Here is a 53954-nt window from a genome sequence, read left to right as displayed (position 1 = left end):
GGGACACACTCGAAGGAGTGTGTCCCGGCCGCTTCCGCCGTCCGCCCCGTCACAGGGTCACTGCCCAAGGGCCGAAGCGAGATTCTCGACCAGCTGAGCCTCGGCACGCTTGACCGAATCCTCGGTCCGTGCCGCGTAGAAGTCGTGAACCTCGATCCCGGGAAGCCGGAGCGTGTCATCCGAGACGGCGTGAGCCGCACACAGGTCCATCACCGTCCGGCCCTCCCGGGCCGACTGCCAGGCGCACAGGGCGGTCTCGGCCATGGGAAGACCCAGAGTCGTGATGACCACCAGAGCCGTCGGAGGGATGAGACGCAGCTCGTCGAGGGTGACGACGTGCCGGTAAGCAGGCGAGTGGAAGGCGAGGTAGTCCGCGGAACCGAGTACCTCCGCCAGGGGGGCCCAACGGGGTTCCCCGGCGGCCGTAGGACGGTGGGTGGGCGTGTGGAAGACCACGTCCATCCCCAGCGCCATGCCCACCCGGCCGACGCTCCTCGCCACGTTGCCGAATCCGATGAGCCCCAGCCGACGCCCCGACAGCTCACCGCGCGAGGACGTCTTCGTCGTGTGTCTCGCGTGTCTGAGAAGCTGCTCGATGACGAACTCGACCGTTCCGGTGTCCCCGTAGCCGTAGATCGGGGCCACCGTGATGCCGTGCCGGTTCGCGTACTCCAGATCGATGTGTTCGGTGGTCGTGGCCCGGAGACCCACGTAGCGCAGGGCGGGCAGCTGACGCATGTGGTCGGCGTCGAGCCTGTCCTTCCAGCCCGCCAGCAGCGCGTCCGTGTCCGCGTACGACTGCCGCACCGATGCCGCCGGCGGCCATTGGGCCAGCGTCAACACCGGCTTGTCACTCATCGGGGCGAGGGCGTCGAGTAAGCCGGGTGACGGCCAGACACCAGGCAGGACGGACACCTGCCGGAAAGTGGACTTGGACGTCATTCTCGCTCCTCGGGGAGTCGTGGACCTGTCGGCTACGAGGTCACGGGGGGAACTACGGCTTCGATCAGGTGTGGCCCGGGCTCGGCCAGGGCCCTGCGCAGCTGACTGGCGAGTTCCTCGGCGGTGCGGGCCCGGCCGGCCGGCACACCCATGCCGTTCGCGAGAGAGACGAAGTCGAGCCCGGGGATGTCGATGAAGGACCTGCTGCGGTCGACTTCGGCACCGCTGAACGCACCGACGCGCTGCATCTCGCCGTCGAGGATCGCGTAGGAGCCGTTGTTGAAGATGACCGTGGTCACATCCAGCTGCTCACGGGCCTGGGTCCACAACGCCTGCAGGGTGTACATGGCGCTGCCATCAGCCTCCAGGCTGATGACGGGCCGGCCGGGACAGGCGACGGCCGCACCGGTGGCGACCGGCATGCCCATGCCGATGGAACCACCGGTGATGTTGAGCCAGTCGTGCACGGGCGCTCCGGCGGTGGCTTCCGGCAGCCACTGATCGGACGTGATGGCCTCGTCGACCACTACGGCTGCCTCGGGCATGAGTACGCCGAGGACGGCAGCGGCCTTCTCGGCGGTCAGCGCACCGCTCGGCATCCCCGGCCGGCGCGGATCGGCGGTGACCGGTGATGTACGAGCCGCGACCAGTTCGGCCAGATACTCAAGGGCCTCAGGCGCCGCGCCGAGGTCGTGGACCTCGCAGCCGTCGGGGATCAGGGTGCTCGGTTTGCCGGGGTAGGCGAAGAACGCCACCGGGGTCCGCGCTCCGGCGAGGATGATGTGCCGCGCTCCTGCCAGGCGCGCGGCGGCAGGGTCCCGGGGATAGGGGAGGCGGTCCACCGGCGGGATGCCCGCTCCCCGCTCATGCCGTGCCGGGGACTTCTCGGCCAGCAGATCCGCCCCGGTGGCCTCGGCGATGCGGCTTGCCGCCGTCAGCCCCGAGCGCCGCATGTTGTCTCCGCCCACCAGGAGCAGACAGCGCTCCCTGCCGAGCAGGAGTTTCGCGATCCGCTCCACCTCGTGTCCGTCAACGGACGGAGACGGAACGGCGGGCACGGGAGCGGCGAGGCCGCCTTCGGACCAGCAGACGTCGGAGGGGAGGACGAGAGTGGCGACACCACCGGGCAGATGTCCTACGGCGGTCCGGGCGGCGGCGATGGCCTCGGCGGTGTCCCGGCCGGCGTCGGCGACCTGCTCGGTCCGGCGGACCCACTTCGACACGGTCCGGGCCATGGCCTCGATGTCCGAGTTCAGGGGGGCGTCGAACGGCCCGTGGTAGGTGGCGTGATCGCCGACGATGTTGACCAGAGGGGTCCCGGCCCGGCGGGCGTTGTGCAGGTTCGCCAGCCCGTTGCCGAGCCCGGGCCCGAGATGGAGCAGGGTGGCAGCGGGCTTTCGGGCCATGCGGCCGTATCCGTCGGCAGCACCGGTCGCGACTCCTTCGAACAGGCACAGCACATTGCGCATCTCGGCCATGGCCACCATCCCTGCCACGAGATGCATCTCGGATGTTCCAGGGTTGCTGAAACACACGTCGATGCCGCCGCCGGACAGGGTCTCCAGCACGGCACGAGCGCCGTTCATCCTGCTCATGACGGGTCACCAGCTCGAGCGGGTGAAGAGAACAAGGGCAAGCACACCTTTCGATTCGTGGCGCCGGGCCCGTGGCCGTCGCACGGTTCAGCTGTGAGGGCGACAGCTCAGAGCGTGACCAGCACCTTCAGGGCCGTGCGCTCGTCCATGGCCCGGTAGCCCGCCGATACCTCCTCGAGCCCGACCGAAAGGTCGAACACGGGCGACGGGTCGATCGTTCCGTCCAGGACGGCCGGCAGCAGTTCCGGAATGTATCTCCGCACCGGGGCGATACCGCCGCGCAGAGCGATGTTCCGGTCGAAGAGTACGTCCAGGTCCAGGCCCGCGGCGCTGCCGTGCGGCACTCCCACGTAGCCGATCGAGCCGCCGGCTCTGGCGATCCCCACTGCCGTCCGCATGGCCCGCTCGGTGCCCACTGCCTCGATCACGGCGGACGCGCCCTGGCCACGGGTCAGTTCGCGCACGGCCTTGACCGCCGCCTCCCCGCGCTCCGGCACCACGTCCGTCGCTCCGAACGTCCGGGCGAGCTCCGTCCGCGCCGGATGGCGGCCCAGCGCGATGATGCGCTCGGCGCCCAGTCGTTTCGCGGCCAGGACACCGCAGAGCCCCACCGCACCGTCCCCGACGACGGCAACGGTCGAGCCGGGCCGCACCCCCGCACCGATCGCCGCGTGGTGGCCGGTGCCCAGGACGTCGGACAGCGTGAGCAGCGCGGTGAGCAGGCGCTGATCCGAGGCGGCCTCGGAGGGGAGCGCGACGAGCGTACTGTCGGCGTACGGCACACGCACCGCCTCGCCCTGCCCGCCGTCCGATCCCTCTTGCCCCCAGAATCCGCCGTGCTCACAGGACGTGGTCAGGCCCTCGGCGCAGTATCCGCACACACCGTCCGACCAGACGAAGGGCGCGACAACCAGGTCGCCGACCGCAAAGCCCGTGACGTCCGTACCGAGTTCCTCGACCACGCCGAGGAACTCGTGCCCGATGCGCTGGCCCGGCCGGCGGTCGGTCATGCCCCGGTAGGCCCACAGGTCGGTGCCGCATATGCAGGCCATGAGAACCCGCACCACCGCGTCGCCGGGCCGCCGGATCACCGGGTTCGGCACTTCTTCGACACCGATGTCGTGCGAGGCACGGAAGACAGCGGCGCGCATGCGAGTGTTCCTTTCCACAGGGCAACAGGGTCGCCGGCGTCGACGCCGGCGTTGCCGCCGACTGACCGGCTTGCTCCCCCGCCGTACGTCTCACTGATAGGAGAAGGAACCGGCCGGGGTGACGGCGGCTTCGCCGACCTCGTAGAGAACGTGACCGATCCGGTTCTCGCAGTCCGCCACCTCGGCGCGTCGCAGCTCCTCGGGCCGCTCCTCGCCCTCGTGACCCAGCGGATGGAGGCCGTTGACGGCGAGGTCCAGGGCCACCGCCCGTAGTCTGCGGAGCAGTTGGGTGATGATGGCGTCGTCGTCCACCGGACCGCGCAGGGTCATGAAGAAGTTGTCGTAGAGCAACGCCGTACGCTCCGACGGGCGAACGACGGGCCCTGCCATGGCCTCCTGGAGCAACGACTTCCCCGCGGGTACCAGCTGTGCGGCGATACCGTCGTGTATCGCCTTGTTGATCTCCACGGCGCGGGCCAGCCGGGCCGCCTCCCGGGTGGCTCCTCTTACCGGGCCCCGCCCCCGGAACAGGCTGCGTACCGGGGTGAAGTCGGATGCCCAGGTGCCACTGAAGCTCCGGTGCTGAAGGTACATGCGTGGCCTGATCAGGCTCTGGTATGTGTCGAGCGGGCATGAACCGGTGTAGAGCAGCATGGCGTTGTAGCCGGACGTGTACGTCCCGAGTCTGGCGGCCGTGCACTGGTCCGGCTCCCCGCGCTCCGCGGTCCGTTCCAGCAGCTTGCCCATCAGGTGCCAGATGACGAAGGTGATCTGATGCCCGGTGATCCAGCGAAACCAGAAGATCTGCTCATGGGAGACCTTGCGTGCGTCCTCGGGGACATCGCCCAGCAGAGGACTGTCCGCCAGTAACCGAAGCTGCATGACGGTGAGGCCGGGATCGCACGGGCCGGCCACATAGGGGGTGACGGCCGTTGCCCGCGAGGGGCCGACCGGTGGCATGGTCAGCAACTCCAGTCCGAAGGGGAAATCACCGAAATCCCAGTCGGTCATCCCGGTGTCTCCGTGGTCAGGGGCCTCGCGTGGGCTCCTCACCGGTCACCGTCGGGGATGTAGGTGAACTCGAACTCAAGGCCGTTCACATCGAAGAGGTAAAGGCTCTTGACCCCGTCGTCGTCGGTGACGATGTCGGTCGGCTGGTCGGGCCGGGCGAACGTGTACCGGCCGGATTCGTACAGCTCGATCCAGCGGTGACGCACCGTGTCGAGATCCTCGGGTGAGCCGACCTGGAGGCATGCGTGCTGGAAGAGGTACCCCTCCTCGTCGGGCTGCCGACCGCTGTGGCCCGCGCGATCGAAGAGATGGAAGCGCACATCTCCGGCAGATACCTCGATCAGGCGACGAATTCCGGGAAGTCGGCTCAGCGTGAGTTCGGAGAACTTGTCCAGTTCCCACCGCTTCTCGGCGCCGAAAAATTCAACGTACCAGCTCAGGCAGTTCTCCAGGTCTGCTGTCTGCACGCCGAGGTGGTGAACTCTGGATTTGACCAGCTGATTCACTGCACGACCTTCCTTCCAGAACATGAGCGCTGTCGGCTCATCAGCGGTTGGCTTCGTGGGGAGTCGCGGGGCAGCGACCGCGTGGACGGCCCTGTCGGGCCCCACCTCGATCGGGAACCGTGCCGGACATGAACAGGGGGTGAAATGCGGTCCTCCGCTTCCCCTGGTAAAGCGATGTTAAAAATTCGGCACAGTCGACGGGCCGGGCAGGGGACAAGAGTCCTGACCCCCACGCCCCTAACTCATCCAGTGAATCTTCTCGAACCGGGGAAGCGCCGCTACACCGTAGCCCGGCCCTTACGGTCGTGCAATGTGCAAAGGGCCGCCCGCATGATGTTGCGCCAAACGCGGCCTTGTTGGCAAGCGCTGTCTCAGTTCGCTGCCTTGATGGAAGGGCGGATGGTTGAAACAGGCTTGAGTGTGGGGTGAGTGGGCCACAAAACTTTCGTTGCGTCCCGCCAGTCGCTCTGGTTAGAGTCGCCCTGGCTCGGTACCTGAGAGACGCACCAGGAGACCTACCGCAGCGACGCATAGCCACGGGGGTGGATGTGTATTGGACCAAATACACGCGGGGGACACGATGAAATTTAACGCACTCTAGCGGGATTGCATCCAGATCGCTGGAGCGATGCACCGCTGGGCGCTCCGCCCGGCACTGCCGGGGCTCCGTGCTGCGCATTGAACGTACTCCGATGCCGTCGACAGCCGTGTCGATTAGGTGGCATCGGACCCTGCATCGAAGCGGTTTGGGTGTCTGTATACCGGGTCTGTCCGCAGCGAATCCCGGCTTGTGATCCCGGACTTCTCCTGGCGTACTCCGGAAATGTCCTTCGGCTGGGCCTGGAAGCGGCTCCAGGCCGGTTCGACGCTGTTCTGGGATGGATACCGATGACCGATTCGCCTGCGTTCGCCGAGACCTTGACCATTACTTCCGAAAATCCCTTGCTGCACGGTCACGTCGTATACGGGCGCAGTCTCCTGCCCGGTGTCGGCTATGTGGACCTGGTGCTGCAGATGCTCGCCCGGCAGGGGGTCGCCATGCCGGACATCGAACTGCGGAACGTGACCATCCTCGCGCCGCTCGTTGCCGCACCCGGCGAGCAGGTCCAGGCCACCATCGAGGGACGTCCGGCGCCGGCGGGCGGGTGGCGGATCGAGGTCCGCAGCCGGCGTCCGGAGGACACCACCGAGGTCGTGCACGCGGTGGTGGCCGCACACCGTCGCCCCCCGTCCGTTTTCCGGGAGCGGCTGCAGGTGCCCGTCACCGGAGCGGACCGGCTCACCTCGCTCACCGAGATCTACTCCTGGTGCCGTGAGCACCAACTGCACCACTCGGGTCTGATGAAGATCGACGGTGTGGTGCACCACCGTCCCGGGGACTGGATCGCCGAGCTGGAACTCGCCCCGGAGTACCACGGCACCACGGATGCCTTCCTCTTCCATCCCGCCCTGTTCGAGGCGGGGTTGCTCGGTGGTGGCGTGGGCATCGGCATGCTCCACGCGGGCAACGACGGCCAGGGGCTCTACCTCCCCCTGTTGTTCGAGTCGTTCCGGGCGCAGGGCGTACTGGGCAAGCGGTGCTTCGTCAGGGTTCCGGCCGAGTCCGTGCGCAGGGACGACGAACTCATCCGGATGAGGGTGGAGTTCTACGACACGACCGGAATGAAGGTCGCCGACATCGGCCAGTTCGTGGCCAAGTGTGTCCGGGCCGCGACGAACCTCGATGTCCGGGGCGAGCCGGCCCCGGGCGCGGCACCCGCTGCTGTCGGGGCGTTTGCGGCGGCCGAGGCGGGGGCTGTGCCGGTGGCTGCCGGCCGGGATCTGGTGGGGGTTGTCCGGGATCTGGTGGCGGCGCGTCTTGAGGTGCCGTCGGTGCGGGTCGATGTGGGTGTCGGATATTACGAGTTGGGGTTGGCGTCGGCTGATCTGCTGTCTTTGGTGGCGGATCTGGAGGATCGGCTGTCGGTGTCGTTGTCGCCGACGGTGATGTTCGAGCACAAGACGGTCGCCGACCTGGCGGCGTGGCTGGAGACGCAGGTGCCCGAGGCGCCGATCCCGCGGACGCCGGCCCCCCAGCCGCACTCCATGCCCGTACCCGCCCCCGCCCCCGTACCCGCGCCCGTGCACGCGCCGCGGAGCGACACCGACCCGGCGGACCTGCTGTCCGCCGTCCGTACCGCGCTGACCGACGAGGTGTCCGCGCTGCTGGAGGTACCGGCCGACGATGTGGACCTGGACGGCGAATTCGCCGAGTTCGGATTCGACTGGGCTGGACTCGCCCATCTGACCGACCGGTTGAACGACCGCTACGGTCTGGCGCTCGCGTCCACCGTCTACTCCGAGCACCGGACCGTGCGAGCCATGGCGGCGCACCTTGTCGGAACCTACCCCGAGCACCTCACTCCCGGCCCTGCCGAGTCCGGTGCGTCCGCAGCGCCGACGCCGCAGGCCGGGCCGGACGACCCGGCTGTCCGAGCGCTCCAGGAGCGGGGGCGTCCGCATGCGATGCTGCACCGTCCCGTACCGGACGACGACGGCGTCGCCCACCGTGCGAGTTTCGGCGGCGATGAGCCCTATCTGAGGGACCACCAGGTGCGCGGCCACCGCATCCTGCCCGGAGTGGCGCACCTGGAGATGGCCCGCGAAGCGGTCGCGCGCACCCTGGGCGAGGAGCACCCGAACCGCGTGCGGCTGGAGAACGTCGTGTGGCTGCGCCCGGCGATCTGCGGTCCGGACGGGCTGGAGCTGACGGTGGATGTGCGCACGCTGCCCGGAGGCGGCTGCGAGTACGAGATCCACAGCCCGGACGCCGATGGCGGACGCACCCTGTGCAGCCAGGGCCGGGCGAGCGTGGCGGAAGCCGAGGAGCGCGGTCTGCCGCTTCTGGACGAGTTGCGCGCGGGATGTGCCGAGACGGTGCTTCCCGCTGAGGACGTCTACGGCCGGTACCACCGTATGGGCCTGGTCTACGGCCCGGCACAGCGTTCTCTGGTGAACCTGGGCGTGGGCACGGACGACGCGGGACGACCTCAAGCACTGGCGGAACTGGAGCTGCCCACGGCGGCCGAGCTCCCGGGCCGTTGCGGGCTGCACCCGAGCATCATGGACGGTGCGTTGCACGCCGGCATCGGGCTGTGGCCGATGGCGGCGCAGCCCGACGGGCGTCCGGCAGAACTGGCCCTGCCGTTCGCCCTTGAGCGAATGACGGTGTCTGCCGCCACCCCCGCCAAGGCGTACGCCTGGATCCGGCACCAGCGGGGGAGCGGGACCGACGCCGCGTCGGCACGGCTGGACGTCACGCTCTTCGACGAACAGGGCCGCGTGTGCGTGGACCTGAACGGAGTCAGCTCGCGCGCCCTGCCGGACACGGCCCGCACCGTACAGACTCCGGCGGTCCCCATCCCGCAGGAAGGGCAGCCGCCCGCGCGGGAAGAGCCGGTCGCGGCTCGGCCCGCGCCTCCCCGGCCGGAGCACGCCCGCACCGACATCGCGATCGTCGGTGTCAGCGGCCGCTACCCGGAGGCGGCGGACCTCGGCGAGTTCTGGGAGAACCTCCGCTCCGGGCGTGACTGCATCCGCGAGGTCCCCGCGGAGCGCTGGGACCACCGCCGGTTCGCCGAGGCCGGCGGCTCGGCCACGGCCAGGTGGGGCGGCTTCCTCGACGGCATAGACCGCTTCGACCCGCTGTTCTTCCAGATCTCACCGCTCGAGGCGGACTATCTCGACCCCCAGGAGCGCCTGTTCCTGGAGTGCGTCCACCACACGCTGGAAGACGCCGGCCACACGGGTGAGTCGCTGGCCCGGACGGTGGCCGGTCCCGGCGGACCGGTGGGCAAGGTCGGCGTCTTCGTCGGAGTGATGTACCAGGAGTACCAGCTGCTGGGTGCTCAGGCACAGGAACGCGGCGAGCGGGTCGCACTGTGGGGCAGCGCCTCCACCATCGCCAACCGTGTGTCGTACTTCTACGACTTCCATGGTCCGAGCATGGCCGTGGACACCATGTGCTCGTCCTCTCTGACCTCCATCCACCTGGCTTGCGAGGCCATCAAGTCCGGCCAGTGCGACGCGGCGATCGCCGGCGGTGTGAATCTCAGCCCCCACCCGAACAAGTACCTGGTGCTGAGCGAGCGACGGTTCCTCTCCAGCGACGGGCGCTGCCGCAGCTTCGGCGAGGGCGGCGACGGCTACGTGCCCGGTGAGGGAGTCGGCGCCGTCCTGCTCAAGCCGCTGGAGCGGGCCGTCGCCGATGGGGACCACATCTACGGCGTGATCAAGGGAACCGCGCTCAACCACGGCGGACGCACCACCGGCTATTCGGTGCCCACCCCGGTGGCCCAGGGTGAGGTGATCGCCGCCGCGCTCACCGCCTCCGGAGTCGACCCGCGCGCATTGAGCTACCTCGAGGCACACGGGACCGGGACGTCCCTCGGCGACCCGATCGAGATCGCCGGGCTGACCAAGGCCTTCCAGCAGGCGGGTGGCGCGCCGCCGCAGTGCGCGATCGGCTCGGTCAAGTCGAACATCGGGCACACCGAGAGCGCCGCCGGCATCGCCGGAGTCACCAAGGTGCTGCTGCAACTGGAGCACAAGGAGATGGTGCCGAGCCTGCATGCCGACCGGCTGAATCCGCACATCGACTTCGCGCGCACTCCGCTGCGGGTGCAGCGGCACGTGGAGCCGTGGCGGCGGCCGACGCTGGAGATCGATGGAGAGGTATGCACCTTCCCCCGGATCGCCGGTGTCTCCGGTTTCGGCGGAGGCGGCTCGAACGCCCATGTGGTCATCGCCGAGTACGAACCCGCCCCGCGCCCGGCCGGGGTGGCGGCCGGCGGCCGGCCCGCACTGCTGGTGCTCTCCGCCCAGAGCGAGGCGCAACTCGCCGACCAGGCACGGCGGTTGAGCGCCAGGCTGGCAGAGCTGGGCGACGGAGATCTCCAGGATGTCGCCTGGACGCTGCAGGTCGGACGGATGGCGCTACAGGAGCGCCTGGCCCTCGCCGCGGCGTCGCTCCAGGACGCCAGGGCGCAGCTGGACGCCTTCGCCTCCGACCCGCGGCGGCCCGGCGCCTGGACCCGGGGTACCGTACGCTCCGATCGCGGCTCCGACGACGAGGCGCTGAGGACGGCCGTGGCGGACTGGTCCGGTCACGGTGCGTACGACGGCCTGCTGCGCCTGTGGGCCGACGGAGCCGCCGTGAACTGGGAGGCGGTACACCCCTCGGCCGCGTCCGCGCGCCGGGTCAGCCTCCCCGGGTATCCCTTCGCGCGTGAGCGGTACTGGCTGAACTCGGACACCCTGGATCCGGACACCGGCCGGCCGCTCGCGGCCCTGGCCGCGCGGTCGGCGCAGCCGGCGGCGCCCGGGGCGGACGGGCAGGCGGCGGAGCAGGACGAGATGCTGCTGCTGCGCCCCGGCTGGGTCGCGCAGGACGCGGCGCCCGCTGACGGGCGGGCGGGGGCCGCCGTACGGGAGAGCTTCGCCGAGCACCACGTCGTGGTCATCGGCGAGCTCCCGGCCGGTGAGCGCGACGCTCTGCGGACCGCGCTGCCCGCCGACGCTGCCTGCCGGTTCCTGGAACCCGTGGACGGTTCGCTGGACCGCCAGTACACCGAGGCGGCCCGGCAGCTGTTCGCCGTGGTGCGTGGAATCCTCGAGCGCGGCGTACGACAGCCGGTGCTCCTCCAGGTCGCGCTGGCCGGCACCACCGACGCGCCCGACGGACTTGAGCGTCTCGCCTGTTTCGGCGGGCTGGCCGCCCTGCTGAAGACGGCCCACCTGGAGAACCCGTTCCTGCGCACGCAGTTCGTGGAGTGCCTCGACGGGGTGTCGGCGGCCACCGTCGCCGCCCGTCTGGTGTCCGAGGCGGTGCCCGACCCCGAGCCCGAGGTGCGCCACCGCGGTGGCCAACGGTACGTCGGCCGGGCGGAGGAGGTCACCTCCGCCCGGGCCGCGGCCGTGCCCTGGAAGGAGGGTGGGGTCTACCTCATCACCGGAGGCGCCGGCGGTCTCGGGCTGATCGTGGCGCGGGAGATCGCCGCGTCGGTCCACCGAGCCACCGTGGTGCTCACCGGCCGCTCGCCGCTGAGCGAGGAGCGGCGCGACGCGTTGAACGCCCTGCGCTCCGCAGGGCTGACCGTGAACTACCAGCGCGCCGATGTCGCCGATCGGGCCGCGGTGGCGCGCGTGCTCGCCCATGTGGCCGACAACCACGGTCAGTTGACGGGAATCCTGCACGCGGCCGGAGTGATCGAGGACAACTTCGTCCTGCGCAAGAGCCCCGAGGAGCTGGAGCGCGTCCTCGCACCCAAGGTCGCCGGGTTGGTCCACCTCGACGAGTCGAGCCGGGAACTGCCGCTGGAGGTGTTCCTGTGCTTCTCCTCGCTCAGCGGGGCCTTCGGCAATCCCGGGCAGGCGGACTACGCCGCCGCCAACGCGTTCATGGACGCCTACGCGGCCTACCGCAACCGCCTGGTCGACGCCGGCCTGGGCAGCGGCCGGACCGTGTCCGTCGGATGGCCGCTGTGGGACGAGGGCAGCATGGGAGCCGCGAACCACACCGTGCGGGAGCATCTGCGCAGCGCGGGCCTGGCACCTTTGGACACCGCCCGTGGGCTGACGGCACTACGGTGTGCCCTGGCCCCGCGGGAGAACGGCCCGGACGACGGCAGGCTGCTCGTCGTGATGGGCCGGCGCAGCGCCCTGCTGCCCCGTCTGACCGGCCGTGACGAGGAGCCGGCGGACGGCCGGACGGAGCCCGCCCCCCGGCCGGTCCACGACGCGGCCCCCGCCGAGCCGGCGGAGGCCACGGACGGCTCGGCCCGCGCCCTGGAGGACCGGGCGGTGAAGCATCTGCGGCCCCGGCTGGCGGCGGCCCTCAAGCTCGGCCCCGAGCGCCTGGACCCCGACACGCCGCTGGAGCGGTACGGCATGGACTCCGTCCTGGCGGTGAACCTCATCGGCCGGCTCGAGCAGGAGTTCGGCTCACTGTCACGGACGCTGCTCTTCGAGGTGCAGACGGTCCGCGGGCTGGCGCGGTACTTCGCGGCCGAGCACCCGCAGGCCCTGCGCGCGCTGCTCGGTGAACCCGTCGTACCGCAGCCGGCGCGGCCCCGTCCGCCCGCAACCCCCGTCCCCGCAACCCCCGTCCCGGCAACGCCCCGAGCCCAGGAGCCCGCGCCCGCACCGCACCGTGCGGACTCCGCGGACCAGGCCGGGCCGCGCGAGCCCGCGGCCGTCCGCGACCGCGGCGCCGGTCCGGACACGCCCGGACACGGCCGGGAGATCGCGATCATCGGCATCGGCGGCCGCTACCCGCAGGCCGAGGACCTGGACACGTTCTGGGCCAACCTCCGGGCCGGCAAGGACGCCGTCACCGAGGTCCCGGCCGATCGCTGGGACGCCGAGCGCTCCGGCCGCGGCCGATGGGGCGCGTTCCTCGACGGAGTCGATCGGTTCGACCCGCTGCACTTCGGCATCTCGCCCCGCGAGGCCGCGGCGATGGACCCGCAGCAGCGGCTGTTCCTGGAGACCGTGTGGCACCTGCTGGAGCAGAGCGGCGTGACCCAGGAGGTCATCGAGCGGCGCTACGGGCGGCGCGTGGGCGTGTACGTCGGAACGGCGTACCAGATGTACCGGGCGGACGAGTCCGACCCCACGCTCGCGGCACTCACTTCGGCGGCCTCGTACAACTTGATCGCCAACCGGGTCTCGCACTTCTTCGGCCTCGAGGGACCCAGCCTGGCCGTGGACAGCATGTGCACCTCCTCGACCATGGCCATCCACCTCGCCTGCGCCGACCTGCTGCGCGGCGAGAGCGAGCTGGCCATCGCCGGAGGCGTGAACCTGACGGTCCATCCGGACAAGTACCTGGCGCTCTCCGAGATGCAGCTGCTCGGCAGCCACCCGGGCAGCCGCAGCTTCCGCGACGGCGACGGCTACCTGCCCGCGGAAGCCGTCGGCGCCGTGCTGCTCAAGCCGCTGGACGCGGCGATCCGCGACGGCGACACCATCCACGCCGTCATCAAGAGCACGGCCTCGATGCACGGCGGCCGCTCCAACGGCTTCATGACGCCGAGCCACCGGACCCAGGTCAGCGTCATGCGCCGGGCGCTGGAGCGAGCGGGCGCCGGGACGGGGTCCATCGGGTACGTCGAGGCCGCGGCCAATGGAACGGCCTTCTCCGACGAGGTCGAGGTCCGGGCACTGCGCGAGGTGTTCCACGGCGTGGCCGAGCCGGTGGCGCTCGGCACCGTGAAGTCGAACCTCGGCCACCCCGAGGCCGCCTCCGGCATCGCCCAGCTCACCAAGGTGGTGCTGCAGCTGCGGCACGGGGAGCTGGTGCCGCTCGTCGGGACCGGCTCTCCCAACCCCAACCTGGACCTGGACGGCACCCCGCTGACACTCTGTGATCGGCTCACCGCCTGGGAGCCCCGGGGCACCACGGACGAGGAGGGCCGGCCGGTGCCGCGCCGGGCACTGATCAACTCGGTGGCGGCCGGCGGCAGCCATGTCAGCCTGGTGATCGAGGCGCCGCCGCGGCCCGAGGCCGTCGCCCCGGAGCCCGAGCGGGGGTTCGGGCCGCAGCTGGTGGTGGTCTCCGGCAGGACCCCCGAGCGGCTGCGGACGGCTGCGAGGCGGCTGCACGACTTCCTGGACCGCGACGACTCGGCCGACCTGGCGGACCTCGCGTACACGTCGCAGCTCGGCCGTGAGGCGCTGCCCGAACGGCTCGCCGTGGTGGCCGGTTCCACGCGGGAGCTGAAGCACGCCCTCGCGCACCACCTGGCGGACGGCTCCGGGACCGGCCAACCCCTGGCCCCGGCCACACCGGTCCTCCGTGGCAACGCCGAGGACGACACCGGTCCGCTGAGCACGGTGCTCGTCGGCGCCCGGGGCGAGGCGTTCCTCGCCGGCCTCGTCGCGGACGGAGACCTGGAGAGCCTCGCCGCGCTGTGGGTGCACGGAACCAGGGTGCCGTGGAGCGACCTGCACCGCGGGCGGCGTCGCCTGCTGCCGCTCCCGGCGACCGCCTTCGAGGCGGGCAGCTACTGGATCGGCCGCAAGCCCGCGGGCCCGGTCAAGGCGGAGCCGCCGACCGCCGCGGCCGACGGTGCCGCCCGGCGCGCGTCCGTAGCCCGGCCCGGGGACGGCGAGCTCACCGACACGGAGCTGACCATGATCTCCCTCTGGTCGGAACTGCTCCAGATCGAGGCCGCCCAGATCGAGGTGACGACCAGCTTCTTCTCGCTCGGCGGCAACTCACTGATGGCCAACCGCCTCATCAACCTGGTCAAGCAGCGGGTCGGCGTGGAGTTGCCCGTCCAGGCCCTCTTCGACGCTCCCCGACTCGCCGACATGGCGGCCGAGCTGGAGCGCCGAGTACCGAGGGCCCTACAGGCGAGCGCGCTTGAGGTGGACAGGATCTTGGAGAGCATCGACCTCATCGAACGCATGAGTGACGAGGAGCTGGCCGCCCTGGACACCGAGAAATAGGCAGAGGGGACGACGATGAGCGCCACCAGTCAGGACGGCGGTCCTGAGCTGATCCGGAAGATCCGCTCCCTGTCCGCCAAGCGGCAGCGCGCCCTGATCGCGCTGCTCAAACAGCAGGGCGTCGACCTCTCCGCACTCGACACCATCCCGACCCTGTCCAGGTCCGCCGACGAGCCGGTACAACTCTCCTTCACTCAGCAGCGGTTGTGGTTCCTGGCCCAGCTGGACGGCAGCAGCCCGGCCTACAACATCCCGGTGGCGATGCGCCTGCGCGGCCCCTTGGACCGCCCCGCGCTGCTGCGCGCGCTGGACGCGCTGGTGCAGCGGCACGAGTCGCTGCGCACCCGCTTCGTGGACCGTGACGGCGTTCCGTACCAGCACATCGGCGACGGGCGGGACTTCACCGTCCGCGAAGAGGAGCCGGCGAACCCGGCGGACGTGGCGCTGATCTGCGCCGAGGAGGCGGCCGCCCCCTTCGACCTGGAACGCGACCCGATGATCCGGGTCCGCCTGTTGCGGCAGGCCGAGGACGAACACGTCCTGCTGGTGACGATGCACCACGGGGTCTCCGACGGCTGGTCGGTCGGCGTCCTCATCCGTGACCTGGCCGCCCTCTACGAGGCGTTCCGCGCAGGTCTGCCCTCGCCCCTGGAACCGCTGCCGGTCCAGTACGCGGACTACGCGCACTGGCAGCGTCAGTGGCTGGTCGACGAGGTGCAGACGCGTCAGGTGGAGTACTGGAAGAAGCGGCTCGCGGGGATCGATCCGAGGCTCACGCTGCCCGTCGACCGGGAGCGCCCGGCGGTCAAGACGTACCAGGGGGCGCGCGAGCGGTTCCGCTGCCCGGCCGACCTGCTGGACAGGTTGCGGGAGGTCGCCGCGCGGCACGACGCCACCTTGTACATGACGCTGCTGGCGGCCTACTCCGTGGTGCTGCACCGTCACACCCACCAGAGCGACATCGCCGTCGGCACGGTCGTGGCGAACCGCAACCGCATCGAGGTGGAAGGGCTCATCGGCTTCTTCGCCAACACCCTGGTGATGCGTGCCGACCTGTCGGGCGATCCGGCCTTCACCGAGCTGCTGGCCCAGGTGAAGAAGACCGCGCTGGAGGCCTACGACCACCAGGACGTGCCCTTCGAGGCCGTGGTGGACGCCCTTCAGCTGGAGCGCAGCCTCAGCCACTCGCCGGTCTTCCAGACCATGTTCGTGCTTCAGGACGCCGAGACCGGGCAGGAGTTCCGGCCGGGCGGGCTCGAGGTGTCCGCGATCGAGGTCGACGTCGACTTCACCAAGTTCGATCTCACCCTGGACCTCCGTGAGACGCCGGCCGGCCTGGTCGGAACCGTCGAATACAACACCGACCTGTACGACCGGGAGACCATTCAGCGCTTCGTCGGCCACTACACCGAACTGCTGGCCGCCATCGCGGCCGACCCCACGGCGCGCACGTCCCGGCTCGGCATGCTCGGCGCGGCCGAACGGCTCCAGGTCCTGAAGGAATGGAACGACACCGGCCGGCCCTTCTCGGACGATCGGTGCCTGCACGAGCTGTTCGAGCAGGCGGTGGAGCGCCACCCGGACCGCACCGCCCTGCTGGAAGGAGACCGCTCCTGGACGTACGCGCAGCTCAACGCCTGGGCCAACCGCATCGGCCACGCCCTGCGTCGCCGCGGGACGGGACCGGACACCCAGGTCGGTCTGTGCCTGGAGCGCTCCGCGGAGATGGTGGCCGGCATCTTCGGCATCCTCAAGGCCGGGGGCTCCTACATGCCCATCGACCCGTCCTACCCGGCGGCCCGGATCGCGGAGCTGGTCGAGAACTCCGGCACCCGCGTGGTGCTCACCCAGCAGCACCTGGACGCCGAGCCGCTCGGCGGCGCCGTCGAGGTGCTGACCCTGCACCGCGACGGCCGGATCCTGGACCGGGAGGGACAGGCGGCCGCGTACGCGGAGTCCGACATCCCGGTGGCGGACCTGGGCCTCGGCCCGGAGCACCTGGCGTACGTCATCCATACCTCCGGCTCCACCGGCCGCCCCAAGGGCGTCATGATCGAGCACCGGGCGGCGGTCAACCGCATCGAGTGGATGCAGAACGAGTACGGCCTCACCGCGGACGACGTGGTCCTCCAGAAGACCCCCTTCAGTTTCGACGTCTCGGTGTGGGAGTTCTTCTGGCCGCTCCTCTTCGGCGCCCGGCTGGCCGTTGCCGAATCAGGGGGCCACAAGGACCCGGGCTACCTGGTCGAGGCCATCCAGCGGTTCGGGGTGACCACCCTGCACTTCGTGCCCTCCATGCTCCGCTCGATGGTGGCGGAGCCCGGCTGGTCGCGGTGCACGACCGTACGCCAGGTGTTCTGCAGCGGCGAGGCACTGCCCCCGGAGCTGTGCGAACGTCACTACGCGCGCCACTCGGCACCCCTGCACAACCTCTACGGCCCCACCGAGGCGGCTGTGGACGTCAGCCACTGGACCTGTCCCGCCGACCCGCTGCCACGCACCGTCCCGATCGGCAGGCCGATCCAGAACATCCGGCTCTACGTGCTGAACGACGCCCTGGAGCCGCAGGGCATCGGGTGTGTCGGCGAGCTCTACATCGCCGGCGCCGGCCTGGCTCGAGGCTATCTGCACCAGCAGGAACTGACGCGTGAGCGGTTCGTGCCGAACCCCTTCGACGATGTCCCGGGCGCACGCATGTACCGCACCGGTGACCTGGCGCGCTGGCTGCCCGACGGGACCCTGGAATACCTCGGCCGCGCCGACGACCAGGTCAAGGTGCGCGGATTCCGGATCGAACTGGGCGAGATCGAGCACCGGCTGGCCGAGCATTCCTCGGTGCGCGTGTGCACGGTCGTCGTCCGTGAGGACCAGCCGGGCAACCCCCGGCTCGTCGCCTACACGGTCCTGGACGGCGGGCGGGAACTCGCCGACCACCGTGCCGTACTGGCCGGGCACCTCGAACGAAGCCTGCCGGAGTACATGGTGCCCAGCGCCTTCGTGGTGGTGGACGCTCTGCCCGTCACGGCCCACGGCAAACTCGACCGCAAGGCCTTGCCGGCGCCCGGCATCGAGGACTTCGCCCAGCGCGCCTACACGGCCCCGAGCACCGAGACCGAGCGGTTCCTGACGTCCCTGTGGGCCGAGCTGTTGGGCTTCGACGAGGAGCGGATCAGCACCGACGACAACTTCTTCGCGCTGGGCGGCCATTCCCTGCTCATCACCGTGCTGGTCGCCAGGCTGAAGGCGCACGGCCTGCGGGCCACCGTACGCGAGGTCTTCAGCGCCTCGACCCTGGCCGGGCTCGCGGCCGTGATCGACCGGACCGAGGATGACACGGACTTCACGGTCCCGCCCAACCTGATCCCGCCCGGCTGTGAGCGGATCACCCCGGACATGCTCCCCCTGGTCGACCTGAGCCAGGAGCAGATCGACTCGATCGTGGCCACCGTTCCCCGAGGCGCGTCGAATGTCCAGGACGTCTACCCCCTGGCCTCGACCCAGGAGGGCATCCTCTTCCATCACCTGATGGACCCGGACAACGACCCGTACCTCGTCTCGACCCTCTACGTCGCCGACGACGAGACGGCCTGCACCAGGTTCACCGAGGCCCTCCAGGCGGTGGTCGACCGGCACGACGCCATGCGCACCGCCGTGGTCACCGACGCCCTGTCCGAGCCGGTGCAGGTCGTGTACCGCACCGCCGCCCCGACGGTGGAGCGGACACGCCTCGACCCCGACGGGGACCCCGAGCAGCAGGCGCGGGCCCTGCTGGACCGATTCGGGCGGATGGCCCTCGACCGGGCTCCGCTGCTGCGGCTGGTCATCGCCGAGGACCCGAACTCCGAGCGTCGGTACCTCCTGCTGAATGCCCATCACCTCATCGAGGACGCCACCTCGTTGCGGCTGACGCTCGAGGAGCTGGGTGCCCATATGGCGGGGCGCGCGGAACTGCTGCCGCCCCCGGCGCCCTACCGCGACTTCGTCGCCCACATCCTGCACCAGCGGGACCCGGACGAGGCGGAAGCCTATTTCCGTGGTGTCCTGGGCGATGTCACCGAGCCGACGACGCCGTTCGGGCTCACCGATGTGCGCGGCGACGGCCGCCGGGTACTGGAGCACCGCCGCTCCCTGGCCCCCGGCCTCACTCGTGACCTGCGCGCTCAGGCGCAGCGTCTGCACCTGAGCCCCGCTTGTCTCTTCCACGCGGCCTGGGCCTTGGTGGTGGCCGCGTGCAGCGGACGCGACGACGTGGTGTTCGGCACCGTGATGTCGGGTCGTCTGCAGGGCGTACCTGGGGTCGAGCGGATGCTCGGCAACTTCATCAACACGCTTCCCATGCGGACACGACTGGCCGGCCGGACCGTCCGGGAGCTGATCACCGACGTCGACACCGCGCTGAAGGACCTGATCGCCCGTGAGCAGAGCCCGCTGAGCCTGGCGCAGCGGTGCAGCGCCCTCGACGGTGACGCGCCGCTGTTCAGTGCGGTGGTCAACGTCCGGCACTTCGAACCGGGGCACGGTGAGGTCTCGGTGGCGGGTATCAACGACCGAGGAGTCCGCTTCCTGACGGCCGGGGACGCGATCAACTACCCGGTGACGGTGTCGCTCGACGACTTCGGCAGCGAGTTCTCACTGGAGGTCCAGGTCGACGAGTCGGTGGCCTGCGAGGCGGTCGCGGACTATGTCGAGACCGCGTTGTCGGGGATCGTCGGCGCCCTGGCCACGGACGGAGGCGAGGACACCGCGGCACTGGACGTCGAGGTCCTGCCCGCAGCCGAGCGGCGGCGCCTGCTGACCGAGTGGAACGGCCCGGCGGTCGATGTGACCGACTCGACCCTCCTCGCGCCGTTCGAAGCGCAGGTGGAGCGCAGCCCCGACCGGACCGCGCTGGTCTTCGAGGGCGAGACGCTGTCCTATGCGGAACTGAACGCCCGGGCCAACCGGCTCGCGCACTGGCTGATCGAGCGGGGCGCAGGCCCCGAGCACCTGGTCGCGGTTCGTATGGAGCGGTCGTTCGACCTGGTCACCGCGGTGTACGGGGTGCTGAAGTCCGGAGCGGCGTACCTGCCCGTCGAGCCGGACCTGCCGGCCGAACGCATCGCGCAGATGCTCGCGGACAGCAAGCCCCTGCTGGTCCTCGAGGAGCTGCCGGACACCATCGGCCACTCGGAGTCCAACCCGGGTGTCACCGTGTCGCGCGAGCACCCGGCCTACGTGTTCTACACGTCAGGGTCCACCGGCAGGCCCAAGGGCGTGGTGATCTCCCACCGCGCCGGACTGAACTGGCTCTCGTGGAACCAGCGCCGGTACGGCCTGCGCGACAGTCACCGGCTCCTGCTGAAGACGTCCGTGGGGTTCGACGTGTCGGTGCCGGAGCTGTTCTGGGCGTTGCAGGTGGGCGCGAGCCTGGTGATCGCCCGGCCCGACGGGCACCGGGACCCCGCGTACCTCGCCCGGCTGATCAGCGAGCAGGACGTCACGGACGTCTACTTCGCGCCGTCCATGCTGGCCGCCTTCCTCGCCGAGCCGGCCGCGGCCCGGTGCACCGGCCTGCGCCGCGTGGAGGCCGTCGGCGAGACGCTGCCGGTGGAGCTGGCGGAACGCCTCACGCGTACGATGCCCGGCGTCGAGCTGTACAACGGGTACGGGCCCACCGAGGCCGGAGCGGTCACCGCCTGGCGGTACCGCACCGAACCGGGCGCGACGGGCGTGCCGATCGGCACCGTCGTGCCGAACGTCCAGGTATACGTTCTGAACCCGGCGCTGCGGCCCGTACCGCCGGGCGTGGCCGGAGAGCTGTACATCGCCGGCGACGGCCTGGCCCACGGCTATCTGAACCGGTCCGAGCTGACCGCCGAACGGTTCGTGGCCAACCCGTTCACTCCCGAAGCGCGCATGTACCGCACCGGTGACCTGGCCATGCGGCGGCCCGACGGCGTCCTCGAGTACCTCGGCCGCATCGATGACCAGGTGAAGGTGCGGGGCTTCCGCGTCGAGCCGGGAGAGATCGCGAATGCGCTGCTCACCCATCCCGCGGTGCACGGTGCCGTCGTCGTCCCGCAGCCGGCCGGCGACACCCGCGGACTGCTCGCCTATGTGAGTCCGGATCAGCAGTGGCTGGAGACCGTCGGCAAGGAGTACACCGAGGATCTCGACCGGTGGCAGCGGCACTTCGAGGACGAGTACACCGCCGACGCCCCGGACCCGGCCGGCGGGCACAGCGAAGGCGGTGGCGAACCGACCACGGGGAGCGGGGCGCGCGGACACGCCGAGGCCACCGTCCGCCGCATCGAGGAGCTGCGGCCCGAGCGCCTGCTGGAGATCGGCTGCGGCACCGGTACCCTGCTCTTCCGCTACGCGCACCTGTGCGCTTCCGTGCACGCCCTCGATCTCTCGGCCGCGGCGCTCGACGCCGTCCGCCGGGGCGTGGCACACCGCGGCTGGTCGCACGTCACGCTGAGCCAGGGCGACGCCCTGACCGTGTCCGACCTGGCCGGGAAGACGTTCGACGCGATCCTGCTCGACTCGGTGGTGCGGTACTTTCCGAACCGGCACTACCTGGACGAGGCCATCGGCAGGTTGCTTCCGCTCCTGGAGGAGGGCGGCAGCATCGTCGTCGGCGACGTGCGGAACCTGGACCTGTTCCCGGCCCTGACGTGTGCGGCGGAGCGGAGCCGCACGCACGGCCCCCTCACGGCCGGGGCACTGGCCGCACAGGTGGAGCGTGCCCGCAGCCAGGAGAGCGAACTGCTCGTCAGCCCCACCTATTTCGCCGGACTGCCCGAGCGGTTCCCTGAGCTGGGCGCCGTCGACCTCCTGCTCCGGCACGCAGCGGGAAACGACGGAATCCTCGCCGCCGACCGCTACGACGTGGTCCTGACGAAGGGGGTGCCGGCGACGGCAGAGGCCCTGCCGTGGCTGGAGGCCGCCACCCCGGCCGCGCTGCGCTCGCTGCTGGACGGGGGGACCCCCGACCGGTTCGGCGTGGGCGGCCTGAGCAACCCGCGCGTCACGGACGAGGTACGGGCCTGGGAGGACCTGCGGCGAGGATCGCCCTCCCGCACGGTGCAACCGCTGCCGGACGGCTCCCGGCCGTCCCCGTGGGCCGCGAACAGCGTCCGCGACCTCGAAGCCGTGCTGCGACATGCCGGGCACCTGGGCTACCAGGTGGCGGCCACCTGGGCGCAGGACCGGCTGGACGGCCTGGACCTGGTCTTCAGCAGGGACGAGTCACCCCAAGTGCGGGCACGTGCCCGCTACGGCGCCGCGCGCCTGACGAACATGCCCCAGATCGGCCGACTGGGCCCGTCGACGGCCCGGATGCTCAAGGAACATCTGTCGGCGAGCCTGCCGCACTACATGATCCCCAGCGCGTTCGTGCTCATGGAGGAGCTGCCCGTCACGCCGAACGGCAAGATCGACAAGCGGGCGCTGCCCGTCCCGGACGAGGGCGACGTGGCCAAGGAGACCTACGTCGCGCCGACCACTCGGGCGCAGCGGACCGTGTGCCGGATCATCGCTGAGGTCCTGGGGTTGACCCGCGTCGGGCTTCAGGACAACTTCTTCGACCTCGGCGGGCACTCGCTGCTCGCCACCCGGCTCATCCTCCAGGTCAAGAGGGAGACGGGCGCGGAGCTGCCGCTCCAGCTGATCTTCAGCGGCGCCACCGTCGAGGAACTGGCCGACGCCCTGGAGCAGGAGCCGACGGGCCCGCGGAGCGAGGAGCCGGACACCGCCGCGGACGTCCGGGAGCCGGGTGCGGCACCCCTGTCCCTGCAACAGCGGGACCTGTGGTTCCTCAACCGGCCCGAGCACCTGGGCACCGCGCACTACAACGTGCAACTGGCCTTCCGGGTCGAAGGAGCGCTGGACCGCGACGCCTACGCACGCGCCGTCCGCTCCCTGGTGGAACGCCATGCCGTACTGCGCACCAGCTACGTCCGGCACGAGGGCACCGTGACGCAGCGCGTCAACGACAGCGCCGGCTACGAGGTGAGCGTGGCGGAGGCGGCCTCGGAGGCGGCCGCGACGGAGTGGCTGCGCGCCGAACGGGCCCGGCCCTTCGCCGCGGACGACACCTACATGATCCGGGCCCATCTGCTGGCCCTGTCGGACACCAGGCACCTCGCCGTGCTCACCCGGCCGTGGGGCGTGTTCGACGGCTGGTCGGTGAACATCGTGCTGGCGGAACTGGTGGAGACCTACCGCGCGTTGAGCCGGGGCGACGAGCCGCACCTGCCCACACTGTCGCTTCAGTACGCGGACTTCGCGCGCCGGCAGCACCGCATCGTCGACGCCACCGAACTCTTCCGCCAGGAGGAGTACTGGCGGCGGCAACTGGACGGCCTGCCGGCCTGCCTGTCGCTGCGCACCGACTACCGGCGCGGCCCGGTCAAGAGCCACCAGGGTTCCTCGGTGCCGCTCCAGGTGCCGTCCGAACTGCTCGGCCGGCTCAGGCGCGTCTGCCAGGAGCAGAACGTCACCCTCTACATGCTGCTGCTGTCCGCGTACGCCGTCCTGGTGGGCGGTCATGCCGAGGACGACGACCTCGCCATCGGCACAGCGGTGACGAACCGGCCCGGCGCCGACCTGGAGCAACTCGTCGGTTACTTCGTCAATTCGCTGGTCCTTCGGCTGGACGTGGGCCCGGACCGCGCCTTCTCCGACGTTCTGGCGCAGGCCAGGCGCGTGACCACCGAGGCCCACCAGCACCAGGACCTGCCCTTCGCCGAACTGGCCGGAGCCCTTGTCCCCGAGCCCGATCCGGCTCACTCCCCGCTGTTCCAGGTGATGTTCAACCTGCTCCCGGCGCCGACCACCGAGGGCGGCGACGGCAGCGGGGCCACGGATCTGGAGATCAGCCCCCTTCCCACCGAGGCCGGGACGGCCAGGTACGACCTGAACCTGGTGGTGCGGGAGACGGACTCCGGGCTCGACGGAAACCTGGAGTACAGCACCGACCTGTTCGCCAGGAGCACGGCCGAGGACATGGCGTGGTCCTACGGGCAACTGCTGCACCGGATCGCGGCGGCCCCGGAGTCCCGAGTGACCCGACTGCGTACCGCCGAGGCGCACACCGGCGATCGCCCAGCCGGGGCACCCGGCATGGCCTGACCCGGCGTCCCACCGGCGGTGACGCACCCGGCCCGCGGCGGCCGACCCCGATGAACTGGGAGAAGAGAGCAACTGTGGACGACAAGCGAAGGCTGCTGCTGAGCCTGCTGACCCGGGCCTCCTCCCCGGCACCGGGGAGCGAGGGCGTGGCGATCGTCGGCGTCGCCGGCCGCTACCCGATGGCCGGGACGGTCGGCGAGCTGTGGGACAACCTGGTCGCGGGCCGGCACTGCATCCGGGAAGTGCCCGCGGACCGCTGGGACGCGGACGCGCACTACGACCCGACCGGCACGCACGGCGGCTACAGCAAGTGGGCCGGATTCGTGGACGACGTCGACAAGTTCGACCCGCTGTTCTTCCAGATCTCACCCGCGGACGCGGAGGCGATGGACCCGCAGGAGCGGCTGTTCCTCCAGACGGCGGCCGCGGTCCTGGACGACGCCGGCTACCCGGCCGCCCGGCTGGTGGCCCAAGGCCCGGTCGGGGTGTTCGTCGGTGTGATGAACAGCAACTACGAGTGGATGGGCGGCGAGGCGAGCGCGCTGGGCGTGCGGACCGACGCCCACTCCAACCACTGGTCGATCGCCAACCGGGTCTCCTACACCTTCGACTTCACCGGCCCCAGCCTCGCCGTGGACACCGCCTGCTCGGCCTCGCTGACCGCAATCCACCTGGCCTGCGAGAGCCTGCGGAGCGGCGAGTGCGCCACCGCGATCGCGGGCGGAGTCAACCTCATCCTGCACCCCATGCATCTGCGCACCCTGGCGCAGCGCGGGATGATCTCGCACGACGACCGGCTGAAGGCCTTCGGTGCCGACGCGGACGGCTTCGTCGACGGCGAGGGCGTCGGCGCCGTGCTGCTCAAGCCGCTGGCCGCCGCGATCGCCGACGGCGACCGGATCCTCGGGGTGATCCGCGGTTCGAGTATCAACGCAGGCGGCAAGACCGGCGGTTACACCGTGCCGAGCGCGGCCGCGCAGACCGAGGTGATCCGCGCCGCACTCAAGCGCGCCGGGACGGCAGCGGAGACCATCGGCTACGTCGAGGCGCACGGGACCGGCACCCCGCTCGGCGATCCGATCGAGATCGCGGGACTGACCGAGGCCTTCGGCGGACGGATGGACCCGGCGCGCCGCGCGGAGCGGCCGACGGTCGCGGTCGGCTCGGTCAAGTCCAACATCGGCCACCTGGAGTCGGCGGCCGGCATCGCGGGTCTGACCAAGGTGCTGCTCCAGTTCCGGCACGGGAAACTGGTTCCTTCGCTGCACTCGGCGCGCCTCAACCCGGAGATCGATTTCGCCGGTACGCCCTTCGAGGTGCAGCAGGCCCTCCAGCCGTGGACGCGCCTGGAGCGGCCCGGTGCGGACGGCACGACCGGGCAGCAGCCCCTGCGCGCCGTCATCAGCTCCTTCGGTGGCGGCGGCGCCAACGCCTGCCTGGTCATGGAGGAGTACCTGCCGACCGGTCCGCCGCATCCGGTGGAGGCCGCGCAGGAGCAGCTCCTGGTGCTCTCCGCCAAGAGCGAGGACCGGCTGCTGGCCTACGCCGCGGACCTGGCGGCCTTCCTGCGCCGGAGCACCGAGCCGCAGGCCGACGGGGACACGGACGCCCTCGCGGACGCCCAGCGCCTGTGCCTGCGACTGGCCGCGGAAACGGTCGGTGTGGCGCCGGAGTTCCTCGACCTCGGCACCGAACTGGCCGACTGCGGGTTCGGCGTGACCGAGCGTGCCCGCTACCACGCTCTGCTGGCCGCCGAGACGGGCATCGAGCTGCCCGCCGCTGTCGCTGCGGACACCATCGGGGCGGTGGCCCGGGAACTGGCCGCCGCCCGGCCCCGCGAGGCGGCTGCCGACGGCCGTGGCCCGCGGCTCGCCGATGTCGCCCACACCCTTCAGTCGGGCCGTACCGGATACGAGTTCCGCCTGGCCCTGGCCGCCGGTTCGGTGGCCGAGGCCGCCGGGCTGCTGGAGGCGTACGCGGGCGGGAGCACCGACGGCCGGGTCGGCACCGGCCGGGCCACGCGCGCCAGGGTGCAGCTCACCGGCGACGAGGCCGCGGCCCTGGACCAGGCGCTGACCCGCCGTGACCTGCCTGCGGTGGCCGAGTGCTGGGTGGCCGGGGCCGTGGTCGACTGGTCGCGGATCACCGCCTCGGCCGCCCGCCGGATCGAATTGCCGGGCTACCCGTTCGCGCGCCTGCGCTGCTGGATTCCCGAGCCGGCCCCCGCGGTACGCGTGCCCGAGGCCGCCGAACCGGCGCTCCCTGAGGCGGACGTGCCGGACTTCTACCGTCCGCTCTGGGTCCGGGCGCAGGCGCCGGCCGCCGGGACCGTGCCGCACGCGGACCGGATCGTCGTCCTGGTGACCGAGGCATCGCTCCCGCTCGGCGAGGCCATCGCGGCCCGCCGCCCGGGCACCCGGGTGGAGCTGGTCCGGCTGGACGAGCAGCCCGACGATGCCTGGCTCGACCGCATCGGCGGCGCCGACCTGGTGGTCCACCTCGGCGGGGTCGGGGCACGGGTGGCCGACGGCGTCGGCGCCCGCGAGGTCACCGATCACGTGCGGTACGGTTCGCTGTCCCTCTTCCGGCTGCTGCGCGGTGAAGACGCCGACCGGGTGGTCGTGGTCACCAGCGATGTGCACGCGGTCGCCGGCAGCACGGCCGGCAACCCGTTCTCCGCCGGTATGCACGGTCTGCTCCAGGTCGCGCCCAAGGAACGCCCCGAACTCCGCACCGTGGCCGTCGACTTCGCGTCGGCCGAGGCCGCCGGGGAGACCGGCCTGCGCGGTCTCGTGGACGCGATCCTGGCCGAGCCGCTCGACGGCACGGGCCGGATGGTGGCCCTGCGCGGTGGTGCCCGCTACACGCGCAGGCTCGGCAGAGTCGAACTGCCCGAGGCCGGTGAGGTGTTCCGGGACGGCGGCGTCTACCTGCTGATCGGCGGCACGGGCGGGATCGCCCGTGAGCTGAGCCTGGATCTGGCCCGGCGGCACCGGGCCCGGCTGGTCTGGTTCAGCCGGAGCGAGCCGGGCCCCGAGCAGCAGGCCGCCGCCGCGGAGATCCGCGCGTACGGCGGGGACGTCGCCCACGTCCGCGGCGACGCCTGCTCCACCGAGGACCTGGCGGCGGCGGTCGCCGAGGCACACGGTCGGTTCGGCGCACTGCACGGTGTCGTGCACGCGGCCATGGTCTTCGACAATCATCCGCTCGCCGAACTCGACGAGACCGCCTTCACCGCGGCGACCCGGGTGAAGATCCAGGGCGCGACCGCACTGGCCGCCGCCGTCGCCGAGGAGCGGCTGGACTTCCTGGCCTTCTTCTCCTCGGCCGGCTCCTTCGGCAGCTTCGCCGGGAACGGCGCCTACATCTGCGCCTCGGCGACCGAGGACGCCTACGCGCTGTTCCTGCGCGAGCGGCTGGACTTCCCGGTCACCGTGATCAACCAGGGCTACTGGGGTCAGGTCGGCTCCGGTGCCCAGCCCGGTCTCGCGGAGATCTTCGCCGGCCTGGGCATCAGCGACTTCAGCGCCGCTGAAGGCATCGCCGCCGTGCGGCGCATTCTGGGCAGCGCCCTGCCGCAGGCGATGCCGATCCGCGCCGACCGCCGGGCGTTGGAGGCCATGGGGCACGACCCGGCGCTCGACGGCAGAGCACTGCCCGGTGGTCACCCGGCCGCGCTGGCCGATGCGGCCGGTCGTCTGGAAGCCGCAGTGGGCACCGATCCCGCCGCCCTCCGGGTGCTCGCCGGGTACGAGGAGCTGGAGGAGGTGTCCGCACCCATGCTGCTCGGTGTCTACCAGCGGATGGGCGTCCTCCGGCGTTCCGGCGAGCGGCACACCGTCGAGGAACTGCGCGGCACGCTTCGCATCCTGGACAGGTTCGAGCGCCTGCACGAGGCGCTGCTCAACATTCTGACCGGCGCCGGGTTCCTGACCCGCGACGGCGACCGGGTCACCACCACCGCCGCCGTCGACGAGGTGGTGCAGGCCGAGGCGGCGGACGGCTGGGAGGCCGAGTTCGACCGGCTCGCGACCGAGTACCCGGACATCGAGCCGACGGTCACGCTCAACCGCCTGTTCCTCCAGGCATACCCGCGGATCCTGCGCGGTGAGGTCGGCGCCACCGAGATCATGTTCCCCGGCTCCTCCATGAAGCTGGTGCAGAACTTCTACAAGGGCAACCCGCTCACCGACTCCTTCAACCTGCTGGTGCGGGACACCGTCCGCTGCTTCCTGGAGCTACGGCTGCCGCAACTGCCGGACGGCGAGGCGGTCCAGGTGGTGGAGCTGGGCGCCGGTACCGGTGCCACCAGTGAGCGGGTGCTGCCCGTACTGGCCGACCACCCCGGCCAGGTCGGCTACACCTTCACCGACATCTCGTCGCGTTTCCTGGAGTACGGTCACGAGCGTTTCGCCGCACGCTACCCGTTCGCCCGTTTCGAGGTGCTCAACCTGGAGCGCGGGCTGGCCGAACAAGGCTTCACCCCCGGCTCGGCCGACCTGGTGCTGGCCACCAACGTGGTGCACGCCACCCGGAACCTGCGGGCCACCCTGCGCAAGGCCAAGGCGCTGCTTCGGCCCGGCGGCTGGCTGGTACTCAACGAGCTGACCTCCGTCCGGCCGCTGCTCACCATCGGCGGCGGTGTGCTGGAGGGCTGGTGGCTGTTCGACGACGGCGAGCTGCGCATGACCGACTCGCCGCTGGCCTCGCCCGAAGGCTGGATCAGGCTGCTCCGCGAGGAGGGCTACACCGAGGTCAGGGCGCTCGGCGCGGACGGCGCCGAGCTGGGCCAGACCGTGCTGGTGGCCGAGAGCGACGGCGTGGTGCTGAGCGCGGCGCCGGCCACCCCGTCCGCTCCCCGGGACACGGCGGCGGCCCTACCGGCGGACGGCGCCGACGCGGTCGGCGAGCGCCTTCGCGTGCTGGTGGAGCGGATCCTCAAGCTGGAGGAACGGATCGACCCCGACCGCCCGCTGGCCGACTACGGCTTCGACTCGCTCAGCGGGATGAAGATCGTCTCGGCGGTGGACGAGGCCTTCGGTGTCAGCGTGCCGCTGGGTGCCTTCTTCGAGCACCCGACCCTGCGCGAGCTGGCCGGCCACCTCGGATCGGGCTGGCTCGCCGACGCCGCCCGGACGCCGGCCGCATCTCCGACGCCGGCCGCATCTCCGACGTCCGCCGCATCTCCGGCGTCCGCCGCACCGGCGACGTCCGCACCCTCCGCCGTGCCCGCGGCCGCCGCAGCGGCGGAGGTGGTCCTGTGCCCCCGCACCGACCTCGAACTGAGTACCCATCAACTCTCCGAAGGCCAGCGGGCGCTGTGGGTGATCGAGCGGATCGCCCCCGGCAACTACGCCTACAATCTGCCGCTCGCCCTGTGGCTCGACCGCGACCTCGATGTGCTGGCCCTGCGGGTGGTCCTCCAGGATCTGCTCGACCGGCACGAGGAGCTACGAGCCACCGTCCGTACCGGCGAGGACGGGCCGTTCGCCCGGATCGCGGCCGAACCGGAACTGCCGTTCCAGCAGGTCTTCCTGACCTCCGTGACCGAGGCCGAGCTGCGCGAGCGGATGCGGGCCGACCTGCGGCGCCCCTTCGACCTCGCCGACGGCCCGCTGCTGCGTGCCACGCTGTACACCCTCGGCGACGGCCGCCACGCGCTGCTGCTGACCTTCCACCACCTGGTCTTCGACGGGGTGTCCATCGCCCTGCTGCTGGCCGAGCTGGAGAGCGGCTACCGCAGGGTCCGCGAAGGCGGCCTGCCGTCCGGCGACCGCCCCGCCCGCACGTACGCCGACTTCACGGCCTGGCAACGCGAACTGCTCGCCGGCGACGAGGGCCGGCGCCTGCGCGCGTACTGGGTGGAGCGGCTGCGCGGCCGGCAGACCACTGTGCCCCTGCCGCTGGACCGGCCGCGCCCGCCGGTGCCCGGCTTCCGGGGCGCGAGCGTCGACGGGCACATCCCGTCGGCGGTGGCCGAGCGGGCCCGGGCAGTGGCCACAGCGGAACAGACCTCGCTGTTCGGCGTCGTACTGGCGGGCTACCTCGCGCTGTTGCACCGCTACAGCGACCAGAACGACATCGCCGTCGGCACGCCGACCGCGGGCCGCCCGGCCGGCGGCTACGACGACGTGCTCGGCTACTTCATGAACATGGTGGTCCTGGCCGAGCGGATCGACGGCCGTGAGGACTTCCGGGCCCTGTTGCGCCGCGTCCACCGGACGGTGCTGGGCGCGCTCGAGCACAGTGCCTACCCGCTGATCACCCTCGCCGAGGAGCTGAGGAAGGCGGACCCGGGCGCCTTTGGAGCGCCGTTCAACGTCGCCTTCTACTTCCAGAACTGGACGCGTGGCGCGCGGCACGAGGGCGTGGTGCGCGGCCCGGTCCAGGGCGTCCACCAGGAGGGCGAGTTCGACCTGACCCTGGAGGTGGTCGAGGAAGCAGAGGGCTGCCGCTACTCGCTCAAGTACGATGCGGACCTCTTCGACGCCGCCACGGTGGAGCGCTTCGGGGAGCACTTCGTCACGCTGCTCGCCGACGCCGTGAGCGCGCCCGGCACCGCGGTCGGCGAACTGGCGTTGCTGACCGAGGACGAGCGGGCGCAGATCACCCAGCCCGCCACCGCGGACTACCCGGCCGACACCCTGGTCTGGGAGCTGGTCCGGCGCCAGGCCGAGGCACGGCCGGAGGCAGTGGCGGTCCGCCACCAGGGCACCGAGCTGACGTACCGTCGGCTGGCGGAGCGGGTGGAGGCCCTCGCGGCCCGCCTCACGTCGGCCGGCGTCGGCCGGGGCCGCACCGTCGGTGTCCTGCTTCCGCGCGATGCCGACCTGCCCGTGGCACTGCTCGCCGTGCAGGCCGCCGGCGGCGCGTACGTCCCGCTCGACCCCTCGTACCCGGCGCAGCGCCTCACCTACATGGCCGAGGACGCCGGACTGCACCTGATGCTCACCTCCTCCGGCATCCGGAGCGAGTACGGCGAGGTGCCCCGGCTGCTCGTCGACGGGCAGGAGCAGCCGCCCGCCGCCCCCTCGCCCGGGGCCGCCGGGCCGTCGGACACCGCATACGTCATCTACACCTCCGGCTCGACCGGCCGGCCCAAGGGCGTCAAGGTCCCGCACCGCGCGCTCACCAACTTCCTGTGGTCGATGGCGCGGGAGCCCGGATTCGGGCCCGCGGACACGCTGCTGGCCCTGACCACGGTCTGCTTCGACATCTCCGGCCTGGAGCTCTACCTGCCGCTGATCACCGGCGGCACGGTGGAGGTGCTGCCGACCGAGACCGCCCGCGACGGACTCCGGCTGCGGGAGGCTGTCGAGCGCGGCACGGCCACGGTGATGCAGGCGACCCCGGCGACCTGGAGCATGCTGCTCGCCGCCGGGTGGCAGGGAAGCCCCCGGCTCACCGTGCTCTGCGGCGGCGAGGCGCTTCCCGACGACATCGCCGCGGCACTGGTGGCTGGCAACCGCGAGGTGTGGAACCTCTACGGCCCCACCGAGACCACCATCTGGTCGGCGGCGAGCCGGCTCCGCCCCGGCGACCGCGTCACCATCGGCACTCCGATCGCCAACACCCGGCTCCATGTGCTCGACAGCGCGCGCAGGCCCGTTCCGGTCGGCGTCGGCGGTGAGCTTTACATCGGCGGCCACGGCGTCGCCGAGGGCTACCTGGGCCGCCCCGAGCTGACCGCCGAGCGTTTTCTGCACGATCCGTTCGCCGGCGTGGACACCGCGCGGATGTACCGCACCGGGGATCTGGTCCGCCGACTCGCCGACGGGCGGATCGAATACCTGGGCCGGATCGACTCCCAGGTCAAGGTACGCGGCTTCCGGGTGGAGCTGGAGGAGATCGAGGCGACCCTGCGCCGCCTGGACGGTGTACGCGAGGCGGTCGTGGTGGCACGCGACCAGGGCGGCGGCCACTCCCTGCTGGCCTGCTACGTAGGCGCCGACGGTGCCGCCGACCCGGCCAGGGAAGAGCTTGCGGCCTGGCTGCCGGACCACATGGTTCCGGACGCGCTGATCCGGGTGACCGGCTTCCCGCGCACCCTCAACGAGAAGGTGGACCGCACCACGCTGGCCGAGCTGCCCCTGGCCGAGCTGCGGGCTCGCTTCGGGGTGGCGGGCCACGAACCGCCCGAGAGCCCGGCCGAACCGGCGGGCCGCGCCGAGGCGCTGGTGGCCGAGCTGGCCGGGATGGTCGCCCGGCTGGCGGGGCTGCGTCCCGAGGAGATCGGTCCGCACACCCCGTTCGGTGAGATGGGCATGAACTCGGTGAGCCTCACCGGGCTCAGCACCGAGTTGCGGAAGGCGTACGGCATCGAGGTCTACCCCACACTGTTCTACCGCCGGGGCACGCTTGCCGCGCTCGCCGACCACCTGTGGCGACAACACCCCGCAGAGCTCGCCGTCCGGTTCGGCACCACCGTCCGGAAGCCCGCCGCCGAGTCGCCCGCCGCCGAGGCACCGGCCGGGCGGCGGCACGACGGCGACATCGCGGTCATCGGCATGGCCGGGCGGCTGCCCGGCTCGAGGGACCTCAAGGAATTCTGGGGCCATCTCGCCGACGGCGACGACCTGGTGGCCGAGGTCCCGGCCGACCGCTGGGACTGGCGGCAGCAGCCGCGCTCCCGCTCGCGCTGGGGCGGCTTCACCCCCGACGTGGACCGATTCGACGCCGCCTTCTTCGGCATCTCCCCGCGCGAGGCGGAGCTGATGGACCCCCAGCAGCGCCTGATGCTGGAAGTGGTCTGGTCGGCCATCGAGGACGCCGGCTACCGTCCGTCCCAGCTGGCCGGAAAGCGCGTCGGCGTGTTCGTCGCGGCCACCAACTCCGACTACCTGGAGGTCCAACGGGCCGCCGGACGCGGCACCGAGGGCCACACCATCACCGGCGCGGCACTGTCGGTCATCCCGAACCGGATCTCCTACCTGCTGGACCTGCGCGGCCCCAGCATCGCCGTGGACACCGCCTGCTCCGGCTCGCTCACCGCCGTCCACCAGGCCTGCGCCGCGCTCCGCGACGGCACCTGCGACGTGGCGATCGCGGGCGGGGTCAGCCTGATCCTCTCGCCGACCGTGTACGAGGCGCTGAGCGCGGGCGAGATGCTCAGCCCCGACGGCCGGTGCAAGACCTTCGACAGCCGGGCCGACGGCTACGTACGGGGCGAGGGTGCCGGAGTGGTGCTGCTCAAGCCGAACGGCCCGGCACAGCGCGACGGCGACGCCGTACACGCGGTGATCAAGGCGGTCGCGGTCAACCACGGTGGGCGAACCACCTCGCTCACCGCCCCCAACCCGGATGCCCAGGCCGACCTCCTGATCGAGGCCTACCGCGCCGCCGACGTGCCGCCGGAGACCGTCGGCTACATCGAGGCGCACGGCACCGGCACCGCGCTGGGCGACCCGATCGAGACCACCGGATTGAGTACGGCCTTCCGCCGGCTGCGCGCCGAGCGCGGGACCCAGGCCGCGCCCGGCTGCGCCATCGGGTCGGTCAAGACCAACATCGGCCACCTGGAGGCCGCGGCGGGCATCGCCGGGCTCTTCAAGGTCGTACTCGCGCTGCGGCACGGCACCATTCCCGCCAGCCTGCACTTCCATGAGCGGAACCCCTATCTGGAACTCGACGGCGGCCCGTTCGAGGTCGCCGCCACCCCCCGGCCCTGGCCGCGACTCCGCGCTGCCGCCGGCGGCGAACTGCCCAGGCGCGGCGGGGTCAGCTCGTTCGGATTCGGCGGGGCCAACGCGCACATCGTGCTGGAGGAACCGAACATGCAGGCCACCCGCGAGGAGCGTGCGGCTCAGCAGCTGTTCGTGCTCTCCGCCCGCGCCCCGGAGGCGCTGCGGCACACCGCCCAGCGGCTCGCAGACCACCTGACGGAGCACGACGTCCCGCTCGGAGATCTCGCGTACACCCTCCAGGTGGGCCGTGAGCCGATGGCGCACCGGCTCGCCGTGGTCGCCGAGGACACCGCCGCCCTGCGCGCCGAGCTGGCCGCACACCTGGCCGGCCATCCCTCGGCGGTGCGCACCGGGCAGGCAGCGCCGAGCCTCACCGCGCGCCCGGCCACCCGGACCGGGGACCTGAACGCGCTCGCGGCCGAGTGGCTGGAGGGCGCCGAGGTCGACTGGTCGGCCCTGCACCGCGGCGCGGCCCGCCGCCGGGTGCACCTGCCCCCCTACCCGTTCGCCAGGACCAGGCACTGGGTCGCCCCGGGAGCCACCCCGGCACCGGAGGCCGAGCGGACCCCGGCCCGACTGCACGCGACCCTGCTGGACGCCAATGTCTCCACCTTCGGCGAGCAGGCCTTCGCCAAGACGCTCACCGGCGACGAGTTCTTCCTGCGGGACCACATGGTCGGCGGCGAGCCGGTGCTGCCCGGAGTGGCGTACCTGGAGATGGCCCGGCTCGCCGGTGAACTGGCCGCCGGCGGCGATCCGGTGCGCGGGGTCGACGGCCTGGTGTGGGCCGCTCCGGTGCGGCTCTCCGCCCCCGGTGAGCAGCGGCTGGACGTGCGCGTCACCGGTGACCGCGCGGCGGCGTCCTTCGAGGTGCACAGCGCCGGGGACGGCGCCCAGGTACACGCCCGCGGAACCCTGGTGTTCGGAGAGCCCGGGAACCGTCCCGCCCCCGTCGACCTCGCGGCCGCACACGCGCGCTGCACACGCCACCACAGCGGTGCGAGCTGCTACGAGGGCTTCTCCCGGCTGGGCTTCGACTACGGTCCGAGCCTGCAAGTGATCGAGGAACTCGCCGAGGGCGAGCGCGAGGTCCTGGCGACACTGCGGCTCCCGGCGCAGCGGCACGCGGACGCGGACGAGTACGTGTTCCACCCCTCGCTGCTGGACGCGGCCCTCCAGACGGCCGGCCGGCTCGCCCCCGGCGCGGGCGACCCGGCGAACCCCCTGCCGTATCTGCCGTTCTCGCTGGGCTCGGTCCGGCTGTACGCCGAGCTGCCGGAGCAGGTGTACGCCCACGCCACGCCGTCGGCGCGTCCGGCCCCGGCCGGGACGCTCTGCTTCGACGTCGCGCTGCTGGACCGGACCGGCGAGGTGGTCGCCGCGATCGACGCCTTCACGCTCCGCGCGGTGCCCGCGGCGGACACGGTCTCCGCTTACGAACCGTATTGGCGGCCCGCCCCGCGGGTCCGGCGTGACCCCGCCCGGACCGTCGTGGTGCTGGACGCCGGCTCGCAGGGCGCCGCGCTGAGTGACGCCCTGGCCGCGGCGGGCGTGACCGTCCGGCGGACCGAGCCGGGTGCGAGCTTCGACGCCGAGGCGACGGTGCGCGCCCTGCCGTCCGGGCAGGCGCACGTGGTGCATCTGGCCAATGAGCACACCGAGCCGGGCCGCGCGGTGGAGCACGGCTTCCACACGGCCATGGCCTTCCTGCAAGCCTGGCAGCGGGAGCGGCGCGGCGCGCTGCGCTACCTCTGGGCGTATCGGGAGCCGGCCGCGTCGCCCGCCGACCCGGCGATGGCCGCGTTCGCTCGCTCGGTGAGGCTGGAGCACCCCGCGGTCGACTTCGGCGTGCTGGCCGTCGCGGCCAACTCGCTCGTCGACGCGGTGGTGGCCGAACTCGGCGCCGAAGGTGAGCCCGAGCTGCGGATCGACGAGGCGGGCCGGGCCCACCGCTCCTGGCGCCAGGTGAGCCTGCCCGCCACCGACGGGTCGGCGTTCACGGGGTCGGGAGCCCATGTGATCACCGGCGGCACCGGTGCCCTGGGCCTGCTGCTCGCCGAGCACATCGCCACCGTCCGGCGCGCCGCCGGGCTGTCCGGCGGGGGGATCGTGCTCGCTGCCAGGACCGCTCCCCGGCCCGAGGTGCGTGGCCGGATCGAGGCCATCGGAGCCCACGTCGTGCAGACCGACGTCGCCGACGCCGACGGCGTGCGCACGCTGATCACCGAGGCCCGCCGGGCACACGGTTCGGTGAGCGGAGTCCTGCACGCCGCCGGGGTGCTCAGGGACGGCTTGCTGCTGCGCAAGGACCGGGCGGACGCCGAGGCGGTGCTGGCCGCGAAGGTGCACGGGACGGTGCTGCTGGACGAAGCGACGCAAGACGAACCTCTGGACTACTTCGTGGCCCTCTCCTCCGCGGCAACCGCGTTCGGAAACGCCGGCCAGACCGACTACGCCTTCGCCAACGCCTTCCTCGACCACTTCGCCGAGCGGCGCGAACAGCAGCGCCGTCAGGGCGAACGACGCGGCCGCACCCTCGCCGCCGCCTGGCCGGTCTGGTCGGACGGCGGCATGCGGATCGACGCCGCCGCCGAGACGTACATGACGCGGGTGCTCGGCATGCGTCCGGTGCCCGCCGCAGCGGGAATGGAGGCACTGGAGCGCGCCCTGGCGACCGCTGCGCCGCGGCTGCTGCTGACCCCGGGCGACCCGTCCCGAGTGCTCGCCGCGCTGGACGGCGAGGCCCTGCGCCCGAAGGCGGAAGCCGCCGCCGCACCGAAGGCCCCCGCCGCCACGCAGGGCCAGGCCGAGCGGCTCCTGCTCCGGTTGCTCGCGGAGGAGCTGAAGCAGCCCGAGACGGAGATCGTCGTCACGGAGCCGTTCGACCGCTACGGCGTGGACTCGCTGATCACCATGAGCCTGATCCGGCGGCTGGAGGAGCACTGCGGCCCGCTCTCGAAGACCCTGCTGTTCGAGTATGTGACGGTCCGTGAACTGGCCGGTCATCTGGCCGCCGCGCACCCGGAGGCGTTCACCGCGCCCGCCGTCGGGATCCCCGCGGCGCCCGCGCCGGAGTCACTCGGCCCGCGTGTCCCGGAGCACGCCGCACAGCCCGTCCCCGAGGGCGCGGCCGGCGCATCCGTCCGGCCCGCCACCGGCGACGACGACATCGCGATCATCGGTGTCGCGGGCCGCTACCCGCAGGCGGACGACGTGGACGAGTTCTGGCGCAACCTGCGCGCCGGCCGGGACAACGTCGAGGAGATTCCGGGTAGCCGCTGGGACCACGGGGTCTTCTACGACCCGGTCAAGTCCGTCTTCGGCAAGACCTACGGCAAATGGGGCGGCTTCGTCCCCGGCGCCGACCGCTTCGACCCGCTGTTCTTCCGCATGTCGCAGATCGAGGCCGAGCACACCGACCCGCAGGAGCGGGTGTTCCTGGAGACCGTCTGGCACCTGCTGGAGGACGCCGGCTACACCCGCGAGCGGCTGCGCTCCAGCCGCACCGGCGTCTTCGTCGGCATGATGTACGGCCACTACCAGCTGTACGGCGTGCAGGAGGCACTGCGCGGCGAGGGCTTCGCCACGTCCTCCTCCTACGCCTCCGTGGCCAACCGGGTGTCCTACTTCTTCGACTTCTCCGGGCCCAGCGTCGCCCTGGACACCATGTGCTCCTCGTCGCTGGTCACCATCCACCAGGCCTGCCTGGCCATCCGCAACGGGGACTGCGAGGTCGCCGTCGCCGGCGGCGTCAACATCTCCAGCCACCCGGTGAAGTTCCTCCAGCTCGCCCAGCGCGGGTTCCTGGCCGAGGACGGCCGCTGCCGCAGCTTCGGCGAGGGCGGCACGGGCTACGTCCCCGCGGAGGGCTCCGGTGCCGTGCTGCTCAAGCGCCTGGACGCGGCGCTGTCCGACGGCGACCGCATCCTGGCCGTCGTCAAGGCATCCACCGTCAACCACGGCGGCGCGGGCGCCGGATACAGCGTGCCCAACCCGCAGGCGCAGGGCGACCTGGTGCGGACCGCGCTGGAGCGCGCCGGGCTGCGCCCCGCCGACCTGGACTACCTGGAGGCGCACGGCACCGGCACCGCGCTCGGCGACCCGGTGGAGGTCAACGGCATGCTGCGGGCCTTCGAGGGGGACCTGCCCGAGCGGCTGCCGATCGGCTCGGTGAAGTCCAACATCGGGCACGCCGAGTCGGCGGCCGGTATCGCGGCGATCACCAAGGTGCTGCTCCAGCTGCGCCACGGCGAGTTGGTCCCCTCGCTCCACGCGGACCGGCTCAATCCGAACATCGACTTCGGCGCGACGCCTTTCGAGGTACAGCGTGAGAGGGCGCCCTGGCCGCGCCGGACCGACCCGGACGGCTCCCCACGGCCCCGCACCGCCGGCGTCAGCTCCTTCGGGGCCGGCGGCACCAATGCGCACATCATCCTCCAGGAGTACGTCGGCGAGCCGCGGACCCCGGCCGCCGCGGTCCCGGCCGGCCCGCAGCTGGCGGTGCTCTCCGCCCGGGACGCCGACCGGCTGGCCCGCCAGGCGGGCCGGCTCGCCGCCCACCTGCGCACCGCCGCCGCCGACGGCACCGGCCCGACCCCTCAGCAGGTCGCCTGGACCCTCCAGACGGGCCGCGAGGCGATGGCCCACCGGTTCGCGGTGCTCTTCCACGACCTGGACGAACTGGCCGGCCGGCTGGAGGAGTTCGCGGCCGACGGCAGGCCCGCCGGCAGCTGGACCGGCACCGTCGACCCGCGCCGCCCGGGCGCCGGGAACACGCTGTCGGCCGACCCCGCCGCATACGCCGCCGCCTGGATCGTCGGCCACCGGGTGGACTGGACGGCCCTGCACCACGGGCCCCGGCCCGGCCCGGTCGCGCTGCCCGGTTACCCCTTCGACGGCGAGCGGATCTGGCTGGCCGCCGCCGACGCCGAGCTGGCCGCGCTGGACGCCGGCCGCGCCCGGCAGGGCCTGCTGCTGACCCGGCAGTGGACACCCGCCGAGCCCACCACCCGCACCACACCGCCCGCCCGGACCGCCGTCCTGGCCCTGCCCGGCACCGAGGCGCTGGCCGCCCGGCTCGCCGCGGCCCTGCCGGCCGCCGAGGTGCTCACCCCTGATCTCCTCACCCGCGAACTCGCCGACCCCGCTGCCCGCTGGGAGCGGTTCGACGCGGTGGTCGACCTGGCCGGCTGCGCCGACCCGGCGCTGCCGCCCGTGCACTCCGTGCTGCCCACCTGGCTGCGCTGGCTCCAGCACCTGGTCGACCGGGGCAGCCGAGAGCTGACGGCCCTGCTGGTCTCCAGGGGCGCGCGGCCCGGCCCCGACGGCAGCCCCGCCGGTCTCGGCGGCGCGGCCCGCGTCGGCCTGTACCGGATGCTCCAGAGCGAGTACCGCCACCTGCGCTCCCGCCATGTCGAGCTGGAGCGGACCACCTCGGACGAGCAGGTGGTCCACGCGGTGACCGAGGAGCTGAGGAGCGCCGACGAGCCCGCCGAGACCGCCTGGTACGGGGGCGTGCGGCACCGGGCCGAGCTGCGGGAGCTGCCCGCGGGCCCGGCGCGCGCGCCGCGGTTCCCGGCTGGGCACGTCCTGTGGATCACCGGCGGCACGCGGGGCATCGGCCTGCTGACGGCCAGGCACTTCGTCGCGGAGCACGGAGTGCGCAAGCTGGTCCTCACCGGCCGAGAGGAGCTGCCGCCGCGCGGCGAGTGGGCCGCGCACATCGCGGCGGGCGGCCCGCTCGGGCGCAGACTCCGCCCGCTGGCAGAACTCGTCGACCAGGGCGTGGAGCTGGAGGTGATCGCCGTTCCGCTGGACGAGCGGGAGGCGCTGGCCAAGACGCTCGCGGAGGTCAAGCTGCGGCTCGGCCCCATCGGCGGGGTCGTCCACAGCGCCGGCTTCACCGACTTCGAGAACCCCGCGTTCGTACGCAAGCCGCAGACCGGCATGGACCGGGTGATCGGCCCCAAGGTGTTCGGTGTCGACACGCTGGTGGAGGTCTTCCGCGACGAGCCGCTGCGTCTGTTCGTGCTCTACTCGTCGGTCGCTGCCACCGTCCCCGCGCTTGCCGTCGGCCAGAGCGACTATGCGCTGGCCAACGCCTACCTGGACGCCGTGGCCGAGGCTCGTCCGTACGGATTGCCGCTGGTCAGCGTGGAGTGGCCGAGCTGGAAGGACACCGGCATGGGGGAGGCGCGCAGCGCCGCCTACCAGGCCTCGGGGCTCGCCACGCTCACCGACCGGCAGGGCCTCGACCTGCTGGAGCGGGCGCTGGCGAGCGGCGCCCGGGTGGTGCTGCCGGCGATCGCGCGGCCCGACGCCGCGTGGCGTCCCGAGCTCCTGATGGACCGGAGGCTGGGGACCGCGGTCCCGCAGGGGGCCACGGCTCCTGCCGCACCGGCCACGGAGTCGGGGCCGGCACCCGCCGCTGCCGACGCGCCGGCGGCGGTACGCGAAGCAGTCGCGGCGGCCTCCTCCTGGCTGCTCGATCGCCTCGCGGAAGAGCTGCGCTTCGAGCGCGGCAAGCTGAGCGGCGACGTGCCGGTGCAGGACTTCGGCATCGACTCGATCATGGTCTCCCAGCTCGTCCAGACCGTGGCCAAGCATCTCGACGTCACGGTCGACCCCTCCGCCCTGCTGGAGCACCCCACGGCGGACGGCTTCGCGCAGCACCTCGCGGAAGAGCACCGGGAGGCATTGCTGACCGCGTTCGGCGACGCCGTACCGGCTGCGTCCGCCGCCCCCGCCACGGCTCCGGTACCCTCCGCCGTGCCCGTTCCAGCCGTGACCGCCGGGCCTGCCGGCCTTCCCGCGCAGCGCGTCGCACCCGCCGTGGAGCCCGCCGTGTCCGGCACGCCCGCGTCCGGTGCCGACATCGCCGTGGTCGGCCTGTCCTGCCGCTTCCCGGACGCCGATTCGGCCGACGCGTACTGGGAGCTGCTGCGCCAGGGCCGCTCGGCGCTCCGCCCCATCCCGGACGGCCGCTTCGGCCGTCCGGTCGGCTATCACGCCGGACTGCTGCCCGGCGTGTTGTCCTTCGATCCGGAAGCCTTCCTGCTCTCCGAGTTCGACGTCGCGGCCATGGATCCGCAGGCGCTGCTGCTGCTGGAGGAGACCCACCGCGCGGTCCACCACGCCGGCTACCGTCCGGCCGACCTGAAGGGCCGCCGGGTCGGCGTCTACGTCGGCGGCCGGGCCACCCACACACCGGACACCGTCACGCTGGAGCAGGCCAGGAACCCGGTGGTGGTCACCGGCCAGAACTACCTCTCCGCCAATATCTCGCAGTTCTTCGACCTCCGCGGCCCCAGCGTCGTGGTCGACACCGCCTGCTCCTCGGCACTGGTGGCGATGGACATGGCCGTGCAGGCCCTGCGGGCGGGCGACCTGGAGGCTGCCGTGGTCGCCGGAGTGAGCCTGCTCGCCGACGACCGGGCGCACCAGGTCTTCGGGCAGCGCGGACTGCTCAACCCGGGCGCCGAATTCCATGTGTTCGACGGCCGGGCGGCCGGCTTGGTGCTGGGCGAGGGGATCGGCGTCGTCGTCCTCAAGCCGCTGGACCGGGCCCGGGCCGACGGCGATCAGGTGCTCGCCGTCCTGCGCGGCATCGCCATCAACAACGACGGCCGGACCGCGGGCCCCGCCACGCCCAACCTCCAGGCTCAGAAGGACGTCATGGCCGAGGCGTTGGCACGCAGCGGCCACGGCCCGCAGGACATCGGCTGGGTCGAGGCCAACGGGTCCGGGTCGACCGTCACCGACCTGCTCGAACTCAAGGCCGTGGAGTCGGTCTACCGCAACGGATCGCGGCAGCCGGTCGCCGTCGGCTCGATCAAGCCGAACATCGGCCACCCGCTGGCCGCCGAGGGCATCGCCGCGTTCATCAAGGTGGTCATGATGCTGCACCACCAGGAGCAGGTGCCGTTCGGCTCCGGACAGGTGCCGCTGGACCACTTCGACATGGCCGCCTCGCCGCTGTACCTCCCGCGCGAGGTCCGTCCGTGGCCCCACTCGGCGCAGCTCGCCGCACTCAACTGCTTCGCCGACGGCGGCACCAACGTCCACCTGCTGCTCGCCCCCGCCCCTGTCGGGTACCACCCCGGCCGGATCCCGCTGCCGCAGCCCGCGCTGAACCGGCGGGTGGTCGTCCGAGGCGTCGCGGAACCGTCGGCCCCGCAGGCTGCCGCCGCCCCCGCGGGGGGTCTGTTCTGGGACACGTACCGATGAGGGCGCCAAGGGCCGGGCTGGCTCCCACCGGTTCCCTCCCCGTCGTGTTCATGTTCTCCGGGCAGGGCTCGCAGTACTACCAGATGGGCAAGGAGCTGTTCGACGACAACCCCGTGTTCCGTACGGTGCTGCGCCGGCTGGACGCCGAGGCCGCCGAGGCGCTGGGTGAGTCGGTCCTGGCCCACACGTTCGACCCGGCCAAGCGGAAGAACGACCAGTTCACCGACACCCGGATCACCCACCCGGCGATCGTCATGATCGAGCTGGCCCTGGCGGAGACCCTGCGGACGGCGGGCGTCGAGCCCGACTACTTGCTCGGCTCCAGTCTGGGCGAGTACGCGGCGGCCGTCGTCTCGGGCAGCATCTCCTCGCGGGACTGCCTGCGGCTGCTGGTCCGCCAGGCCGACGCGCTGCGGGCGGGGCCGCGCGGCGGAATGCTCGCCGTCCTGAGCGGGCCCGAGATTCTGGACCGACTGCCCGCCCTGCGCGCCTGCGAAGTGGCCGCCCGCAACTATCCGGGCCACTTCGTCATCGCCGGCACGACTCGGGCGCTGGCCCGGGCCCAGGCGGCGCTGAGCGCTGCCGACGTGATGCACCAGCGCGTGCCGGTCGAGTACGGCTACCACTCCAGCATGATGGACGGGGTGCTCGACGCCTGCCGTGGCGTCTTCGACGGTGTCGAGTTCGCGCCGCCCAGCCTGCCCTGGATCTCCAGCGTGGACGGCCGCCGGGTCGAGCGGGCCACCGCCGAGCATTTCTGGCAGGTTGCCCGCCGGCCCATTGAGTTCGAGCGGGCGATGGCCTCGCTACGCGGGCGCGGCGAGTTCCTCTACCTGGACCTCGGGCCCTCCGGCACCCTGCACAACTTCGCACGCGGCAACCTGCCGGCCGGTGGGCCTTCGGTCTCCCTGCCGCTGCTCAGTCCCTTCGGGAACGACCCAGACCTGTTCACCAGGGCCCTGGCGCTCGCCGCCCCGAAACATGCTTCCGCTTCCGCGACCGCACCCGTCCCCGACACACCAGCGCTCAGGAAGGCACGCGCCATGAAGGTCTACGGCTTCCCCGGCCAGGGGGCCCAGCAGAGAGGCATGGGCAAGGGACTGTTCGAGAAGTTCCCCGAGCAGACCGCCATCGCGGACCGGGTGCTCGGCTACTCGATCGAGGAGCTGTGCGTCTCGGACCCCGAGCGCCGGCTCGGCCGCACCGAGTACACCCAGCCCGCCCTCTACGTGGTCAGCGCGTTGGCGTACCTGGATCACATCACCCAGGACCCGGAGCAGGCGGACTACCTGATCGGGCACAGCCTCGGCGAGTACGTGGCGCTGTTCGCGGCCGGCGTCTTCGACTTCGAGACCGGCCTGCGTCTGGTGCAGCGGCGCGGGGCGCTGATGGCGGCGGCCGGCGGTGGCGGGATGGCCGCGGTGGTGGGCAGCGACGAGGAGACCGTCACCAGCGTCCTCGCCGACTCCGGCGTCGGCGGTCTCGACCTGGCCAACCACAACGCCCCGGACCAGTTCGTCCTCTCCGGCCCGACCGAGCAGATCGACGCCGCCTGTACCGCTTTCGAGGCCGCCGGCGCCCGCACCGTCCGCCTCAACGTCAGTGCGCCGTTCCACTCCCGCTACATGCGCGGCACGGCTGAGGAGTTCGGCGCGTTCCTCGGCCGGTTCACCCTGCACCCGCCGGCCGTCCCCGTGCTCGCCAACGTTGACGCCCAGCCCTACCGGCCGGATGCGATCGCGCAGACCCTGACCGCGCAGATCGCCTCCCCGATCCGCTGGACCGAGACCGTGCGCCGGCTGATGGGCCATGGCGACTTCGAGTTCGTCGAGCTGGGCCCCGGCCGGGTGCTCACCCGTCTGGTCACCCGGATTCGCGCCGTCGCCGAGCCCCTGCCGGCCCCGGTACCGCCGGCTCCGCAACCGCCTGCCGTGCCCGCGTCAGGGATCGGCGCCGACAGCCTCGGCGCGCGGAGCTTCCGAGAGCGGTATCGGCTGCGCCGTGCCTACCTGGCAGGCTCGCTCCACGGTGGCATCTCCGGCCAGGAGATGCTGCGCTCGCTCACCAAGGCCGGTCTGCTCGGTTTCCTCGGGACCGGTGGGCTCCCCCTGGCCGAGGTGGACCGGCAACTGCGGGGGCTCACAGCCGAGCTGGGTCTCGGTGGGGCCTTCGGCGCCAATCTGCTCTACCGCCATGGCGCGCCGGAGGAAGAGAACGCACTGGTCGACCTGTTGCTGCGGCACGGCGTCGACCTGGTCGAGTGCTCTGGCTTCCCCCTGATCACTCCGGCCCTGGTGCGCTTCCGCCTCAACGGCGGCCGGATCATCGCCAAGGTCTCCCGCACCGATGTCGCCGCCGAGTTCCTCGCCCCGCCGCCCGAGCGTCTGGTCACCCGGCTGATCGCGGACGGGCAGGTCACCGAGGAGGAGGCCCGCGCGGCCGCAGGCCGGCCGATGGCCGACGATCTGTGTGTCGAGGCCGACGGCGGCTGGCTGAGCAGCACCGCCGACCTGCTCATCCTGCTGCCCGCTGTGCTTCGCCTGCGCGACGAGCACGCTCTGCCGGGCCACCATGTGCACGTCGGCTGCGCCGGTGGTATCGGCACCCCGGAGGCGGCCGCCGCGGCCTTTCTGCTCGGCGCCGACTTCATCCTGACCGGCTCGGTCAACCAGTGCTCCGCCGAGGCGGCCACCAGCCCGGAGGTGAAGGACATCCTCCAGGAGAGCCGCGAGTTCGACGTCGAGACGGCACCTTGGGGCGAGATGTTCGAGCTGGGCGTGCAGGCCCGCTATCTCAAGCGCGGACTGTTCTTCCCTGCCCGTGCCTCCCGGCTGCACGAGCTGTGGCGTCGGCACGGCTCCCTCGCAGAGCTCGACGCGGAGACCAGGAGCCAGGTGCTGGACCGTTACCTCGGTGGTGAGGCCGTGCCCGTCCCGGCCCCCGGCGCCGATCCCAAGGCTGAGCTGGCGTCCGTCTTCCGCCGCTATTTCGAGCGCGGCTTCCGCCTCGCCGTCACCGGCGACCAGTGCGCCAGGGTCGACTACCTGGTCCACTGCGGGCCCGCCATGGGCGCGTTCAACCAGGTCGTCGCCGGCACCCAGCTCCAGCCCTGGCGCGCCCGTACCGTCGAGGCCATCGCCGACACCCTCCTGGAGGGCGCGGCCGCACACATCATGGACCGCTTCAGCACCTTCCGCTGACCGCGCCTGCCCGGGAACAGCGGCCTCCGGCGCTGTCCGGACAACCGCCGCCGATCTTCAGTGACAGCGGTCACTACCTTTGCCAGAACCCCTATTGGGAAGGATTGAACGATGCGTCTTGCCGATGATCCGCGGGTGGAGTGCGAGATAGAGGTCGCCGCTGCGCCGGAGCGGGTGTGGCAACTGGTGTCCGACATCTCCACCTCGGCCCGGTACAGCCCGGAGCTGCAGGAGGTGGAGTGGCTCGACGGTGCCGAGGGGCCGGCCGTCGGCGCGTGCTTCCTCGGCCGCAACAGCAGTGGCAGCCTGGGGGAGTGGCGATCCGTCAGCCGCATCGCCGAGTTCGTGGAGCCGCTCTCCTTCCGGTGGGAGGTCGTCCCCGAGGACGACCGGTCGAACGGGGAGGCGCTGACCATCTGGACGTACACGCTGACGCCGGTCGCGGACGGGTCCGGCACCCGCCTGCGGCACGGCATGCGGATCGGCCCCGCCCGCGGACTCCTGCAGGAGTTCGTCGCGAGCGCTCCCGAGAGGGAGGAGCGGATCGTCGGCGGCCGACTGGCGCAGCTGCGCGCCGGCATCGAGGCGACCTTGGCAGGGGTGAAGGCCGAGGCGGAGGCCTGAGACCGCGTGCTACATGTGGTGGGCTCAGCCGAGCGGGTACGGCCGGGTCAGGGGGCGGCCGATGAGGGTCCGCAGCCGGGTTCCGTAGGTCTCCCTGACCGCGCGGGGGCCGCGCATCCAGTGTGGCCGGTAGCCCTGGATCCCGAAGTCGAACACGCGAGGATTATGCACGCGGCCGTCGGGCGTCGGGCTCCTGGTGGTACGAGTGCGGGAGGGGATCACCGGGTGACGGAATTCAGCCGCCGACGAGGGGGGGGGAAGCCGTGCAGGCCTGCTGGTGCGGCCATGTACCCAGTCCATGGCCGCGCGCTGACGCGTACGAACTCCGGACTATATGGAGCTCGGGTCGACGCCGGTCAGCTCGCGGCTCGCGTCCCACAGGCGCGCCGCGACCGCGGTGTCGGTCAGGTGGTCCCAGAGGGGTGCCGCCCGTGGCAGGCCGCGCAGCCCGAACACGCGGGGAGCCCACATTTGCCCGCCCGCCACGGCCGGGTCGAGGACGGCCCGTACCGCGGGCCATGCGGCGGACTCCTTGCCCTGGACGAAGAGGCCGGCCGGCAGGCCGCGCAGTCGGTCGCCGGTGGTGCGGACGTGGACGGGTGGGCGCGAGGGGGTGAGGGAGTCCAGCGCGCCGCCGGGGTGGGTGACCACGCTCAGCGCCGTACTACCGGCCGCCCGCAGACGGCGGTCGAGCTCCAGGCCGAAGAGCATCTGCGCCAGCTTTGACCGTGCGTAGGTGCGTTTGGGCTGGTAGTCCCGGGTGCTCTGGAGGTCGTCGAGGTCCAGCCGCTCGGACTTCGCCGCGAAGCTGCCCGTGGTGACGATACGGGCCGCGGGGGCGGCCGCGAGCAGCGGTGCGAGCCACCGGGTCAGCGCGAAGTGCCCGAGGTGGTTGGTCGCGAGCATCAGCTCATGGCCGTCCTGGGTCTCGCGGCGCGGCGGGTGGTCGATCATCACCCCCGCATTGAGGACCACCGCGTCGAGACGGTCCAGCCGCAGGGCTTCCACCGATGCCTTGAGCGAGGAGAGGTCGGCGAGGTCCAGCCGCAGGGAACACACCCGCGCACCGGGCACCCGGGACCGGATCGAGGCCATCGCGGTTTCGGCCTTCGCCGTGTCCCGGCTGCCGAGCACGACGGTGGCCCCCGCGCCGGCGAGCTGTTCGGCGACGAAGTAGCCGATCCCCGCGTTGCCGCCGGTGACCAGGACGTTCCTGCCTACGGCGGATGGCGGCCGGTGAACGTCCCATGACTCGCTCGGGGTTGTGGAGGGCATACGGGTTCCTTGCGCTCGCGGGGGAGGTGGACCCGTTCAGCGTCACAGGGGTCGCCGACATGCCGTCGACAGATCGCCGACGGCTCACGGAGCGCACCCGAATCGGTGCGGGAGACTGGCGGCATGACCCCTCCCGCCGCCCTCGCGTCCTCCGACGAGATACGGGACTACCTCGTCGACCGCCTCAACCTGGCCCTGCGCAGGCCCGGGATGATGGGCGGGGAGCTGAGCCTCCGGCTGCTGCTGGATCATCTGCTGTTCGTGGAGCGCCGGGAAGAGGCGTGGGCCGAGGAGCGGCGGGCGATGGAGGAGCACGGGGCTTGGACGGCGACCGGGGTGGTGGGGGCGTTCCGGTCCTTGCTGCCGCGTGACCACGCACACGAGGTGGCCTCGGTCTACGCGGAGTTCGTCCGTAGGGCGGGGTGGCTGGAGGCGGACCGCGTGCTGGACGCAGAGGCGTACGCATCGATGCGGGGCCGAATCGCCGAGTGGGTCCGTCAGGACCGCGGATGGGCCGATGTGGTCGCCGAATTCGGGCCGCCTTCTGTGCTGTTCGGCGGCACGAACCCGCTCTACGGCAAGACGCTCGGCTATCTGACGGCGCGGACCGAGGACCCCATGGTGTTCTTCCACCTCTGGAACGGCACCGCGCCCGAAGCCGCCTCGTCCTGGCCGCCGGACCACGACGAACCCCTGCTGCTCGCGGTCCGCTGCGGCACGCAGCGCTTCGCGGACACCTTCACCTTCACCCCACACGGGCAGCGGCTGCGACCCAGCCTCGGGCAAGATGCCATGCGGAAGCTGTGATCGGCGGTGGGTCCGCCGGGCCGCTAGGGGGCTGGCCCGGTGTTCCGGTTCCTCCGGTCCAGCGGTGCGCTGGACCGGAGGCGCGCGAGCGCGACGAACGGGCGGGCACCGGCGATCGGGATCGGCTCGGCACCCATCCCCTCGCCCTTTGGGCCGGACGGCGACGATGCCCCGGCGCCCCCTGCCCCCGCTGAGATCGTCGGGGTCTTGGGGCAGGCACACCGCGCGGTATGGGGAGTGGTCGGACCGGCTGGTCAGCCCATGTGTACGGCAGGGGCGTCGGCATCGGCCTCCGTGTGCTGCCGTTGGGCGTTGATGGCCAGCACGGTGACGACAAGTCCCGCGAGGAACATGGCGCCCGCGGCGGCGAAGGCCATGGTGTAACCGTGGGTCACGGCCTCGCCCGCGCGGGCCGCCAGGGCGAAGTCCTTCGTGGCGAGCGCTCGGTAGAGGGTGGTGGCCGCATCGGGGAGTTTGTCGTTGGCGGCCGAGGTGGCGATCGTGGACAGCACGGCGAGGCCGAGCGCGCCGCCGATCTGCTGGGCGGTGTTCAGCAGTGCCGATGCGATGCCCGTGTCGTGATGGGCGACGCCGCTGACCGCGCCGAGTGTCATCGGTACGAAGCTCATACCCAGGCCGAGCGCGGTGACGAACATGGCGGGCATCAGATGCGCGGCGTAGGAGGAGTCGGGCTCCAGGGTGGCGAACCAGAACATGCCGACGGCCCCGACCAGCAGCCCCGGACCGGCGATGAGCCGGGGTGCGAAGTGCGTGATCAGCTTGGAGCCGGCGCCGGCCGCTGTGGCCATGCCGAAGCTGAAGGGGAGGTAGGCGAAGCCGGTCTTCACCGGGCTGTAGCCGAGGATGAGCTGCATGTACAGCGTCAGGAAGTAGAACGTGGCGAACATGCCCGCGCCGATGAACAGCATCGTGGCGTAGCTGCCGGAGCGGCTGCGGTCCTTCAGCAGGCGCAGCGGCAGCATCGGGTCCGTGGTGCGGGCCTGGAGCAGCAGGAAGGTGGTGAGCAGTACGGCCGCGCCGGCGAAGGACGCCAGGGTCAGCGCGTCGGTCCAGCCGTGTTCGCCGCCCCGGGTGATCCCGTAGACCAGGGCGATCAGACCGCCGGTGCCGGTGATGGCGCCGGGTATGTCCAGGCGGCCGGGGTGGCGCTCCGCCTCGACGAGGGTCTTCGTGCCGGTGAGCACGGCCAGGCCGATGGGGATGTTGACGAAGAACACCCAGCGCCAGTCCAGGAGATCGGTGAGCGTGCCGCCGAGCAGCAGACCGACCGTGGCGCCGACACCGCCCATGGCCGCGTACACGCCCATCGCGGTGTTGCGCGGCTTGCCCTGGGGGAACGTGGTGGTGATCAGGGCCAGGGCGCTGGGCGCGGCGAGTGCGGCGCCGACGCCCTGGAGGACGCGGGCGGCGATCAGCAGGCCCTCGTCCGGGGCCAGGCCGCCCAGCAGCGAGGCCAGGGTGAAGACGGCGATGCCGGTTTGGAACATGCGCCGCCGCCCGAACAGGTCACCGGCCCGTCCGCCGAGCAGCAGCAGTCCGCCGAAGGCCAGCGCGTAGGAGTTGACGATCCAGGCGAGGTTCGCGTCGGTGACGTCGAGGTCGGTCTGGATGGCGGGCAGCGCGATGTTGGTGATGGTGGCGTCGAGGACCACCATCAGCTGGGCGGCCGCGATCACGATCAGGGCCGGCCCGAGGTGCCGGCCCCCGCCCGGCGGCGTGCTGGGCGTATCGGCCGGTGCGACGGCGGCAGCCGCACGGTCGGTGGACATGTCGGTAGACATAGAAGAGGGCTCCAGAGGCGAGTGAACTGGCCCTGCTGCACGAACGGCTTGCACATTGCCGAGAAGAGCAGGTCCGCAGATGGGGGAGTCGGTATCTGGGTTCGATCATCCCAGCGGTATATGACAACGAACGTCATATATCGGGGGGCTATTCGATCGGCGCGGTCGCGGGGTACAGGGCTGCCGTTGCCTGTGCCGCCTCCCTGAGCGCGTTCTGCAGTTCAGGGGGATCGACGACCTCGACCTTCGGCCCGAAGGCCAGCAGGGTGGTGGCGTGGCCGAGTGAATGGAACCGCAGCGTCAGCTCGGTCGCCTGTGTGTCCGGGCCGTCGCCGTCGTGTATGCCCTCGGGGTTGGTGAGGTCGGTTTGGTGGACCCGCAGGAACCGGGTGAGGGAGTCGGCGGCCACGCGGACCGTGACCTTCACGGGTCGCTCCAGGTTCTCGACCTCACGGCGCAGGTCCTGCCATACGTGCTGCAGCTCCACACCAGGGCGGAGACGGGCTTGTTCGGACAGGACGCGCGCGGTCACGAGCCGATCGGCGCGGAAGAGCTTCGGCCGGGCCTGGTGGTCGGCCACCAGGTACCAGACGCCGGCCTTGTTCACGAGCCCGTACGCATCCAGCGTGTAGGAGCGTTCGCTTCCGTCACGGCCGTGGCGGTAACGGACGCGCAGCCGCCGGTCGCCGAACACCGCGTCCTGCAGACGGGCCAGCGCCGGGACCGGAGCGGGAGCGGCACCGGTGCGCCACCGGTCGGGCTCGATGAACACGCGGCGGCTGGCCAGGTCGGCGTCCGGGCGGTGGACCTCGGGGAGCACCGCCATGATCTTGCGGAGGGCGGACCCCATGGCCTGGCCCAGCCCGAGATCCGCGTGGGCACTGTCGGACAGCAGAACGAACAGCGCCCGTGTCTCGTCCGCCGTGAGGCCGCTGACGTCCGTACGGTAACCGGGCACCAGCGCGATGCCGCCGCGCGCCCCGCGCTCCGTGTAGACCGGGACGCCCGCCGCCGACAGGGCCTCGACGTCACGCATCACCGTCCGCACGGACACTTCAAGGCGCTCGGCCAGCTCCCTGGCGGACGTCTGCCCGTGCGTCTGCAGCAGGAGCAGAAGCGCCAGCAGCCGCTCGGAACGCACAGCTCACCCCCGCTTCTCCTCGTGGTCGTCGTTCGATGGGAACGCCTCCACCGTAAAGCTCGATATATGACAGGCGGCGTCATACATGGGAAATGCAGAGAGGGCAGAGAGGGCACCTTGTCCCTCGACCCGGGCCTCAGCCGGACGACACCGCTCGCAGAGCCCGCAGCGCACCCGGGTGGCGGCCGGTGAGGCGGTCGAGGGCGGCGGAGGTGGCGTCGTCGGCGGGGAGGTGGACGATGAGGCGCTGGTCGTCGTCGGCGGGCAGTTCGAGGGTTTCGTACGCCAGCCGAAGCTCGCCCACCTCGGGGTGGCGCAGCCGGGTGACGCCGCTGGAGCGGGGGAGACCGGGCAGGGTGGCCACGCGCGCGCTGAAGGCGTCTCCGGTGATGACGGTCAACTCGTCCGCGAGGTGGGCGACATGGGGGTCCGCGCGGAAGGGGCCCTGCTTGAGGGCGGCGACCTGTTCGTCGGCGACATGGGCCCAGTCGGGGTACGCGGTGCGGGCGCGCGGGTCGGTGAAGACGAAGCGGGCGAGGTTCGGCTCGCTGCCGTCCAGCAGGCCGACGGGGCCCGCCAGCCGCTCGTAGCCTGCCGTGTGGGCGAGGATGTCGCCGAGCCGGTTGAGCAGGACGGCCGGGGCGGGTTCCAGGCGGTCGAGCAGGGCGCGTACGGTCGGCCGCACCGTACGGGCCGGGCCCGCGTCGCCCCGGCAGCTGAAGCCGGGCTCGGCGCCCTTGGTCAGCCGGTGCAGATGGACGCGTTCGGCGGTGGTGAGGCGGAGCGCGTCGGCCAGCGCGGAGATCACCTGCGCGGAGGGGCGGCGGTCGCGGCCCTGCTCCAGCCGGGTCACATACTCCACGCTGACCCCGGCCAGCGTGGCCAGCTCGGCCCGGCGCAGCCCGGGCGTACGGCGGCGCGGGCCGGTGGGCAGCCCCACCTCGGCGGGGGTGACCGCCTCCCGGCGGAGGCGCAGGAACATGCCCAGCTCGTTGTCGCTCACCGTACGAACGTAACAGCCGGGTCGAACGGGATCGTGGCCCTGCCACTACCAGTCTCGGCCCGGCCTTCCTGGCCCTGGCGCGGCCCGGCAGATTGGACGGCGTGGCCCTCCCGGCCACTTCGCCACCTCAGCAAGAACCACCTCAGCAAGAACCACCTCATCAGGCACCACCGCATCAGCAACAAGGAGCACGCCCAGCCATGTCCAGCCAGACCCTCAAGCTCGCAGTGATCCTCGGCAGCGTCCGCGAGGGCCGGTTCGGCCCGACGGTCGCGAACTGGTTCGTCGAACAGGCCGAGGCGCACGGCCGGTTCGCCGTGGACCTCATCGACCTGGCAGACACCCCGCTGCCGCTCGCCCTGCCGCCCGTACCTCCCGCGATGGAGCCGAACCTGCCCCGCCCCGCCGAGATGGCCGACCTCACGGCGCGGCTCGCGGCGGCCGACGCGTTCGTCGTGCTGACGCCGGACTACAACCGCGCCTACCCGGCCGCGCTGAAGGCCGCGATCGACTGGCACTACCTCGAGTGGCAGACCAAGCCGGTCGGCTTCGTCGGCTACAGCGGGGCCAGCGGCGGCCTGCTGGCCATCGAGGGCCTGCGGCAGGTCTTCAACGAGCTGCAGGCCCACACGGTCCGCGACTACGTCTCCTTCCCCCGCTACTACGAGCTGTTCGGCCCCGACGGCACGCTCAAGGACCCCGAGGGCCCGAACGCCGCGGCGAAGGCGATGCTGGACCAGCTGCTGTGGTGGGGCTCGGTCCTCCACGACGCCCGGCGCGACCGCCCGTTCGCCGCGGCGTAGCACGCGGCGTAGTACGGGGTGGGGCGGTCAGCCGAAGGGGACCCGGTCCAGCCAGAAGTCGAGGAGCCGCGCGTCCCCCAGCACCTCGACGCCCTCGCCGTGGGCCGGTCGCCGGCGGTAGACCAGCAGCAGGAGCTCCGCCAGCGGGGCCCGCACGGCGACGGCGGCCTTCTCATGGGCCCGGCGCCAGGCGATCACCTCGCCGGTGAGGTCGACCACCCACTCCGCCGCCGTATCGGGGCCGGCGTCCGTGGCGTGGAGGTGGATGGTGCGGCCGGGGCCCGGCAACTCACGCATCCGGGGGTGGACCTCGAAGTGCATCGGCAGCGCGCCGAGCTCCATCCACTCGTCGAGAGCGTCGAGGGCCACGTCCTCGGCGAGCGCGAACTCCGCGCCGAGCGCCAGCGTCGCATCGGCCCGGTGGACGACCGTCTCATGCGTGAACCGGCGGGCGAAGAAGGCCGCGGTCCCGCCGGGCACCGGGGTCCACACCTCCGCGTCGGGCCCCGCCGCGCGCAGCGTGTCCGCCAGCAGCCCGGCGCCCTCGGTGAGCCAGGGGCCGAGCGCGGCGGGGGCCTCGTGGGCGTACGGGGACAGGTCGCGGAAGTGGTCGTCGGGGAGCGGGCCCGTCGCCCGGGTCCGTACGATCTCAGCGGCCCAGCGCTGGCCGCCGCCGAGATGGCGCAGCAACTGGCCGACGTTCCAGCCGGGGCAGGACGGCACGGGGGCCGTCAGGTCCGCACCCTTGATGAGCGGCCGCAACAGGTCGGTCTGCGCGGCGATCTCGGCACATAGGCGATCGTGACTCAGAACGGTCATAGCGCCACGGTAGGACGTGCCACTGACAGCGCCCCGCAGAGCGGGGATCAGCGGGTGCCGGGGGCAGGCTCGGGCTCGGCATCCTGTACGGGCTCCGGCTCCGGCTCGTCCCTGGGTTCCGGTTCCGGCTCCGGCTCCGTGAGCGTGCCCGCGATGAGCCAGGCCAGGGCGCACAGCGCGATCAGCGGGGCCAGCGCGGTGCGCAGACCGGCGACGTCGGCGAGGGCGCCGATGGCCGGGCTGGCCACGCCCCCGACGCTGACGGCCAGGCCCAGCGTGACGCCGCTGGCCGTGCCGACCCGGTTCGGCAGATAGTCCTGGCCCAGCGTGACGTGCAGCGAGAACGGCACGTACAGGGCGGCGGCCGTCAGCGCGGCGAAGGCGTAGAGAGCCGGCCCGGGGATGAACACCAGCCCGGCGACGGCGGGGACCGCCGCCCCGTAGGCGATGCGCAGCGTACGGACGCGCCCCCAGCGCGCGGCCAGCGGGCCGCCCAGTACGGTGCCGACCGCGCCCCCGGCGAACAGCGTGAACAGCGCCGCCGACCCCGCCGCCGAGCCCCCGGGCACGCGCTGCTGGGCGTACAGGGCGATGAACGCGCTCAGGCCCACGTAGATGATCGAACGGCAGACGATGACCGCCGAGAGCCGCAGGAACTCCGGCCAGTTGTCCCGGCCGGTGCCCCGCGGGGCGGCCAGCGCGGCCCCCCCGCCCCCGGCCCCGGGCCCGGTAGCGGCGGCCGGCAGCACCCCCCCCCCCC

Annotated in this window: 19 protein-coding genes; 7 read left to right on the top strand and 12 right to left on the bottom strand. The window is 72.1% G+C overall.

The window, feature by feature from the left end:
* Positions 1–57 precede the first annotated feature (57 nt).
* The 5 genes from ACFV2X_RS21825 to ACFV2X_RS21805 form a co-directional block, all read right to left on the bottom strand.
* A complete protein-coding gene (locus tag ACFV2X_RS21825; RefSeq protein ID WP_385618827.1) occupies positions 58–942 on the bottom strand; it encodes an NAD(P)-dependent oxidoreductase in 885 nt (294 codons plus the stop codon).
* A 32-nt stretch (positions 943–974) separates the two neighbouring features.
* Positions 975–2537 carry an acetolactate synthase large subunit gene (locus ACFV2X_RS21820; RefSeq protein WP_385618824.1) on the bottom strand — a complete coding sequence of 521 codons (1563 nt, stop codon included), beginning with the start codon at positions 2535–2537 and terminating at the stop codon, positions 975–977.
* 107 nt (positions 2538–2644) lie between these two features.
* A complete protein-coding gene (locus ACFV2X_RS21815; protein WP_385618821.1) occupies positions 2645–3688 on the bottom strand; it encodes a zinc-dependent alcohol dehydrogenase family protein in 1044 nt (347 codons plus the stop codon).
* Positions 3689–3778: 90 nt separating this feature from the next.
* Complete coding sequence (locus ACFV2X_RS21810; RefSeq protein WP_385618819.1) at positions 3779–4699, bottom strand: hypothetical protein; 921 nt, start codon at positions 4697–4699, stop codon at positions 3779–3781.
* A gap of 38 nt (positions 4700–4737) precedes the next feature.
* On the bottom strand, positions 4738–5229 hold the full coding sequence (locus ACFV2X_RS21805) for a VOC family protein (RefSeq protein ID WP_385618817.1): 492 nt from the start codon (positions 5227–5229) through the stop codon (positions 4738–4740).
* Positions 5230–6093: 864 nt separating this feature from the next.
* On the opposite strand from ACFV2X_RS21805, the gene ACFV2X_RS21800 reads away from it, so the two are divergent.
* The 5 genes from ACFV2X_RS21800 to ACFV2X_RS21780 all read left to right on the top strand — a co-directional run bounded on the left by ACFV2X_RS21800 (position 6094) and on the right by ACFV2X_RS21780 (position 45544).
* Positions 6094–14697, top strand: coding sequence for an SDR family NAD(P)-dependent oxidoreductase (locus ACFV2X_RS21800; RefSeq protein WP_385618814.1), 8604 nt, complete (start codon positions 6094–6096; stop codon positions 14695–14697).
* Positions 14698–14712: 15 nt separating this feature from the next.
* Positions 14713–23811 carry an amino acid adenylation domain-containing protein gene (locus ACFV2X_RS21795; protein ID WP_385618812.1) on the top strand — a complete coding sequence of 3033 codons (9099 nt, stop codon included), beginning with the start codon at positions 14713–14715 and terminating at the stop codon, positions 23809–23811.
* A gap of 74 nt (positions 23812–23885) precedes the next feature.
* On the top strand, positions 23886–41720 hold the full coding sequence (locus ACFV2X_RS21790) for an amino acid adenylation domain-containing protein (protein ID WP_385618809.1): 17835 nt from the start codon (positions 23886–23888) through the stop codon (positions 41718–41720).
* Positions 41721–41770: 50 nt separating this feature from the next.
* Positions 41771–44920 (top strand): ACP S-malonyltransferase, encoded by a 3150-nt coding sequence (gene fabD, locus ACFV2X_RS21785; protein ID WP_385618862.1) that lies wholly within the window; start codon positions 41771–41773, stop codon positions 44918–44920.
* A gap of 111 nt (positions 44921–45031) precedes the next feature.
* The gene (locus tag ACFV2X_RS21780; protein ID WP_385618806.1) at positions 45032–45544 is read left to right on the top strand and encodes an SRPBCC family protein; all 513 of its coding nucleotides are present in this window, start codon (positions 45032–45034) and stop codon (positions 45542–45544) included.
* A 24-nt stretch (positions 45545–45568) separates the two neighbouring features.
* Here ACFV2X_RS21780 and ACFV2X_RS21775 read toward each other — a convergent pair whose 3' ends face one another.
* Positions 45569–45700 (bottom strand): hypothetical protein, encoded by a 132-nt coding sequence (locus tag ACFV2X_RS21775; protein WP_385618803.1) that lies wholly within the window; start codon positions 45698–45700, stop codon positions 45569–45571.
* Positions 45701–45874: 174 nt separating this feature from the next.
* The gene (locus tag ACFV2X_RS21770) at positions 45875–46819 is read right to left on the bottom strand and encodes an SDR family NAD(P)-dependent oxidoreductase (protein ID WP_385618801.1); all 945 of its coding nucleotides are present in this window, start codon (positions 46817–46819) and stop codon (positions 45875–45877) included.
* Between the two features lie 123 nt (positions 46820–46942).
* Between ACFV2X_RS21770 and ACFV2X_RS21765 the strand changes: the two genes are divergently transcribed.
* A complete protein-coding gene (locus ACFV2X_RS21765) occupies positions 46943–47626 on the top strand; it encodes a hypothetical protein (protein ID WP_385618798.1) in 684 nt (227 codons plus the stop codon).
* Positions 47627–47880: 254 nt separating this feature from the next.
* On the opposite strand, the gene ACFV2X_RS21760 is transcribed toward ACFV2X_RS21765, so the two are convergent.
* The 3 genes from ACFV2X_RS21760 to ACFV2X_RS21750 all read right to left on the bottom strand — a co-directional run bounded on the left by ACFV2X_RS21760 (position 47881) and on the right by ACFV2X_RS21750 (position 51572).
* Positions 47881–49416: an MFS transporter gene (locus tag ACFV2X_RS21760; RefSeq protein ID WP_385618797.1), complete on the bottom strand. Its 1536-nt coding sequence runs from the start codon at positions 49414–49416 to the stop codon at positions 47881–47883.
* Between the two features lie 160 nt (positions 49417–49576).
* The gene (locus tag ACFV2X_RS21755) at positions 49577–50569 is read right to left on the bottom strand and encodes a helix-turn-helix transcriptional regulator (RefSeq protein WP_385618794.1); all 993 of its coding nucleotides are present in this window, start codon (positions 50567–50569) and stop codon (positions 49577–49579) included.
* A gap of 136 nt (positions 50570–50705) precedes the next feature.
* Positions 50706–51572 (bottom strand): helix-turn-helix domain-containing protein, encoded by an 867-nt coding sequence (locus ACFV2X_RS21750; RefSeq protein WP_385618792.1) that lies wholly within the window; start codon positions 51570–51572, stop codon positions 50706–50708.
* Positions 51573–51772: 200 nt separating this feature from the next.
* On the opposite strand from ACFV2X_RS21750, the gene ACFV2X_RS21745 reads away from it, so the two are divergent.
* Positions 51773–52375, top strand: coding sequence for an NADPH-dependent FMN reductase (locus ACFV2X_RS21745; RefSeq protein ID WP_385618791.1), 603 nt, complete (start codon positions 51773–51775; stop codon positions 52373–52375).
* A gap of 27 nt (positions 52376–52402) precedes the next feature.
* On the opposite strand, the gene ACFV2X_RS21740 is transcribed toward ACFV2X_RS21745, so the two are convergent.
* Together ACFV2X_RS21740 and ACFV2X_RS21735 are read right to left on the bottom strand one after the other, a co-directional pair.
* On the bottom strand, positions 52403–53194 hold the full coding sequence (locus ACFV2X_RS21740; RefSeq protein ID WP_385618789.1) for a maleylpyruvate isomerase family mycothiol-dependent enzyme: 792 nt from the start codon (positions 53192–53194) through the stop codon (positions 52403–52405).
* Between the two features lie 47 nt (positions 53195–53241).
* The coding region (locus ACFV2X_RS21735; RefSeq protein ID WP_385618786.1) for an MFS transporter at positions 53242–53954 on the bottom strand (713 nt) is incomplete at its 5' end.

The sequence above is a fragment of the Streptomyces sp. NPDC059679 genome, from assembly GCF_042734105.1.
In the GTDB taxonomy this organism is placed as follows: domain Bacteria; phylum Actinomycetota; class Actinomycetes; order Streptomycetales; family Streptomycetaceae; genus Streptomyces.
Note: the sequence above shows the minus strand (reverse complement) of the source record. Positions and strands in the feature narration are given on the sequence as shown.

Bases quoted from the DNA above. Each gene is read 5' to 3' on its own strand.
- ACFV2X_RS21800 (WP_385618814.1), top strand. From the start codon at position 6,094: ATGACCGATTCGCCTGCGTTCGCCGAGACCTTGACCATTACTTCCGAA.
- ACFV2X_RS21745 (WP_385618791.1), top strand. From the start codon at position 51,773: ATGTCCAGCCAGACCCTCAAGCTCGCAGTGATCCTCGGCAGCGTCCGC.
- ACFV2X_RS21770 (WP_385618801.1), bottom strand. From the start codon at position 46,819: ATGCCCTCCACAACCCCGAGCGAGTCATGGGACGTTCACCGGCCGCCA.
- ACFV2X_RS21795 (WP_385618812.1), top strand. From the start codon at position 14,713: ATGAGCGCCACCAGTCAGGACGGCGGTCCTGAGCTGATCCGGAAGATC.
- ACFV2X_RS21740 (WP_385618789.1), bottom strand. From the start codon at position 53,194: ATGACCGTTCTGAGTCACGATCGCCTATGTGCCGAGATCGCCGCGCAG.
- ACFV2X_RS21760 (WP_385618797.1), bottom strand. From the start codon at position 49,416: ATGTCCACCGACCGTGCGGCTGCCGCCGTCGCACCGGCCGATACGCCC.
- ACFV2X_RS21765 (WP_385618798.1), top strand. From the start codon at position 46,943: ATGACCCCTCCCGCCGCCCTCGCGTCCTCCGACGAGATACGGGACTAC.
- ACFV2X_RS21805 (WP_385618817.1), bottom strand. From the start codon at position 5,229: ATGTTCTGGAAGGAAGGTCGTGCAGTGAATCAGCTGGTCAAATCCAGA.
- ACFV2X_RS21780 (WP_385618806.1), top strand. From the start codon at position 45,032: ATGCGTCTTGCCGATGATCCGCGGGTGGAGTGCGAGATAGAGGTCGCC.
- ACFV2X_RS21820 (WP_385618824.1), bottom strand. From the start codon at position 2,537: ATGAGCAGGATGAACGGCGCTCGTGCCGTGCTGGAGACCCTGTCCGGC.
- ACFV2X_RS21815 (WP_385618821.1), bottom strand. From the start codon at position 3,688: ATGCGCGCCGCTGTCTTCCGTGCCTCGCACGACATCGGTGTCGAAGAA.
- ACFV2X_RS21810 (WP_385618819.1), bottom strand. From the start codon at position 4,699: ATGACCGACTGGGATTTCGGTGATTTCCCCTTCGGACTGGAGTTGCTG.
- fabD (WP_385618862.1), top strand. From the start codon at position 41,771: ATGTTCTCCGGGCAGGGCTCGCAGTACTACCAGATGGGCAAGGAGCTG.
- ACFV2X_RS21825 (WP_385618827.1), bottom strand. From the start codon at position 942: ATGACGTCCAAGTCCACTTTCCGGCAGGTGTCCGTCCTGCCTGGTGTC.